This window comes from Kribbella sp. NPDC026596, assembly GCF_040638415.1.
Taxonomy (GTDB): Bacteria; Actinomycetota; Actinomycetes; order Propionibacteriales; family Kribbellaceae; genus Kribbella.
The window spans coordinates 35,372-90,651 of the sequence record NZ_JBEZYF010000014.1; the positions used below are offsets into that span (position 1 = coordinate 35,372).

Genomic DNA, 55,280 nt, shown 5'->3' on the forward strand with positions numbered 1-55,280 from the left:
GCACGGCTCCGCCCCGCTCATTACCGCACGGCTCCGCCCCGCTCATTACCGCACGGCTCCGCCCCGCTCATTACCGCACGGCTCCGCCCCGCTCATTACCGCACGGCTCCGCCCCGCTCACCACCGCAGGGGGCCGTTCGGTCTTCTATCACCGCACCCGCGTGCAGCGCGGGTGCGGTGATGTCGGTTACTGAGCAGTCGGCTCTCCGGGCCTAAGGTGGTTCGCATGCTTGCTGCCTACGCTGCCAAGTTCGACGCCGAGGACCCGATCGCCGCGCTGGAGGTGGGGGAGCGGCCCGAACCGACGGTGCCCGAGGGATGGGTGACGATCGATGTGCGGGCGACGGCGCTCAACCATCACGACCTGTGGTCGCTGAAGGGGGTCGGGCTGGCCGAGCAGAGTCTGCCGATGATCCTCGGCTGTGACGCGGCCGGCGTCGACCCGGACGGGAACGAGGTCGTCGTGCACGCGGTGATCTCGGACCCGGTCTGGAAGGGCGACGAGACGCTGGACCCGAAGCGGTCGCTGCTGAGTGAGCGCTACCAGGGCACGTTGGCGGAGAAGGTCGCCGTACCGGCGCGGAACGTCGTACCGAAGCCGGCTGGGTTGAGTTTCGAGCAGGCCGCGTGCCTGCCGACCGCGTGGCTGACGGCGTACCGGATGTTGTTCACGCAGTCGGGGCTGAAGCCGGGCGACACCGTGCTCGTGCAGGGCGCGGGCGGTGGCGTGGCGACCGCGCTGATCACGTTGGCGCGGGCCGCGGGGATACGGGTGTGGGCGACCAGCCGGGACGACGCGAAGCGGGCCAGGGCGCTGGAGATCGGGGCGCACGACGCGTTCGAGTCCGGCGCCCGGTTGCCGGAGCGGGTCGACGCGGTGATGGAGACCGTCGGCCAGGCGACCTGGTCGCACTCGCTGAAGTCGCTCAAGCAGGGCGGCACCCTGGTGATCTCCGGCGCGACCAGCGGCCAGGCGCCGAAGTCGGCCGAGCTGAACCGGATCTTCTTCCTGCAGCTGCGGGTCCAGGGCTCGACGATGGGCACCCGCGCCGAGCTCGCCGAGCTCGTCCAGTTCATGGCGAACGCCGGCATCTCACCGCACATCGACTCCGTCATGCCGCTGGCCGACGCCCGCAAGGGCTTCAGCAAGATGAACGAAGGCGACGTCTTCGGCAAGATCGTCTTTACTGTCTGAGTGAACCAACCAGAGATCAGGCCGGCCGGGGTCGAGGATGCCGAGGCCGGCGCGTGGTGTCACCTGCAGTGCTGGCTCGAGGCGTACGCCGACCTTGTCGACCCGGCCAAGTTGGCCGAGCGGACCGCCGACATCGACACCCGGATCGAGCGGTGGACGACCGCGGCCAAGGAAGGCCGGCCGCGCTGGATCGCCCTGAACCCGGATCCCGAGGCTCCGATGCGGGACCGGGTGGTCGGGTTCATCGCGATCCGTCCCACCCAGGACGAGGACGCGCCGGTACCGCTCGAGGTGCAGGCGATCTACACCCGGAAGGCCTGGTGGGGGACCGGACTCGGCAGCCGCCTGATGGAGGTTGCCGTGGGCAAGCAGCCGGCCAGCCTCTGGGTGCTGGACGGGAACGAGCGCGCACAGGCGTTCTACCGCCACAAGGGTTTCGTCGCCGACGGCACCGTCGCCGACGAGCCGTTCTTCGACGTCACCGAACTCCGCATGGTCCGCCGATAACGCGAGGTCGTGTCTGGCAATTCCCCGCCTACCGCGCCGAGCACCTGCTCGCTACGGCGTGGAATTGCCAGACACGACCCAGTGCCACCGGCACTCTTGTGACACCAACGGCGTACGACGTTTCATGGCTGAAACATTGGCGTCGCACCTGGGCAACGAGAGCGGTCCAGTCTGGTCCTACCGCGAGACACCCCCGCGGGTTCGATCCGCCCGATCGATGAGGAGCAGGAGTGCCCATGAGGCCGACCTTGACGGTGATCGCCGACCCCGCCGACCGCTGGATGACCAAGGCCGCCTGCGTCGGCCAGGCGCCGGCGTACGACGAGACGGCCAGTCAGTGGGAGCAGCGCAAGGCGCAGGCCCTGTGCCTGACGTCCTGCCCGGTGATCGAGGAATGCCGCGAGTGGGCCCGCCGGACCAAGTTCACCGGCACCGCGGCCGGTGAGAAGTTCCTGTACGGGCGCCGTCGTGGCCGCCCGGGTCCCCAGGAGCGCCGCCGTACCCCGATGGTCGAGGAGCAGCAGGCCAGCTAGGTCGTGGCTCAGATGTTGATGAGCTCGTCGGCGCGCTCTGCGTCGGCGGGCTTTTCCGTCCGCCGGAACGGCGACGTCAACGTTGGAATGAGGTACTGCCGGTTGCGGACGGCCGCGATGATCGCCAGCGCCAGGTAGATCGCACTCAGCACGTACCGCCCGGTCTGACCCGGTACGGCGAACTGGACCGCGAACAGACCGGCGAGCGTCCAGGCCGCCCACCGCGGGAAGCGCAGACTCAGCAGCACGGCGATCCCGAGCAGCGTCTGCGTCGCGGTCAGCAGGAACTCCTCGATCTGGCGTCCGTCCAGGTGCAGGGCGAGCGGTCCGCCGCCGATGCCGTACGCGATCGGGAGGCTTCCGATCAGCAGGGTCCACTGGTTCACCTTGGCCGAGATGAGCAGGCCCAGTGCGGCCGCGCCCTTGCCCCGCCAGGCGAACAGCAGCGCGACGATGAACTCCGGAGCTTCCGAGGCCAGCGGCGCCAGCCACTGGACGAGCAGGAACTGGTCGATCCCGAGCGCGTGACCGCTCGCGACCAGCGAGTCTGCGAACGGCTCGGCCGACGCCAGGATCACGCCCGCCGCGCCGAGGAACATCCCGATCACGGTGATCCGCCGCTGGACCGTCGGGAGCCCGCCGATCGTCGCGGCCGGTCCGATCAGGTCCGGCTCGTCGTCGTGCTCGGACACGGCGGCCCGGTACAGGTAGTAGGCGAAGAACGCGAGCAGCAGGATGCCGAGCACCAGGTGGATCTCGCCGGTCACCGGGATGACGAAGGCGACCACACCGGCGATCGCGAGGAACCCGAGCTCGCGGCGGTAACCGGACTCCAGCACCAGCGTCTTGATCGACTGCCCGCTCCGCCGCGAGGCGACGTACAGGCTGAGCAGGACGACGCTGGACCAGCCGAGGCCGAGGAGCAGCCGGTTCGAGCCGGTCATGTTCGCCGCGGCGAACTGCACGTAGTCGGGATTCGAGCCGGCCGTGTGCGCGAAGTAGAGGTCGACGGCGTACTCGGGGAGGACGGCGATCACCGCGAGCAGCGCGATCGCCAGGCCGCCCGAGATGTCCACCTCGGCGGCTTCCGCGGCCCAGGCCAGCACGAAGGACGCGGCGACGACGGCGAGACCGAAGATCAGCATCGACGCCAGGGCCGGCGGATGCGTTCCAGTGAGCCGGAGAGCGACCGCGGGGATCGCCACCACGAGCAGCACCAGGACGGGGCGGAGGGCTCGGAACATGCTTCCAGCCTGCCATCGTTTTAACACTTTCGCAATTGCGAAAGTATGAGACCGTCCTCACCCCGGCACGGCGCACTGTCCGCTGACCGGTCAACCGGTCACAATGACTGCGCGATGACAACACCGTTCCCCGAACCCACGAAGGCGCAGCTGGACTCCGCCGCTGGCACGTTCGCCATGCTGTCCGCCCCGGTGCGGCTGCATCTGGTCTCTTTGGCGGCCCAGGGCGAGTACGACGTCGGCACGCTGGCCGAGCGGGTGGGAGTCAGCATCGCCACCGCCAGCCAGCACCTCGGCAAGCTCCGGCTGGCCGGCATCATCACCGCCCGCCGCGAAGGCCGCCGCCACATCTACACCGTCGAAGACCCCCACGTCCTCAACCTCGTGGACCAGATCTTCGAACACATCGCCCCCGACGGCACCCTGGCCCCGGACCCACCCCGCCGACCCCACCCACCCCACACCGACTAGACGAAGCACCATGCCCTCCACCGGAAGGACCGGCGGAGGGCATGTGTGTGTCTGTTGGAAGGGGCTAGTCGTCTTCGTCGTCGAGGCGGGCCAGCCAGGTGGCGAAGCGTTCGATGGGGGTTTCGAAGTCGGGGTTGAGGTCTACGAACTCGCGGAGGCGTTCGGCGACCCAGGCCAGCGTGACGTCTTCCTCGCCACGCCGGCCCTCGAGTTCCTCGATCCCTCGGTCGGTGAAGTACACGTCAGCTGAAGGCCTGCTTCAAGAGCGTGGCCTGCTCGGTGCCGTGGACGCCGTGCGAGCCGACCGCCGGGGCGGACATGGCCGGCCGGGAGACCCGGTAGAACGGCTTGCCGCCGAGATGCTCGGTCAGGTTCAGCGCCATGAACGGCCACGGGCCCTGGTTCGCGGGCTCGTCCTGGACCCAGCGGATCTCGGTCGCGTTCGGGTACTTCGCCAGTTCGGCGACGACCTCGTCGGCCGGCAGCGGGTAGAGCTGCTCGACCCGCAGGATCGCGGTGCTGATCTTGTCCGGCTCGACCTTCTTGCGCTCGGCCAGCAGGTCGTACACGATCCGGCCCGACGCCAGGATGACCCGCTCGACGGTCGCCGGGTTCTCCTCGGCCACCGTGTCGCTGATCACCGGCCGGAAGGTGCCGTGGGTCAGCTCCTCCGGCTGCGACACCGCCTCCTTGCGCCGCAGCAGCTGCTTCGGCGTGAAGACGATCATCGGGGTGTGCTCCTCGCCGAGCGTGTGCCGGCGCAGCAGGTGGAAGTACGACGCCGGGGTCGACGGCTGCGCGACGGTCATCGCGTTCTCCGCGCAGAGCAGCAGGAACCGCTCGATCCGGGCCGACGTGTGGTCCGGGCCCTGGCCCTCGTAGCCGTGCGGCAGCAGCAGCACGACACCGGACTTCTGGCCCCACTTCGCCTCACCGGACGAGATGTACTCGTCGATGACCGACTGGGCACCGTTGACGAAGTCGCCGAACTGCGCCTCCCACAGCGTCAGCGCCTCCGGCCGCGCCACGGAGTACCCGTACTCGAAGCCGAGGGCGGCGTACTCGCTCAGCAGCGAGTCGTAGACGTAGAAGCTCGCCTGGTTCTCGTCCAGGTTCTGCAGCGGGACGTAGTCCTGGCCGTTGACCCGGTCGATGACAGCGGCGAACCGCTGGACGAACGTGCCGCGACGGCTGTCCTGACCGGCCAGCCGGACCGGCCGCCCGGCCAGCAGCAGCGAGCCGAAGGCGGTGATCTCCGCGCTGGCCCAGTCGATCGGGCCTTCGGTGATCGCGTGCGCCCGGCGCTGCAGCTGCGGCATCACCTTCGGATGCACGGTGAAGCCTTCCGGCAGCGTGGTGTGCGCGTCGGCGATCTTCTTCAGCACCTCGGGCGTGATCGCGGTCGCGTCCGGGCCTTCCGGCTTGTCCGGGTAGATCGGGACGGTGACGTACGGCGCCGGGGTGTCCGGCTGGCTCTTCGCTTCGCGGACCTCGGCGAAGACCCGTTCGAGCCGGTGCTGGAAGTCCTGCATGGCCTGCTCGGCCTCTTCGATCGTGATGTCGCCACGGCCGATCAGGGCCTCGGTGTAGAGCTTGCGGACCGACCGCTTCTGCTCGATCAGGTCGTACATCAGCGGCTGGGTGAAGCTCGGGTCGTCGCCCTCGTTGTGACCCCGGCGGCGGTAGCAGACCAGGTCGATGACGACGTCCTTGTTGAACGCCTGACGGTACTCGAAGGCCAGGTCGGCGACCCGGATGCACGCTTCGGGGTCGTCGCCGTTCACATGGAAGATCGGCGCCTGCACCATCCGGGCCACGTCGGTGGAGTACATCGACGAGCGGGACGACGCCGGTGAAGTGGTGAAGCCGACCTGGTTGTTCACGATGACGTGGATCGTGCCGCCGGTGCGGTAACCGCGCAGCTGGGACAGGTTCAGCGTCTCCGCCACCACGCCCTGGCCGGCGAAGGCCGCGTCACCGTGCACGAGCAACGGCAGCACCGGGAAGGCGGAGCCGCGGTCCAGGAGGTCCTGCTTGGCCCGGACGATGCCCTCCAGCACCGGGTCGACGGTCTCCAGGTGGGACGGGTTCGCCGCCACCGAGACCTTGATCTTGTCGCCGAACTCGGAGACGAACTCGCCCTCGGCCCCTAGGTGGTACTTGACGTCACCGGAGCCCTGCACGGTCCGCGGGTCGATGTTGCCCTCGAACTCGCGGAAGATCTGGCCGTACGACTTGCCGACGATGTTGGCCAGGACGTTCAGCCGGCCGCGGTGCGCCATACCGATTGCGACCTCGGCCAGACCCGCTCCGGCCGCCTCCTCGCAGAGCTCGTCGAGCAGCGGGATGGTGGTCTCGGCACCCTCCAGCGAGAACCGGCGCTGGCCGACGTACTTGGTCTGCAGGAACGTCTCGAACGCCTCGGCCTCGTTCAGCTTGGCCAGGATGCGCAACTGCTCCTCGCGCGGCGGCTTGGTATGCGGCCGCTCCACCCGCTCCTGGATCCACTTGCGCTGCTCGGGGTCCTGGATGTGCATGTACTCGACACCGGTGGTCCGGCAGTACGAGTCCCGCAGGATGCCGAGGATCTCGCGCAGCTTCATGAACCTCCGGTCGCCGCCGCCGAACGAGCCGGTGGCGAACTCGCGGTCCAGGTCCCACAGGGTCAGGCCGTGGGTGGCCACATCCAGGTCCGGGTGGCTGCGCTGCTTGTACTCCAGCGGGTCGGTGTCGGCCATGATGTGGCCGCGCACCCGGTAGGCGTGGATCATCTCGAGGATGCGCGCTTGCTTGGAGACGTCCTCCTCGTGGCTGTGCGGGAGGTCGGCGGCCCAGCGGATCGGCTCGTACGGGATGCGCAGCGACTGGAAGATCTCGTCGTAGAACCCCTCCTGGCCGAGCAGCAGCTGGTGCAGGCGGCGCAGGTACTCACCCGACTGGGCGCCCTGGATGATCCGGTGGTCGTACGTCGAGGTCAGCGTCATCACCTTGCTGACCGCGAGCTTGGCCATCGTCTCGTCGGCCGCGCCCTGGTACTCCGGCGGGTACTCCATCGCGCCGACGCCGATGATCGTGCCCTGGCCGGTCATCAGCCGCGGCACCGAGTGCTGGGTGCCGATGGTGCCGGGGTTGGTCAGGCTGATCGTGGTGCCCTGGAAGTCGGGCAGCGCCAGCTTGTTGTCCCGGGCCCGCCGGACGATGTCCTCGTAGGCCATCCAGAACTCGGCGAACGTCATCGTCTCGGCGGCCTTGATCGACGGCACCAGCAGCTGCCGGGTGCCGTCCGGCTTCTGCATGTCGATGGCCAGGCCGAGGTTGATGTGGGCCGGCTGGACGTGCGTCGGCTTGCCGTCGGTCTCGTCGTACGACGCGTTCATCTCGGGCAGCGTCTTCAGGGCCTTCACCAGCGCCCAGCCGATCAGGTGGGTGAAGGAGACCTTGCCGCCACGGGCGCGCTTGAGGTGGTTGTTGATGACGATGCGGTTGTCGATCAGCAGCTTGACCGGGACCTGGCGGACGCTGGTCGCGGTGGGGACCGTGAGGCTGGTCTCCATGTTCTGCGCCGTCCGCGCGGGCGCGCCGCGGAGGATCTTCCGCTCGGTGTCCGTGCTGGTCTCGGGAGCCGGCTTCGGCTGCACGCTGGGCGGCTGGTTCACCTTGCCTCCGGTGGGGGCGGCGCTGGTCGGGGCCGGCGCCGCTTTCGCTGCAGGTTGGTTCTGCGGTACGGCGGCCTGCGCGCCGGCCGGCGGTGTTGCGGCAGCCGCGGCCGGAGCTGCGGCTGCGGGTGCAGCGGCCGTGGCCGCGGCGGCGGGCTGGCTCGAGGCGGGCGCGGACGCTGCCGTGCCGCGGCTCGGCGCCTCAGGAGTCTTGTTCTCGGACACCGCGTCGGGCCGGGGAGCGTCGGCCGGGGTGGTAGTCACCGGCTTCGCGTCACCTGGCTGATAGGTCTTGAAGAAGTCGAGCCACGCCGGATCCACCGAATTCGGGTCCTGCTGGTACTTCTCGTACAGCTCGTCGACGAGCCATTCGTTCGCACCGAAGGCTGCTAGGGGATTTGTGTCTGATGGCTCGGTGGCCACTGGGCAGTTCGCCTCTTCCGATCGGGTCCGGTACCGCGGTTGTTGATCCTGATGTTATGGGTGGTGTCCCAAGCAAAGGCTAATAGCACGCCGACGACTTCCACAGCCCGGGATCACCGGACCAGTGCGTCGGGTGGTCAGGCTCCCGGGACTTGATCGATCGAGGCCTGAAACACTGTGCAGGCAGGTGTTTCAGCTCACCGGCCGGCCGCTCACTGCTCCGTCGCGCGGTGAGGAGCGGACGGAACTGCGGTACGCCTTGCAGAGGTGGGATTTCGCCGCTCGCCGAGGTGACGCTGAGTAGGGCGGTTTGAGCGTGGCTGCCCACTGTATGCAGTTGTCCACTCGCCGCCGGTGATGATCACGACTGCGCAGAAATGTGGTCAACGTCACCCTCCGGATCAGTCCAGTTGGCGGCGATTGGTCTCTACCGGTTGCTCAGCCGCCGAACCAGCTTGAGGCCGGACCAGGTGCCGTCGATCGCGCACACCTTCACGTCGACCACCCCGAGCGGCAGCGCCAGCTCGCGGATCCCGTTCTCGTCCAGGTCGGTCGGTACGCCGGACGACCGCTTCGGCCAGGCGACCCAGATCATCCCGGCCGTGGTCGTCTTCTCGAGCAGAACGGGTAGGCGGGTGGTCAGCCGGGCCCGGTCCGGACAGAACGCCAGCACCACGTCGTACGGCGTACGTCCGGCCCGGCGGGCGACGTTCGTACCGGCCGGCAGGCCCTCGATGGCGAAGCCGGCCGGCGCGTTGTCCAGGAGTACCGCGTACTCCGACTTGATCCCGAGCTTGGTGGCCAGCGGTTTGCCCGAGTAGCCAGGTGTCGCCGTCATGTCTCGGATGCTAGCTCCCGGCTGTGGTGCTCGATGAGCTCGCGCAGTTGCGGGGTGTGGGTGGTGGCGACGGACTGGGAGAGCGGTGTCTGCCGGATCCGCTCCAGCAGCTCGGCGAAACCGGGTCGCGGTGTGCTGGATCGGGTGGAGCGGCTGTGTGCCGGCGGCCTCGATGCCAAGGCTTTGCGTGAGCAGCTGCTGGCCGAGGTACCGGGCTTGTCGTGGGGCGAGCTCCCGCGGCTGGTGCGGTCGCGCTACCTGAGCCAGGGGACTCGGTGGACGGACCTGATCGAGGCCGGGGCGCTGGTGAGGTCATTGTGTGCGGCAACTGATGGTGGCCGGACTTGAGCGTGGAGGCGAGTGCGGGAGGCGCTGACTGGGCGATACCTCCTGTTCTTATGCACGGCTGGCGGCATACTTGCTGGATGGCGTTGACGGATGAGGCGATCGTCAAGATCAAAGGGATGATCACCTCGGGGGAATTGGGTCCAGGGGATCGGCTGCCCAAAGAAGCGGATCTCGCGGCACGGCTCGGCCTGTCGCGGAACTCGCTGCGGGAGGCGGTCAAGGCGCTGACGCTGGTGAACGTGCTGGACGTCAAGCACGGCGACGGTACGTACGTCACGAGCCTCGACTCGGCGCACCTGCTGGACGCGCTGAGCTTCATGGTCGACCTGCATCGTGACGACTCGGTCCTGCAGTTCTTCGAGGTCCGGAGGCTGCTCGAGCCCGGGGTCGCCGCGCTGGCCGCCGTACGGATCAGCAAGGAGCAGGTGACCGAGCTGCGGCTGCTGTGCAGCGATCTCACGCCGGACGCGGAGGTGGAGGAGCTGGTCGCGAACGACCTGCAGTTCCACCGCGGGATCGCCGAGGCGACCGGGAACCAGGTCGTCTGCTCGCTGCTCGACGGCATCTCCGGTGCGACCCAGCGGGCCCGGATCTGGCGCGGCGTCACCCAGGCCGGCGCGGTCGAGCGGACGCTGTCCGAGCACGCCGCGATCCTGGACGCGATCGAGATCGGCGACGCCGAGGCGGCCCGCGCCTGGATGACCGCCCACATCGCCGGCGTCGAAACCTGGCTCCGCAAAGCACCATGAGGTAGCCCGGTGGTATGGCCTTCGAACCGGAGCCGCCGCGCAGTGCCCTGACACTGCGGCTGGTACTCGCGGTCTTCGGCGTGCTGCTGTGGATCGCGGCGGCGGTGCTGTCCGCCGTCTACGACCTGCCCGTCGGGTGGGTGATCGCGTTCGCCGCGCTCGCGGTGGTCGCCCTGGTCGACCTCGTGATCGTTGCCTGGCGCAAGCGTCAGGAAAAGAGTTGAACCCGGCCGGGAGTGCGACCTAGTCTTGGTGACGTCCCATTCCCGACGTCAGGGGTCCGCGTTGTAACTCCGAGGTTCTCTTTCTGCCGCTGATCGCCACCTGTTCTGGTGTGCGGTCTCGTCCGAGACCTCGTCTGGAGTGCACGCCTATGAGTTTTTCCCTGTCCTGTACGGACCTCTACTTCGCCTGGCCGGACGGCGACGTCCTGTTCGACGGGCTCAGCTTCGTCGCCGGCCCGGTCCGATCCGGTCTCGTCGGCCGCAACGGCGCCGGTAAGTCGACGCTGCTCCGGCTCATCGCCGGCCGGCTCACCCCGCAGCGCGGTGCGATACGGGTGGCCGGCGAGCTCGGGTACCTGCCGCAGGACCTGACCCTCGACACCTCCCTGCGGGTCGACCAGGCGCTCGGCATCGAGGCTGTCCGCCGGGCGATCGTCGCGATCGAGTCCGGTGACGCCTCGGAGGAGAACTTCGCGATCGTCGGCGACGAGTGGGACGTCGACGAACGAGCCGAGGCGCTGCTCGGCAGGCTCGGGCTCGGCGCGATCGGGCTCGACCGCAACGTCGGCGAGCTGTCCGGCGGCGAGACGATCCTGCTCGGCCTGGCCGCCGAGTTGCTGCGGCGTCCCGACGTACTGCTCCTCGACGAGCCGACCAACAACCTCGACCTGCGGGCCCGGCGGCATCTGTACGACGCCGTCGAACAGTTCCGTGGTGCGTTGCTGATCGTCAGCCACGACCGGGAGTTGCTGGACCGGGTCGACCAGATCGGCGATCTGCGCAAGGGCGAAGTCACCTGGTACGGCGGCAACCTGACCGCCTACGAGGAGGCGGTCGCCGTCGAGCAGGAGGCCGCCGAGCGGATGATGCGCGCGGCCGAAGCGGATGTCCGGAAGCAGAAGCGCGACCTGGTCGAGGCGCGGATGAAGATGGACCAGCGCCGGGCCCGTGGGCAGCGGGCGTTCGAGCAGGGCGGCATCCCGAAGATCATCGCGGGCGGGCTGAAGCGGTCCGCCCAGGTGTCGGCCGGGAAGCACCTCGGCATGCAGAGCGAGCGGCTCGAGTCGGCGCAGGAGGCGCTGGCCGATGCGGAGGCGATGGTCCACGACGACGACGCGATCCGCGTCGACCTGCCGAAGACCGCCGTGCCGCCGGGCCGGATCGTCCTGCGGCTGGAGGACCACGTCCTGCGCACCGGGGCGCACGTCGACCTGGAGATCCGGGGGCCGGAGCGGATCGCCTTGACCGGGCCGAACGGTGCGGGCAAGACGACGCTGCTGCAGTCGATCACGGATGGCTCGCTGCCGCTGGTGCCGTTCCGGTACTTGCCGCAGCGGCTCGATCTGCTCCGCGACGACCTGTCGATCGTGGACAACCTGGGGGTGCTGGCGCCGAGCACCGAGAACCAGGAGCGGCGGTCGCGGCTGGCCCGGTTCCTGTTCCGTGGGCGGGCGGCCGATCAGCTGGTCGGCACGTTGTCGGGTGGCGAGCGGTTCCGGGCGACGTTGGCGGCGCTGTTGCTGGCCGAACCGCCACCGCAGTTGCTGATGCTGGACGAGCCGACCAACAACCTCGACCTGGCCAGCGTCGCACAGCTTCGTGATGCGCTCGCGTCGTACAGCGGTGCGCTGGTGATCGCCAGTCACGACGTGCCGTTCCTGCGCGAGATCGGCATCACGCGCTGGGTCGAGCTGACGCCGGAGACGCTCACGGACATCGAGCCGCTGTAGTTCCTCGCCCCACGCCCCGTCATCCCGGTTGGGATGGCGGGGCTTTCCCATGCCTTGGCATTTGATACCCCTAGGGGGTATCTTCACGGGTATGGATGAGCATCACGAGCACGGCGGACATGACGAGCACGGCGGACATGATGAGCACGGCGGACATGATGAGCACGGCGGGCACGCGGATCATGCGGCGCAGTTCAAGGACCGGTTCTGGATCAGCCTGGCGCTGGCGGTGCCGGTGGTGTTCTTCAGCGAGATGTTCGCCGACCTGCTCGGCTACTCGCGGCCGGAGTTCCCCGGCTCGGGCCTGATCGCGCCCGTCCTCGGCACGGTGATCTTCGTGTACGGCGGCCGCCCGTTCCTGACCGGTGGCTGGGCCGAACTGAAGTCCCGCCGGCCCGGGATGATGCTGCTGATCTCGATGGCGATCACGGTCGCGTTCGTGGCGTCCTGGGTGACCACCCTCGAGATCGGCGGGTTCGACCTGGACTTCTGGTGGGAGCTCGCGCTGCTGATCGTGATCATGCTGCTCGGGCACTGGCTGGAGATGCGCGCACTCGGCGCCGCGTCGGGTGCCCTCGACGCGTTGGCCGCGTTGCTCCCCGACTCGGCCGAGAAGGTGACCGACGACGGTGTGGTCGAGGTGTCGCTGCACGAGTTGCAGGCAGGCGACGTCGTACTGGTTCGTTCGGGTGGGCGTGTGCCGGCGGACGGGACTGTGGTCGAAGGGGAGGCCGAGGTCGACGAGTCGATGATCACCGGTGAGTCGCGGCCGGTGACGCGGGCCGTCGGGGATTCCGTGGTCGCCGGGACTGTTGCCACCGACAACGCCCTGCGGGTCGAGGTCACCGCCGTCGGCGACGACACCGCGCTGGCCGGGATCCAGCGGCTGGTGGCGGAGGCGCAGGCGTCCTCGTCGCGCGCGCAGGCACTGGCCGACCGAGCTGCCGCGTTCCTGTTCTACTTCGCGTCGATCGCCGGGCTGATCACGTTCGTGGTGTGGACGCTGCTGGGCGAGCTCAACGAGGCCGTCACGCGGACCGTGACCGTGCTGGTGATCGCGTGCCCGCATGCCCTGGGGCTGGCCATCCCGCTGGTGATCGCGATCTCCACCGAACGCGCCGCGAAGGCCGGCGTACTGGTGAAGAACCGGCTGGCGCTGGAGCGGATGCGCACGATCGACGTGGTCCTGTTCGACAAGACCGGCACCCTGACCAAGGGCGAGCCGGCAGTCACCGGAGTCGCCACGGTCGGGTCGATCTCCGATGAGGAGCTGCTGGAACTGGCCGCCGCGGTCGAGGCCGACAGCGAACACCCGTTGGCCAAGGCGATCGTCCGGGCGCACGCCGATCGCGTGCCGGCCGGTCGTGGACGTGGTGTGGTGGCGTCGGAGTTCCGGTCGCTCACCGGGCGCGGCGTACAGGCGGTCGTGGACGGTTCGCCGGTTGCTGTCGGCGGGCCCGCGCTGCTGCGGGAGTACGACGTACGCGAGCCGGCGGAGCTGGAATCGGACGTCGAGGCCTGGAAGGCGCGTGGGGCCGCGGTGCTGCATGTGGTCCGGGACGGGCAGGTGGCCGGGGCGATCGCGTTGGAGGATGCGGTCCGCGAGGAGTCCAGGCAGGCCGTCGACGCACTGCACCGGCGCGGTGTGAAGGTCGCGATGATCACCGGCGACGCACACCAGGTCGCCGACGCGGTTGCTGAGGAGCTGGGGATCGACGAGGTCTTCGCCGAGGTCCTGCCGCAGGACAAGGACGCGAAGGTCGCCGAACTCCAGGCCCGCGGACTGAAGGTCGCCATGGTCGGCGACGGCGTCAACGACGCACCCGCCCTGGCTCGCGCCGAGGTCGGCATCGCGATCGGAGCCGGTACTGACGTCGCGATCGAGTCGGCCGGCGTCGTCCTGGCCGCCGACGATCCGCGCGCCGTCCTGTCGGTGATCGCCCTGTCGCGCGCCAGCTACCGCAAGATGTGGCAGAACCTCATTTGGGCCACCGGCTACAACGTCATCACGGTCCCGCTGGCGGCCGGCGTACTCGCGTTCGCCGGTGTGGTCGTGTCCCCGGCGGTCGGCGCCATCCTGATGTCGATCTCGACGATCGTGGTCGCGTCGAACGCCCAGCTGCTCCGCCGCCTCGACCTGTCACCCGCTCGGCTGGCCGCGTAACCCGGTCAGCGTGACCGCGATCAAGCGCCGTACCGCTGCTTTCGACGGTACGGTGCTTGCCGCGGTCAGGGCGTGCACGCAGTACTCCGCCAGCTCCTGCGGCGGGACGTCGTCCCGTTCGTCGGTCAAGAGGTCCGCGAGGAAGTCGACCAGGTGCGCGCGGGCTCGGGTGACGTGCTCGGATCTGTGGAGGGACGCGGCCGGCTCGGCGGTCGGGTGCTCGTGGCAGATGAAGGCGTAGGCCTCCAGGACTGCTTCGAGACTTCCGGTCCGCTCCCAGGTGTCGGCGAGCTGTTGGAGATGGTCAGCGACCTGCCGCTCGTGCCATGCGACCAGGATCGAGTCGACGTCCGGGAAGTACTTGTACAGCGTCGCCCGGCCGAGCCCGGTCCGCTTCGCGACCTCCGACATCGTGACGCCGGTCAGCCCACGCTCGCCGACCAGCTCGGCGGTCGCATCGAGCACGGCCCGCCGAACTGCCTGGCGATGCGTCGCGATGCTGTCGTCCCACAACTTCGGCACGGCACCAGACTACCTGGACAAATCGTCATTGTTCGAGACACTATGTATCGAAAAAGGAGTCGTCGGATGGCGATGGTCGAGGCACGCGTCGGGACACCCCGCGCGGCGCGGTACGTCGAACAACTCAGCAGCCACTTCGGGCACCAGCCCGGCGGCATGAAGGTCCTGTCCAGCGCTCCGGGCGAGCTCCTCATCGACCTGGGCGAGGCAACCTGGTCGATCCGCGCCCTCGAGAACGAGTTGGTCCTCCAAGTCCACGCGGACGACCCCGACCACCTCCGCGAGACAAGCGCCCACGTCGGCGCCCGAATCGAACAGATCGGCCGCCGCGACGGCCTGCAGGTGCGGTGGCGGACCGGAGAGTGAGGACAAGCCGGGTCGCGTGCCGCCGCGACCCGGCTTGCCGGATGGTCAGCCGACCGGGAGGCGGCCCTGGAGGCGTTGCATGGTGGCGATCTCGGCGGCCTGGGCGGTCTCGATCGTCTTGGCCAGAGCGATTGCGGCCGGAGCCTTGCCGGTGCTCTGTTCGGTCTTGGCCATGGCGACCGCGCCCCGGTGATGCTTGATCATCAGCTGGATCCACATCCGGTCGAACATCGAGCCGTCCGCCTTGCTGAGCTCGGACATCTGCTCCTCGGACATCATCCCGGGCATCGGCTCGGACATCCCGTGGCCATCGTGGCTCGGCGTCGGGACGGGCTTGCCCCAGGCGGTGAGCCAGCCGCTCATCAGCTTGATCTCCGGATCCTGCGCGGCCTGGATCGCCGTGGCGAGCTTCTTCACCTCCGGCGTGGTCGCCTGGTAGCCCGCCATACTCGCCATCTGCACCGCCTGCTGGTGATGCGGGATCATCTGCGTCGCGAACGTGACATCCGCGTCGTTGAACGCCGAGTCGGCCGGCGGCGTCATCGGCGTACCGGAACTGCTGTGGTTCATGCCCGGCATCGAGCCGGAATCGGAGTCGCCGCAGGCGGCGAGTGCCAGCGCGGTGACGAGGAGGGCGGCCGAGGCCGCGGTCGTACGGTAGACGTGCTTCATCGCAATCCTTGGGGTGTCGAAAGTCGGGTACGGCGGAACGGCGCTGGTCGGCCTATATCCGCAGCACACCCAACGTCGACAGCGATGGAGCAAGCCAGGGCGGTGATCGGTCGGTCGATGTCAGCCGCTCAGCCGGCGCGAGCAGCACCACCGACCGCCACGCCAGCAGGCTTCGCAACCCGAGCACCAGGGCCAGTAGCAACAGCAGGGCGGTCAGTACGGCCATGCAGGCTCCAGCCATGCCGTGCTGCTCGCCCGCGGCCCCGATCGCCACCCGGTCGAACCCGTCGACCAGCGCGATCGGCAGTCGGACCGAATGCCCCGCCGCCGACTCACCGACCTGCGAAAGCCCGCCCGCCATCGCGTCGGCCGGCGTCGAGTCCGCAGGTGCCGTCGGCGTCAGGCCGGTCTGCGTGACGCCAGGCAGGTGCATGATCGCCATGGCGGCATCGTGCTGACCCGTCAGGCCGTGCATGGCGAAGACGCCGGCGACGATGCCGAGCACGCCGAGTAGACGGAGCACGAGCGCTCCGCGGTCGCGAGCCGGGCCGGTCATCGGCACAAGAGTAGCGACATGGGCTGATTGCACAGTCGGGGCGCCTGGGGTGTGCACGATGGACGGTGATCTCGCCGGGTGAGCGCCGTACGTTCGGTGAAATCCCCAGGCTGGAGGTTCCGATGGCCGCTTCATCTGTTGGTACGGACGACTACGCGCTCGCTCGGGTTCCGGAGAGTGCCAGGTATTCCTGGTGGTCTGTCGCGACCCAGCGGTTCGGGCAGATCTCCGCACTCAGTCAGTTCCTGCTCGGCGCCACGCTCGGGTTCGGGATGAGCTTCTGGTCCGCGTTCTGGGCGCTCACGCTCGGCGCGGTGGTCCTCGAACTGGTCGCGATCCTGATCGGCATCATCGGTGCGCGGGAAGGCCTGCAGACCTCGGTGATCGCGCGCTGGACCGGCTTCGGTCAGGCCGGGTCGTCGCTGATCGGGCTGGCGATCGGGATCAGCCTGATCGGATGGTTCGGGATCCAGTCCGCGGTGTCCGCGGCCGGTCTGAGCCAGTTGATCGGCGTACTCCCGACGTGGGGCTGGTCGCTCGTCTTCGGTCTCGCCGTCACGCTGGTCGTGCTCCGCGGGTTCCACTCGATGGCCTGGGTTGCCTATGTGACCGTGCCGGCCTTCGTCATCCTGGTCGGCTGGTCGATCATCAGTGAGCTGTCCAACCACAGCCTGAGTGGGCTGGTCAGCGCGGCGCCGCCCGGTCCGCACCTGAGTCTGCTGGAGGGTACGACGCTCGTCGCGGGCGGATTCATCGTCGGTGCGGTGATCACCCCGGACATGACCCGCTTCAACCGGTCGGTCGGGGACGTGGTCAAGCAGACCGTGCTCGGCATCACGCTCGGTGAGTACGTGATCGGGCTGTGCGGCGTCCTGCTCGCGCACGCCATCGGTTCGGCGAACGTGATCACCATCGTCACCTCGTCGGTCGGCTGGGTCGGCACGCTGGTGATCATCCTGGGCACGATCAAGATCAACGACTGGAACCTCTACAGCTCCGGCCTCGGCATCGTGAACTTCATCGGCACCGTCTTCGGCCGGCACGTCAACCGGGCGGTGGTCACGCTCGTGGTCGGCGTTCTGGGCAGTGTGCTCGCGGCCGGCGGGATCCTGGACAAGTTCACCGACTTCCTGATCGTGCTCGGCGTCGCGTTCCCGCCGATCGCCGGGATCATGGTCGCGGAGTACTTCGTGGTGAAGCGCTGGCGTCCGGAGCTGGACGCGACCCGGGCCGAGGGCACGCTGCCCGCGACCGCGCCGACCTGGGTGCCGGCCACGATCGTGATCTGGATCGGCGCCGCCCTGATCGGCAAGTACGTCGCCTGGGGCCTGCCCAGTATCAACTCGCTCGTCGTCGGCTTCGCGGCGTACGTCGTGGCCGGCCGGCTCGGCCTGATCCGCGGCGTCGGCACAAGTCGCACCATGGAGAGTGCGCCCACGAGCGTGACCGCAGTTGCTCAAACCGGGAGGATCTGAATGCGTATCGGCATCGATGTCGGTGGCACCAACACCGACGCCGTGCTGCTGGACGGCACCGCTGTGCTGGCCGCCAACAAGTCGGCCACCAGCGCGGACGTCACCGCGGGCATCATCGACACCCTGGACCGGCTGCAGGCGGAGCGGTCCTTCGACCCGGCCCAGATCCAGGCGGTGATGATCGGCACCACCCACTTCATCAACGCGCTGGTCGAAGCCCGCCGCCTCGCTCCGACGGCGGCTCTGCGGCTGGGACTGCCCGCGACCGCGTCGCTGCCGCCGCTGGTCGACTGGCCGGAGCGGCTGGTCGAGGCGATCAGTGGGCGCAGCTACCTGGCGCATGGCGGGCACGAGTTCGACGGACGCCACATCGCCGAGCTTGACGAGGACGAGCTGCGCCGGCACGCCGCCGACATGGTGTCGCATGGCGTCCGGTCGGTGGCGATCTCCTCGGTCTTCTCACCGGTGAGCAACGAGTTCGAGCTGCGCGCGGCCGAGATCCTGCGGTCCGAGCTGGGCGGCGACGTGGCGATCTCGCTGTCGCACGAGATCGGACGGATCGGCCTGCTCGAGCGGGAGAACGCGACCATCATCAACGCGGCGCTGCGCGAACTGGCCGCGAGCATCGTCGACGGCCTGGCCGGTGCGGTCGCCGGGCACGGCATCGCCGCACCGCTGTACCTCAGCCAGAACGACGGCACTCTGATGGACGTGGACTTCGCCCGCCGGTATCCAGTCGCCACGTTCGCGTCCGGCCCGACCAACTCGATGCGCGGCGCGGCGCTGCTGTCCGGACTGGACACCTGCGCGGTCGTCGACGTCGGCGGTACGACGAGCGATGTCGGCGTACTCACTCACGGCTTCCCGCGGGAGGCGACCACGGAGGTGGACGTGGCCGGGATCCGGACCAACTTCCGGATGCCCGACGTACTCAGCATCGGTATCGGTGGCGGCAGCTTGGTGGCCGAGGGCAACGACCTGGTGACGGTAGGCCCGCAGTCGGTCGGCTACCGGTTGACCGAACAGGCGCTGGTCTTCGGCGGTACGACGCTCACCGCGACGGATATCGCGGTCGCGGCCGGCCGGGCCGAGGTCGGTGACGCGGGTGCGGTCGCCGATCTCGATCCGACCATGGTGAAGGCGGCGCTCGCGCGGGTGGCGGCGGACATCGCGGACGCGGTCGAGCGGATGCGGACCTCTGCCGATCCGCTGCCGGTGGTGGCCGTCGGCGGTGGGTCGATCCTGCTACCGGACGATCTCCCGGGCAGCCTGGCGGTGCACCGGCCCGATCACTTCGCGGTGGCGAACGCGATCGGCGCGGCCATCGCCCAGGTCGGCGGCGAGGTCGACCGGGTGTACGCGATCGATCCCGGTCGCCGGGACGCGGTGGTGGACGAGGCGCGCCAGGAGGCGGTCGATCGGGCGATCGCGGCCGGAGCCGATCCGGCGCAGGTCCGGATCGTCGACTTCGACGAGGTGCCGATCCCGTACCTGCCGGGCAACGCGACCCGGATCCGCTGCAAGGCGGTCGGTGACCTGCGGCTGGGGCAGTCATGAGCACGCTGACAGCCGCCGACCTGGGTGCGCTGGCGCGCGGTGCCGCCGTACTCGGAACCGGTGGTGGCGGTGATCCGCACATCGGGCGGCTGCTCGCCCAGCAGGCACTGCGTACGCACGGACCCGTCGAGATCGTTGCCGTCGACGACCTTCCGGACGACGCCTGCGTGTTGCCGGTGGCCATGATGGGCGCGCCGACCGTGATGGTGGAGAAGCTGCCGTCGGCGGATCAGATCTCGGTCGCGGTCCAGACGCTGGCCAAGTACGTCGGCAAGACACCGACGCACATCGCCTGCATCGAGGCCGGCGGCGTCAACTCGACGGTCCCGGTGATCGCGGCCGCGCAGCTCGGGCTGCCGTTGGTGGACGGCGACGGGATGGGTCGTGCGTTCCCCGAACTGCAGATGGTGCTGCCGACGCTGGCCGGCATCGACGCGACTCCCATGTCGATCGTCGACGAGAAGGGCAATCGTGGTGTCTTCGACACGATCGACAACCCCTGGGCCGAACGCCTGGCGCGATCCGCGACGGTCGACATGGGTTGCTCGGCGATCGTTTCGCTCTACGCGATGACCGGCGCCGAGGTCCGCGCGTCGTTCGTCCCTGGCACGCTCAGCCAATGCCTCGCGATCGGTCAGGCGATCGATCTCGCCCGGCAGACACACAGCGATCCGGTCGCCGCCGTGGTCGATCGCCTGGGTGGACGCTTGCTGCACGTCGGCAAGGTCGTCGACGTGCAACGCCGTACGACGACCGGCTTCGCCCGCGGTGACGCCGCGGTCGACGGGCTGGACGCGTCACACGGCCGGCTGCTGGTGCTGCGGTTCCAGAACGAGCACCTGGTCGCCGAGCTGGACGGGGCCGCGGTCGCGACGACCCCGGATCTGATCATCGTCCTGGACACCGAGTCCGGTGAGCCGATCACCACCGAGGCGTTGCGCTACGGGCATCGCGTCAGCGTGCTAGCCGCGCCCGCCGACGAACGCTGGCACTCACCCGAAGGCATCGCCCTGGTCGGCCCGCGGTACTTCGGCTACGACCTCGACCCGATCCGCGCGCTGGAGACCGTATGAGCTGGCAACTAGACATCGAGCACCTGAGGGATCTCGCGCGCGGGGCTGCGATCCTCGGGACGGGTGGTGGCGGTGATCCGCTGATCGGGCGGTTGCTGGTCGAGCAGGCGATCCGTGAGTACGGGCCGGTGACGGTGCTGGATCCGGACGAGCTGGACGACGACGCGTTCGTCATCCCGACCGCCCAGATGGGTGCGCCAACGGTCATCGTGGAGAAGATCCCGCGCGGCAGCGAGCCGGTCGGTGCGTTGCGTGCCCTCGAGCGTCACCTCGGCCGGACCGCGGACGCGACCATGCCGATCGAGTGCGGCGGCATCAACTCGATGATCCCGCTGCTCGTCGCCGCCCGGACCGGTCTGCCGGTGGTCGACGCCGACGGCATGGGCCGGGCGTTCCCCGAGCTGCAGATGGAGACCTTCTCCGTGTACGGCGTACCGGGGTCGCCGATGGCGATCGCGGGGGAGCACGACGAGACCGTCGTCATCGACACCGGTGCCGACAACCGGCAGATGGAGTGGCTGGCGCGCGGGATCACGATCCGGCTCGGCGGCGTCGCGCACATCGCGGAGTACTCGATGACGGGCGCCGAGGTGAAGCGCACCGCCGTACCCAGAACCCTGAGCCTCGGTCTGTCCATCGGGCGCGCGGTCCGCGAAGCCCGGGCGGCGCACGACGATCCGATCTCGGCTCTCCGGGGCGCACTCGCGCCGACTCTCTACAATCACCTGCGCGTGCTGTTCCGCGGCAAGGTCGTCGACGTGGAACGCCGTACTGTCGAGGGCTTCGCCCGCGGCCGAGCCCGGTTCACGGCGTACGACGGGACCTCGGAGCTGGAGCTGCGCTTCCAGAACGAGAACCTGGTCGCGGTGGTCGACGGAGACGTGGTCTGCACGGTGCCGGACCTGATCTGCGTGCTCGAAGCGGACACCGCGGAGCCGATCACCACCGAAGGCCTCCGCTACGGCCAGCGAGTCACCGTCGTCGGCATCTCCACCCCCGACCTGATGCGCACCCCCGAAGCCCTCGCAGTCTTCGGCCCCGCCTGCTTCGGCCTCGATGTCGAGTTCAGCCCGGTCGAACGCCGTACCGAAAGTCTCGCGAACAGCCACTGAACGGGTCTCGACCTGACAGGATCGGGCCATGGTGACCGTCATCCGGGAGCAGGACCTCGGAGCGCTGGTCGTTGGCGTCACGCTGCTCGGGTCGGGTGGTGGCGGCGACACCGGCGCGTTCGGGCGGATGCTGCGCCGTCGGCTGGGTGCGGGCGAGCTGGTACTGCGGGATGCCGCCGACGTGCCGGGTGCGTATCTGAGCCCGATCGGCGTGGTGGGTGCGACGAGTGTGCTGGCGGAGAAGCTGCCCAGTGGTGGTGAGTTCGCCGCCGCCGTACAGGCTGTCAGCCGCTGGACGGGACAGGCGGTCACCGGACTGATGTCCCTCGAGGCGGGCGGGCTGAACGGGCTCAGTCCGCTCATCGCGGCGCTGGATCTCGGACTGCCGTTCGTCGACGCCGATCTGATGGGCCGGGCGATGCCGCGGCTCGACCAGTTCTCCTGGGCGGTGGCTGGGCGTTCGCTGACCCCTTGCGCACTCAGCGAGCCGAGCGGACAGGTGATCGTGGTGGATCACGTCGATGCGACCGGTCTGGAACGTGCTGTCCGGAGCTTCGTCGCCCACACGGGTGGCTGGGCCATACTGGCGCTGGCGCCGACCCCTGTGGACGCTGCGACGTCGGATGCGGTCAGCGGCAGTCTGACGCGGGCTCTGGCGCTCGGACGCGCGCATGCCGGTCTGGAAGTGGGGGCTGCGCCGGAGACGGTGGCGGCTGCGCTGGGTGGGCGGCTCCTGGGTGGCGGCCGGGTCGAAGAGGTGGCGCGGCACGCGGTCCCCGGCGGGGGTGCTGCCTTCGGGCGTGGCAGCGTCTGTGTGGTCGACTCCGCGAGCCGGGCGGTGCTGCGGATCGAGACCGAGAACGAGTACCTGCTCGCCATGGTCGACGGTGAGCCGGTCGTGAGTACGCCGGACCTCGTGTGCGTGCTGGATCGGCGGACACTGCAGCCCATCGCGGTCGAAGTGATCCGCACCGGCGACGAAGTCCTGGTACTCGCGCTGCCCGGTCCGGAGTGGTGGCGGCGCGACGACCGGATCGAGTACGTCGGGCCACGGGCCTTCGGCCTCACCTGCGAACCACATCTCCTGGAGGCCTCGTGATTGGGCCTTCGCTGGCGGCGATGCTGACTTCGCCGGGCTGGCGGGATGTCGTCGTACTGGGTGGTGCGCAGGAACCTGGTCCCGCTCTGACGGGCTCTCGCGTGCTGATGGACGTCGCCGGCCACCCTGCGCCGATGGCGGGGGAGTTGCTGGTCGTGGTGCTCGCAAGTGACCACACCGACTGGCGAATCGACGCACTGATCAGCCGAGCGTCCGCGGCAGGTGCGGCCGCCGTATTGCTTGCCGGTGTCGAGCCACTCGGACGGGGAGCTCAGTTGCTGGCCGAGCGGCTGCAGTTGCCCGTGCTGGGAAGTCCTGATCCATTGGCAGCTCACGAGCACATGAACAAGGTGACGGCCGAGCCTGGTGTGGTCCGAGCAGATCTGGTTCTGCGTGCCGTCACCGCACTGCGGCGTGCGGACGGGAACCTGGCGTCGGTGCTGCGTACGGCGTCCACCGTACTGGACCGGCCGGTGACGTTGGCCGGGTCTGACGGGGGCACGTTGGCGGGCGAGGCGTTAGGGGCCGACGAACGGGTTGCACTGGTTGCGGAGCTGCCTGCGGTTCCGGTGGGTTGGGCGGCGCCGTACCGGGTCGATCAGCCGAGTGGTGCGGTGCTGATTGCGGTGGCCGTGCTCGGTGTTGGACCGGTGTGCTGGCTGGTGGCGCGATTGCCGGCTGTGGTGCCCGCTGAGGTTGCCGCCGTACCGGCTGTGTTGACAGTGGTGGCGCCGGCGGTGGGGGAGCGGTTGGCGCTGCGGCGCTTGGAGTTGGAGCGAGACGCGCGGCAGCGTACGTCGTTGCTCGGTGAGCTGCTGCATGGCGAACCGTCGGAGGCTACGCGGCGACGGGCGGTGGATCTCGGCTGGCAGCTGGACGGGTGGCACACCGGGATCCGGATCGGTGCCGACGGACCGGTGGACGTCGCGGGGCGACGGGCCGATGTGGTGGAGGCGTTCGACGCCGAAGGTCTGCACGCGGACGTGGTCGAGCAGGGTGAAGGGTGGTCGGCTTGGATCACCGCCGCGCGCGAGCCGACCGCTACGCAGGTGCAACAGCAGGCGGCCGCGATCCGGCGAGTCCAACGCCGGTTGGTGCAGACGGTCGATGCGTACGTCGGTGTCGGACGGGTCGCGGCCGGTCCGAGCGGGATCGCCTCGTCGCTGGCCGAGGCAGGTGACGCCGCCGGTCTGGCCCGGGGCCGCGCCGAAACCGGCCGCTTCCTGCACGTGGACCGCCTCGGCCTGGCGCAACTCCTCCTGGCCTGGACCCGCACCGACACCTTCCAGCCGGCCGCCCGCGCGCTGCTGGCCCCGATCGAAGACCAACCTGGCGACCTCGTCACCACCCTTGCCGTCTACCTCGACACCGAGTCCACCCTCGCCGAAACCGCCGCAGTCCTAGGGATCCATCGCAACACCGCCGCGGCCCGCATCGCCAAGATCCAGCACCTCCTCGGCGTAGACCTCGCCAACCCCGACGAACGCCTAGCCCTCCACCTAGCCTCCCGAACCACCAAGAATTAGGGAGTGGGGGCGTCTTCGCGGAGGAGACCGGCGGACTTCAGGTCGGTCCAGAGGGTCTTGGGGATGTCGGTGCGGGACAGGGCGGCGTTGGTGTGGACTTCTTCGGGGGTGCGGCAGCCGACGGCGATGCCGGCTACTGCGGGGTGGAAGAGGGGAAAGGCGAGGGCGGCGGCGGGGAGGGTGACGCCGTGCGACTCGCAGAGGTCGGCGATGCGGTTGGCCTTGTCCAGCAGGGCTTGGGCCGCCGGTTCGTAGTTGAACGTGGCGCCGGCCACGGGGCGGGGCTGGGACAGCAGGCCGGAGTTGAAGATGCCTACGGCAACTACCTGGACGTTGTTCTCGAGGCACGCGGGGAGGACGTCGTCGAGGCCGTCGGGATCGATCAGGGAGTAGCGGCCGGCCAGCATGATCACGTCGATGTCGACCTCGCGGACGAACCGGGTCAGCATCGCGGACTGGTTCATCCCGGACCCGATCGCCCCGATGACGCCCTGGTCGCGCAACTCGATCAGCGTCGGGAAGGCCGTCGCGACGGCCTCATCGAAGTGATCGTCCGGGTCGTGCACGAAGACCACGTCGAGCCGGTCGGTGCCGATCCGTCGCAGCGAGTCCTCGATGCTCCGCAGTACGCCGTCCCGCGAGAAGTCCCAGCGCCTCCGCCGGGTCGTGTTGATGGCGAAACCCTCGTCGTCAACAGCCTCCGAATCAGCCGAGTAGATGATCCGGCCGACCTTGCTGGACAGCACGAACTCGTCCCGCGGCTTGCCCCGCAGCCCGACCCCGAGCCGTTCCTCGGCCAGACCGAGCCCGTAGTGCGGAGCGGTGTCGAAGTACCGCCACCCCTCGTCCCAGGCCGCGTTCACAGTGGCGGTGGCGTCGGTCTCGCTCACCTCGCCGAGCAGGTTCCCCATCGGTGCACCACCGAGCCCGACCCGCTGGCCCTCCGGAAAGAGCTTCATGACCGAGCCGCCGGAAGCCGCAGGTTCTGCATGCCGCCATCGACGGCAATCGCCGTACCCGTCGTAGAACCCGACAAAGGACTCGCCAGGTAGGCGATCGCGGCAGCGACCTCGTCGGCCGAGACCAGGCGGCCCATCGGCTGCCGTGCCTCCAGCGCCGCCCGCTCCGCCGCCGGGTCGTCGGCGACATCGAGCAACCGCCCCACCCAGGGCGTGTCCGCCGTACCAGGGTTCACGCAGTTCACCCGGATCCCTTCGCGCACGTGGTCCGCGGCCATCGCCATCGTCAGCGCGAGTACGGCGCCTTTGCTCGCCGAGTACAACGCTCGGTTCGGCAACCCCGCGGTGGCGGCGATCGAGCAGGTGTTCACGATCGCGGCGGCCGAAGACTTGCGCAGGTACGGCAGTGCGGCCCGGGTCACGCGCGCGATCCCGACCACGTTGACGTCGAGCACGCGGTGCCACTCGTCGTCGTCGTTCGCGGCGACCGTACCCTGCGCGCCGATGCCGGCGTTGTTCACCACGATGTCGATCCCGCCGAGCTTCAGCGCGGCCGCGGCGACCGCGTCCCGCACCGAGCCGTCGTCGGTGACGTCCGCGGCGATCCCGGTCAGCGGCTCGGCGACCTCCGGCTTGAGGTCGAACACCACCACCTGGGCGCCGCGGGACGCCAACAGCTGGGCGGCCGCGAGTCCGATCCCCGAGGCGCCCCCGGTGACTACGGCCTTCAGGCCGGCGAAATCCGTCACTTGCCGCTCTCCTTCGAATCAGTCAGGTCAGTCCAGATCTTGCCACTGGGGTACCGGAAGTCGGTCAGCGTCTCGACATCCATCTCGGCACCGAACCCGGGCTTCACCGGCGCCACGTAGTGCCCGTCCCGGATCACCACCGGGTCCAGGAAGTGCTCGTGCAGGTGGTCGACGTACTCGATTACGCGATTCTCGGCCGATCCGCTCACCGCGACGTAGTCGAACATCGACAGGTGCTGGACCAGCTCGCACAGCCCGACCCCGCCGGCGTGCGGGCAGACCGGTACGCCGAACTTCGCGGCCAGCAGCAGGATCGCGATGTTCTCGTTCACCCCGGCGACCCGGGCCGAGTCGAGTTGCAGGACCGACAGCGACCCGGCCTGCAGCAACTGCTTGAACACCACCCGGTTCTGCACGTGTTCACCGGTGGCCACCCGGATCGGCGCGATGGCGCGGGCGATCGTCGCGTGCCCGAGGATGTCGTCCGGGCTGGTCGGTTCTTCCACCCACCAGACGTCGTACGGCGCCAGGGCCTCGACCCACCGGATCGCCTCGGCCACGTCCCAGCGCTGGTTGGCGTCGATGGCGATCCGGATGTCCGGGCCGACCGCCTCGCGGGCCAGCCGCATCCGGCGGATGTCGTCGTCCAGGTTCGCGCCGACCTTGAGCTTGATCTGGGTGAAACCCTCCGCGACCGCCTCGTGACACAGCCGCACCAGCTTGGCGTCGTCGTACCCGAGCCAGCCGGGCGTCGTCGTGTACGCCGGGTAGCCGCGCTCGCGCAGCAACTCCTCCCGCTCGGGACGGCCGGGCTTCGCGGCCCGCAGGATCTCCAGCGCCTCCTCCGGCGTCAGCGCGTCGGTCAGGTAGCGGAAGTCGACCAGATCGACGATCTGCTCCGGCGTCAGGTCGGACAGCAGCTTCCACAGCGGTACGCCGGCCCGTTTGGCGGCCAGGTCCCACACCGCGTTGACGACCGCGCCGATCGCCATGTGCATGACGCCCTTCTCGGGGCCGAGCCAGCGCAGTTGCGAGTCGTGGACGAGCGACTTCCAGAAGCCACCGAGGTCGTTCAGCGTCGCGTCCAGGTCGAGACCGATGACGTGATCGCGGAGTGCCTCGATCGCCGCGGTCTGTACGTCGTTGCCGCGGCCGATCGTGAACGCGAAACCGTGCCCTTCCAGCCCGTCGCCGGCGTCGGTGCGCAGGATCAGGTACGCCGCGGAGTAGTCGGGGTCGGTGTTCATCGCGTCGGAGCCGTCCAGGTCCAGCGACGTGGGGAAGCGGACGTCGTACGTCTCTAACTCGGTGAATCGTGGCATCAGGACCCGATCTGCAGCTGTGGGCGGACTGTCGGAGGAATCCTATAGGATATGTGCCGATTTGGGCAGCGCTTAGCCGGACCTGCGCCACTCACCAACCGCCCATGAGCCCGGCGGTTCACGCTCGGCGCCTGCGCCTTCGGAGCGTTGATGAGTGGTGCAGGTCCGCCCGTTAGAGTCGGGTCCATGGCGGAGACCGGGACACTGCGGCTGGGGAGCCGTTCGTTCGGCGTGGGCGAGTTCGCCCTGATGGCGATCATCAACCGGACCCCGGACTCGTTCTTCGACCGGGGCACGACCTTCGCGACCGACGCGGCGTACGCGGCGATCGACCAGGCGGTCGCGGACGGTGCGGATCTGGTCGACATCGGCGGCGTCAAGGCCGGGTATGGCGAACCCGTCAGCGAGGACGAGGAACTGCGCCGGACCGTGGACTTCGTGGCCGGCATCCGGGACCGGCACCCCGACCTGGTGATCAGCGTCGACACGTACCGCAGCGCGGTCGCCCGCCGGGTGGCCGAGGCCGGGGCCGACCTCCTCAACGACACCTGGGCAGGCGCCGATCCCGACCTGGTCGCTGCCGCCGCCGAAGCCGGGACAGGGCTCGTCTGCAGCCACGTCGGTGGCCTCTCGCCGCGCACGGATCCCCACCGGATGGCGTACGACGATGTGGTCGCCGACGTCATCCGGACGACGAGCGGCCTCGCCGAGCGGGCAGTCGCGGCCGGGGTCCGGCCGGACGGGATCCTGATCGACCCGACCCACGACTTCGGCAAGAACACCCTGCAATCGCTTGAGCTGACCCGCCGTCTGGACGAGCTGGCCGCGACCGGCTGGCCCGTCCTGGTCGCGGTGTCGAACAAGGACTTCATCGGCGAGACCCTGGAGCTGCCGCCGGGGCAGCGCGGGAACGGGACATTGGCCGCGCTCAGCATTTCGGCCTGGCTCGGCGCCCGGGTGTTCCGGGTGCACGACGTACCGGCCGCTCGTCAGGCGCTCGATCTGATCGCCATACTGCGCGGCACTGCCCAGCCCGCCGGAACCCGAAGGAGCCTGGCCTGATGCGTCGTCTGGAAGAGCTCTCCGACCACGAGCTGGCCGCGGCCTACCAACAGGACGACCGGTCGGCGCCGCACCTGCGAGCCAACTTCGTCAGCAGCCTCGACGGTGCGGTCGAGATCGACGGCCAGTCCAAGGCTCTGTCCAGTGATTCCGACAGCCGGGTATTCAGCATGGTCCGGAGGCTGGCCGATGTGGTGCTGGTTGGAGCCGGCACCATCCGGGACGAGGGCTACAACCCGCTGCGGCTGGCCGCGCCCGCCCGGGAGTGGCGGACGGCGCAAGGACTGCCCGAGAACCCGACACTGGCGATCGTCTCGTCGCGGCTGGAGCTGAGCCCGGTGAACCCGGTCTTCCAGTCGGCGGTCCGGCCGGTCGTCGTCACGCACCACGCATCGCCTCCGGATCGCCGGGAGGCACTCGGTGAGGTGGCCGACCTGCTGGTTCTGGGCGAGGCCGAGGTCGATCTGAAGGCGCTGGTCGACGAGTTGGCGGCGCGGGGGATGCCGCAGATTCTGTGCGAGGGCGGACCGCACTTGCTCGGCGCACTGACCGAGGCCGACCTGGTCGACGAGCTGTGCCTCGCGCTCGCGCCGCTGCTGGCAGGGCCGGGCTCCGGCCGGATCACCGCGGGCGCTGCGACCACGCTCACCCGGCGCATGAAGCTCCAGACCACGCTCGCCGCCGAGGACGACTACCTCTTCTTCCGCTACGTCCGGGAGGCATAGCCGTGCCTGTGATCAGTGCCGCGGTCTGCCCCCACCCACCCCTCCTGGTCCCGGAGGTCGCGTCCGGCGCGGCCTATGAGCTGGACGAGCTCCGCACCGCTTGCGTCGCGGCGATCGACCAACTCGCCACGGCGACCAGCGTGGTGGTGGTCGGGGCCGCGACGGACCGCGCCGCATTCCCCGCCGACGCAGGTGGCTCGTTCGGGGCGTACGGCGCACCCGGCGTGCGGATCGGAGCCGGCGCGGCGGTGCTGCCGTTGTCGTTGGTCGTCGGCGGCTGGTTGCTCGAGCAGACGAAGGCTGCCCACCTCCCACGCACGTACCTCGCCGTGCCCGTCGGCGCGACTCCGACCGAGTGCCTGCGCCTCGGTCAAGAGCTTGCCGACGGCAATGACCAGGTCGGGCTGCTGGTGATGGGCGACGGCTCGGCGCGGCGCAGTGAGCATTCGCCCGTCCACCTCCACCCGCGAGCCGAGATCTTCGACACGACGGTCGCAACCGCCTTGCAGTACAGGGATCTCGACGTACTGCGTGCCCTCGACCCGGACCTCGCAGCCGAACTGCAGGCCGCCGGCCGCGCACCCTGGCAGGTACTCGCGGGCGCGCTCTCGGGCACCACCTTGGCGAGCGACCTGACGTACAACGCCGCGCCCTACGGCGTCGGCTACTTCGTCGCCAGCTTCACTTAGCGCCTAGCTGGTCCATGGATACTGTCCAGGTGACTGAGGAGCGCGCGGGGTACCGGCGGTCGGCGAAGTCGCCGCGGGGTGAGGCGCGGCGGCGGGAGCTGCTCGACAAGGTCGCGGATGAGGTCGGCGTCAACGGACTGGTCGACTTCTCGCTCCGCCGCGCCGCCCGCGCGGCCGGTACGACGCACAAGGTGCTGCTGTATCACTTCGACGGCCCGGAAGACCTGCTCACGCAGGCCGTGCTGCAGCTTCGCGAACGGCGGATCACCCGCAGCATGGAAGCGGCAACGCAAGGCCCGGCCGACCGCTCGCTCGCGGACCGGGTCCGGTCCATCTGGCCGGCGCTGATCGGCGAGGAATCGTGGGTGCTGGACCAGGCGATCGGCCTGGCGATGTACGACGCCGCACGGTACGCCGACCTGGCCCGAGAGGCCTCGAAGCAGTACCTCCCAGCGTTGCTCTCCCTTTGCCCGCAAGCCTGGCCGGAGGCGCGCAAACGTGAGGTCGCCGAGCTCATCCTGGCCACCCTCCGCGGCTTCCTGATCGAGTGGCGCACCAGCGGAGACGCCGCCGGCATCGAAGCCGGTTTCGCGGCGCTGGTCAGGGCGTTGGAGCGCGAGGAGTCCACCCCCCACTGAGCCGCCTCGAGCGGGTCGGCGTACGGCTATGGACAGTTCGCGAACCACGTGGTTCACTTCAAGTATGCGCGAAAAGGTGAGCTTCACCAGCGGCGGCGTCGAGTGCGCGGCGTGGCACTACCCAGGGTCGAACGGCGGCTGTGTAGTGATGGCCGGCGGATTCGGCGTGACGAAGGAACCGGGCACGGACCGGTTCGCAGAGCGGTTCGCGGCGGCCGGGTTCAGCGTGCTCGCCTTCGACTACCGCAACCTCGGCGAGAGTGGTGGCGAGCCGCGCCAGGTCGCCAGGATCGCCGATCAGTTGGCCGACTGGCGGGCCGCGATCGCAGCCGCGGCGACGCTTCCAGGGGTCGAACGGGTGGCCATCTGGTCGTTCTCGCTGCCTGGCGGCTACATCCTTCAGCTTGCCGCGGAGCATCCGGGCATCACGGCCGCGATCGCCCAGTCGGCCAATGTCGATGGGCCGGCCGTGAGCCGCCATGCGTCGCGCTATCAGACCCCGCTCGCGGCGCTGCGGCTGTTCGGGCGTTGCGTCGTCGACACGCTCGGCGGTCTCATCGGTCGTGCGCCGAGGTTGGTCGCCCTGGCCGGACCGCCCGGCACGGTTGCGCTGCTGAATACCCCGGACGCCCAGCAGACCAATGAGGCGCTCGACCCCGACCACCGCTACACCGACTGGCAACAAGCCGTCGCCGCGCGCTCGATCATCCCGGCCGCGCTCTACCGGCCCGCCAAGTACGCCGGCCAGGTCCGTTGTCCACTGCTCTTCGTCGTCTGTGACGACGATCAGTCAGCCCTCGCCGCGCCGGCCATCGCAGCCGCCGCCCAGTCCCCGAACTCCGAACTCGTCCGAGTCCCCGGCGGCCACTACGCCCCGTTCCTCGCCGCCCACGAGCAGGTCGTCGAAGCCGAGCTCGCCTTCCTCACCAAGCACGCGCTTTCTGGAGAGAAGCTGGCGCCCGGCGCCGATACCACCAGCTAAACGGGGACAGCCGCCCAGCGGGACGCGGTGTCGGCGAGGTCGTCCCGGCCTGCCGCCCGCAGCTGCTCGACCAGTTCGTCCCGAGCAGCTTGTACGACGGCCACCGCGTCCTCGGCGCTCTCATGGGGACCCGACCAGTTGCACACCGCGTCCCCGGCGTACCAGGAGCCCGACGACGACCGGCGTACGTGCGCTGCCGCCAGTCGTGCCGCGGGGAGGTCGGTGCCGGCCAGCTGGATGACGGCGTCGACCGCCACCACCTCAGCGGTCAGGTCGAGCAACGGCCGGAGCTCGACCGTGTCCGTGAGTACGAACTCGTACCCGGCCGGCGCCTGCTCGCCCAGCCACGCAAGGGCTTCGCGTGCGGTGTCGTGGAGGAGCTGCGCATTCGACGGATCGGCCAGCGTATGCACTCCGCACAGTCGAGTGTGCGTGGGCCGCAGCTCGTTCTGCCACAACCGCACCTGCAGCTCATCCCGCCCCGACAACCGTCGCCCGAGAATCCGCGCCAGCCCGACAACATCGAAGTTCAACTCATCCGGCGTCCGCTTCCGCCCGGGCTCGAACGCCGCACCGGGCCGCGTCCCCCGAGTCGTCCACGGACCCACATGCCACCGAGCCAGAGCCGCCATACCCGGCACCCTAAACGTCGTCACTGTCCGCAGTGGACTAGCTCACGGTTTTGGTCCATCGTTGAGCATCACACCGGTGGCCGGGGGGTCATCGGGCACGACACATCACGTGGGGGGAACCACTGTGAGTCGAACGACGACGACTCCGCCTGCCGGAAAACCGGACCAGGACAACGACGGGGACAAGCAGTTCGCCTGGCACCGGCACCCGGCTCTGATCGCGGCGATCCCCGCGGTCTTCACGCTGATCGGCGGCGTACTCGCGATCGTCCTCGGCCAGGCCGACGCGTTACCGGCCGCCATCAATCCGGCGCCGCCACCGACGACGGTCTCGGCGACGCAGACAATCACGGCCACGGCGACCAGCACGGTCACCGAGACCGTCACCGCGACGCCGACCACCGAGCCGGCGAGCCCGACCGGGACCGGGACCGGTTCGGTGTCGAACCCGCCGGCGCCGGGCGCCCTGGCGATCAGCATCCGGATCGGGACCGGCGGGAAGATCGGGCCGAACGAATGGCGCACAGGGTCCGCGCCGGGAGCGAACGCCGACGTGTTCGACGACACCGGGCGTCAGCTGAACCGTGGGTGCTATCCGACCTGGACACTCAAACGCGGGTCGGCGGTGATCCAGACAATCCGCGGCACCGCCTGCGAAGGCAACGGGTTCTCGATGTTCAACTTCCAACCAGAAGCACTCAAGACACCCGGCACCTACCACCTGACGGTCTCCGTCGTCACCGACGGTGGCGTCAAGGGCACCGCCACGCAGGACTTCACGGTGACGTGATCGGGCGGACTCGGCCGGATCGTAGGCTGGCTGGGTGACGTACACCCCGAGTCGCCTCGCGGACATCCTGGCCGAGTCGGTCACCTGGATGACTGTGCGTACGGCGGACTCGGTGCCCGGACCGGAGTGGGTGTCGTGTGCCGACCTGATCGCGGAGCAGCGAGCCGGCGGCGATCCGACGTACGACTGGCGTACGGCGGCAGCCGCCGACTACGCACGGGATTACGCGATCGATCCGCCTGTGCAGGTCGCGGCGATGTTCACGCTGATGTGGTACGTCCAGGTGCCCGCACTGGTCGCCGGAGTGAGTGCTGCGGCCACTGGAGTCTCGCCTGAGGTGTCGCCGGGCGCACTGGCGTTCCGGCGGCATCCGACCGCGCACTACCCGGCCGAGGTCGCTCTGCTGTCCAAAGAGGTCGTGCCACTGACCACAGCCGCCGAACAGCTCAGGGCTCACACCACTGCGTTCCTGAACTCGTACCGGCCCGCTGTGAAGTTCGGATCGCTCCAGCGCTTCGGTGCCGTCGACGACGAGGTGCGGGCCGCGATCCGGTTGCCCGACGAGGCGCCGTACACCGATCAGGCCGCCGCCGCGTTCGGGGTGTCACTGGAGGAGAAGCTGCGCACGTCCTGCTGCTACTTCTACGTGCTCCCGAACGTGAACGCTTGCACCACCTGCCCGCGCTTCCGCTGAATTTCGCTCAGAGCGGAAAGAGCGCTTTCCTGTCCTGATCCGGCCGGAAAGTGTCGGTGATGCCGGGAAGCATGGCGGGCATGATTCGACATGCGCTGCAGGCGTCACCGACGGGTAACCCCACGTCGGTTGTCCGTCCGCTGGTCCGGGGTTAGGTTCGCAGGCGTGACCGCGCCCGGTGGTTCTCCGGCGACGACCCCGATCGGCTCCCGGGCCGAGGCGGAGGGTTACGTCGCGATGGTCTGTTTCAAGCACGGTCCTCCCCGGCTGTACGGCGTCGAACTCGAATGGACCGTGCATCACGCGGAGGATCCGCACCGGCCCCTCGACGCCGACCGATTGAGCAAGGCCCTGGGCGTGCACGCGCCCGCGACCCTGGTGCGAGGCAGTCCGCAACTGCCACTCGGCCGGGGCGCTCTGGTCACTGTGGAGCCTGGTGGCCAGGTGGAGATCTCCGGCCCGGCGCTGGACTCGATTCCCCGGCTGATCGACGACACCGCCGCCGATGCGGCCGAACTGACGGCTCTCCTTCTCGATGCGGACCTGGTTCCGGGCGCGCACGGCCTGGACGCCTTCCGCACTCCCCGCCGCATCCTCACCGTCCCGCGCTACGCGGCGATGGAGCACGCTTTCCAGCGCCTCGGCCCGCACGGGCCGCGGATGATGTGCAGTACGGCGGGCCTGCAGATCTGCCTCGACGCCGGTGAGAAGGACGAGACCGCTCTGCGCTGGCGTGCACTGCACGATCTCGGTCCCACCTTGGTCGCCCTCTTCGCGAACTCGCGCCGCCGCGCCGGCGCCGACACCGGCTGGGCCTCGGCCCGGACCGAGGCGACCTTCGGCACCTGTGCACCCTTCACCGAGCCGCCACCACTCGACGGTGATCCCGCTGCCGCGTGGGCTCGGACGGCGATGGAAGCGCCGGTGCTGTGCTTACGCCGCGGCGACAGCTGGGACGCGCCCGACGGACTGACCTTCGGCGCCTGGGTGGACGGACAGCTGCCCGGCGACAGACCGACGTACGACGACTTGGACTACCACCTGTCCACGCTGTTCCCGCCGGTGCGGCCGCGCGGGTATCTCGAGGTGCGCTACCTCGACGCGCAGACCGGTGACGGGTGGATCGCGCCGACCCTGCTGCTCACCGCGCTGATGTCCGACCCCGCCGTGATCGACCAGGCGCTGGCCGCCGCCGAGCCCGCCGCCGGCCGCTGGTTCCCGGCGGCTCGCGAAGGACTGGACGACAAGTTGGTCCTGCAGGCGGCCCGCGACGTGGTCGATCTCGGCACCGAAGTGCTGGCCCGCACGGGCGCGGACTCCGAACTCACCGATGCGGTCGCAACCCGGCTGCAACGCATCGTCGACGACACCCACGGAAGGCGAGCTTCATGAATCACCAATTGTCCGAACTGTCTCCCGAGGGCTTGCGTACGTTCGTGGCGGAGCAGCTCGAGCGGTCGCGGGCGCGGACGGTGCAACTCACCGACGCGGTCGACACCGACGACCTGGTCAAGCAGCACTCCAAGCTGATGTCGCCGCTGGTCTGGGACTACGCGCACGTCGGCAACCAGGAAGAGCTCTGGCTGGTCCGCGACGTCGGCGGACGCGAGCCGCTGCGTCAGGACATCGACGAGTTGTACGACGCGTTCATGCACCCGCGCGCAGATCGGCCGGCACTGCCGCTGCTCGGTCCGGCCGAGACGCGGTCCTATGTGACCGAGGTGCGGGACAAGGTCATGGATGTCTTGGACCAGGTGAAGTTCGACGGCGGGCGCGAGTTGGTGGACAACGCCTTCGCGTTCGGGATGATCACGCAGCACGAGCAGCAGCACGACGAGACGATGCTGGCGACACACCAACTGCGCGTCGGTGCGCCGGTGCTCGACGCGCCGCCGCCACCTTCCGGTCGCAAGCTGTCCGCCGCGGAGGTGCTGGTGCCCGGCGGGGTCTTCGAGATGGGTACGTCGATCGAGCCGTGGGCGCTGGACAACGAGCGGCCGGCGCACGCCGTCCGGGTGGCGCCGTACGTGATCGACACCGCGCCGGTGACCAACGGGGGCTACCTCGCGTTCGTGCTCGCCGGTGGGTACGACGATCCGCAGTGGTGGTCCGAGGCCGGGTGGGCGCATGTGCGCAAGGCGTCGCTGGTCGCGCCGCGGTTCTGGGAGCTCGCCGACGGTGAGTGGTGGCGGCTGCGATTCGGGCATCGGGAGCGGTTGCCGCTCGACGAGCCGGTGATGCACGTCTGTTTCTACGAGGCCGAGGCGTACGCGCGCTGGGCCGGGAAGCGGCTGCCGACCGAGGAGGAGTGGGAGTTCGCGGCGCGGTTCGATCCGTCGACCGGACGGACCCGGCGCTTCCCGTGGGGTGACGAGAGCCCGGGGCCGCAGCACGCGAACCTCGGCCAGCGCCATCTCGCTCCGGCACCGGTCGGGGCGTACCCAGCCGGTGCGTCACCACTCGGCGTCGAGCAGCTGATCGGTGACGTCTGGGAGTGGACGTCGAGCGACTTCCGGCCGTACCCGGGGTTCCGCGCCTGGCCGTACGACGAGTATTCGCTGGTCTTCTTCGGGCCCGACTACAAGATCCTCCGCGGCGGTTCCTTCGGCACCGACGAGGTCGTTGCCCGAGGCACCTTCCGGAACTGGGACTACCCGATCCGCCGGCAGATCTTCGCCGGCTTCCGCTGCGCCCGCGACCCGCGCCCCGAGGAGCTGCACGCCTGATGTGCCGTCATCTTGCCTACCTCGGCCCGCCGGTGACACTGGCCTCCCTGGTGCTCGAGCCTGAGCACTCGCTGTTCGAACAGAGTTGGGCACCCGCGGACATGCGCGGCGGCGGCACGGTCAACGCCGACGGCTTCGGCCTCGGCTGGTTCCCCGAGGGTGACACCGCCGTCTACGGAGGGCCGGTCCGGTACCGGCGGAGCGTGCCTATCTGGACCGACGAGAACCTCCCAGGGCTGGCCGCCTCGATCCGATCCGGCGCCGTCATCGCTGCCGTCCGGAACGGGACAGTCGGAATGCCGTACGGGCAGGCGGCGGTCGCGCCGTTCATGGTCGGGAACTGGTTGTTCAGCCACAACGGACGGATCGCCGGCTGGCCGGAGTCGACGCAGAAGCTGGCCGAGCGACTTCCCGTCGCCGACCTGCTCCAGCTCGACGCTCCGGTGGACTCAGCGCTGCTCTGGGCCCTCATCGCCGACCGCCTGTCCGACGGGATCCCGCCGGCCGACGCGGTGGCGGCCGTTGTACAGGAGGTGGAATCAGTGGCACCCGGCTCCCGGCTGAACGTGCTGCTGACCGACGGCGAGCAACTCGTCGCCACCTCCTGGACCCATTCCCTCACAGTCCACCGGACCCCCGACTCGGTCACCGTCAGCTCGGAACCCTTCGGCCCCGGCACCTGGACCCCCGTCCCCGACCACTCGCTCCTAGTGGCCACCGCCACCACCCTCCACATCACCCCGATGGAAGGACCAGAGTGACCCTCATCGACGTACATCTGACTCCGGACTATGCGGCTCGTGCTTTGCGGGACGATGTCCGGGCGGGGTTGACTGCGAGCCCGAAGTGGCTGCCGCCGAAGTGGTTCTACGACGCTCGCGGGAGTGAGCTCTTCGAGGAGATCACGCGGTTGCCGGAGTATTACCCGACCCGGGCCGAGCGGGAGATCCTGCGGGCGCGGGCCGGTGAGATCGCGGCCATCACCAAGGCGCACACGCTGGTCGAGCTCGGGTCCGGGTCGTCGGAGAAGACCCGGTTGCTGCTGGACGGGTTGCGTGACCGCGGCACGCTGACGACGTTCGTACCGCTGGATGTTTCGGAGTCGGCGCTGCGGGACGCGGCTGATGCCATCAACGCCGACTACCCGGCGCTCGGCGTACACGGCGTGGTCGGCGACTTCACCGCTCACCTCGACAAGCTTCCCGGGGATCCGCCGCGCATCGTCGCGTTCCTCGGCGGGACGATCGGCAACCTTCTGCCGGCTGAGCGGGAGACCTTCTACTCGTCGATCCGCGAGGTTCTCGAGCCGGGGGAGTGGCTGCTTCTCGGGACCGACCTGGTCAAGGATCCGGCCACCCTCGTCGCGGCGTACGACGACAGCGCGGGCGTCACCGCGGAGTTCAACCGGAACGTGCTGCGGGTGATCAACCGGCAGCTGGGCGCGGACTTCGACGTGGAGGCGTTCAGCCACGTGGCCATCTGGGACGCCGAGAACGAGTGGATCGAGATGCGGCTACGGGCCGACCGGGCGATGCGCGTGCTGATCCCGGAGGTCCACCTCGAGGTCGAGTTCGCCGCGGGCGAGGATCTGCACACCGAGGTCTCCGCCAAGTTCCACCGCCACGGTGTGGCGGCAGAACTGGACAAAGCGGGCTTCACGTCGGCCGCGTGGTGGACCGATTCGGAAGCCCGCTTCGCCCTGTCACTCTGGCAAGCCGTCTGACCCTCAGCCGGCCGACTTGATCAGACCGTTGATCTTGTCGATGTACGCCGGGAGATCGGAGACCGGCTTCTTGCCGCTCAGGATCGGCTGGTAGTTCGCGGTGGTCAGGTCACCGACCTGCTGCGCCCACTGCGTCGTGAACCGCACGCCGACCGTCTTCTCCGCGGCCAGATCGGCCTTGACCGTGTCGACGACCGTCGTCTGCTGCGCCTTCGTCAACGCGTCGAAGTAGCTCGCCTGCGCCGGGGTGTAGGCAGGCGGCGCGACCGGCGAGGCCGGCAGGACGGCGTCCCACACCTTGGTGTTCAGGTACTCGAGCACCTTGAACGTCGCGTCCTGGTTCTTCGTGTACTGCGGGGTGCAGATGCCGACCGAGTCGTACAGGGTCGTCGGGGTGTCGACCTGCGGGAACGGAGCGAAGCCGTACTTCACCTTCGGCTTGTCGGTCTGGAACCCGGCGGCCAGCCACTGCCCGCCGAACATCATCGGTACCTTGCCCGCGGAGAACAGCGACTGCACGTTCGCGGCGTCGTACCCGGGCGGGGAGACCGAGCCGCTCTTGATCGCGTCGACCAGCTTCTGCACACCCTCGGTGTACTTGGCGTCGGCCTCGGCCTTGGTCGGGTGGTTCACGTTGTCGGTGAACGGTGCGCCCCCGGCTGAGACGGAGTACATGCTCATCGTGAACGGGCCGTCGCCGGAGGTGAGCTGGTCGGCGACCAGGCCGTACTTCGCGCCGTTCTTGTTCGCCAGCTTCGCGGCCGCGGCGTACATCTCGTCCCAGGTCCAGCCGGCCTTCGGGACCGCCAGTCCGGCCGCGGTGAAGGCGTCCTCGTTGTACCAGACGCCGTACGTGTTCATCAGCGACGGCAGGCCGCCCATCTGACCGTCGGCCGTCTTCCAGTTCTCGATCGCGGAGCCGACGAACTTGTCGGCCTTGAAGTCGCCGTCGCCGTCCTTGATCTTGCTGCTCCAGTCGACCAGCAGCCCCTGCGAGGTGTACTGCTGCTCGGTGTCGTTGCCGCACCAGAACAGGTCGGGCAGCTTCTTCGCCTGGGTCAGCGAGGCGAGCTTGTCACCGAAGTTGCCGGCCGGGGTGTCGAGCAGCTGGACGGTGATGTTGTCGTCCTTGAAGTCGGCCAAGGCCTTCTTGATCGCGGCGTTGGTCTGGGCCGACTCCCAGGTCATCACAGTCACGGTGACCGGGCCGTCATTCGACCCGCCGCCGCCGGAGTCCGAGCCGCTGCAGGCCGTTGCCGTCAGCAACCCGGCACAGGCCAACGTTGTAACTAAGAAGGTGCGTTTCACAGGAGAATCCCCTCTATTTCTGGGTCGTGCTGCCGAGCGAGCCGAGGCCCTGGATGAAGTAGCGCTGCGCGGCGAAGAAGACGATCAGCGGCGGCAGCATGTAGAGCAGGTTGGTGGCCATGTAGTAGCTCCAGTCCGGCGTCTTGCCGGCGAACGGTGAGATGAACGACGCCATGCCCACCGACAGCGGCCACTTGCCGGACGAGTACAGGTAGACCAGCGGGTTCAGGTAGTCGTTCCACGACGCCTGGAACGCGAGGATCGCCATCGTCAGCCAGGCGGGCCGGGTCAGCGGCAGCATGACGCTGACGAAGATCCGCAAGTGCCCGGCACCGTCGATCTTGGCGGCCTCGTCGATCGAGTACGGGATCGCGAGGAAGTACTGCCGGGCCAGGAAGATGAACAGCGGATTCCCGCCGAGGAAGGCCGGCACGATCAGCGGCAGCCAGGTGTCGTACCAGCCGATGCTCTTGTACAGCTGGAACAACGGGATCAGCCCGATCACACCCGGCAGCAGCATGCTGCCGACGAACAGGTAGAACCACACCTTCCGGCCGGGGAACCGCAACCGGGCCAGTGCGTAGCCGGCCATCATCGCGGTCATCACCCCGCCGAGCACGCTGAGCGCGGTGATGATGATCGAGTTCAGCAGCAGCCGGGGGAAGTGGATCGCCTTCGGCCCCTCGATGAAGTTGCTCCACTTCCACTCGTGCGGCAGCAGCTTCGGGGGGATGTCGAACACCGCGGTCTGGCTCTTCAGGCCGATCGTGATCATCCACAGCAGCGGCACGACCATCACCGCGCAGATGAACAGCGCGACGACGTACCAGGCCGTCGTACCGATCAGGCGTGGGCTCTTGTTCGCGGGTGGCGGCGTTGTCGTCGGTTCGGTGCCGACCGTCAGCGGGGTCGCTTCGGCGATTTCAGTCGGGAGTGTTGTCACTGTACGTCCAGAGCGAGGAGAACTTCGCGGTCAGGGCGATCACGGCGATGATGATCACGAACAGCACCCAGACCTGCGCGGACGCGTAGCCCAGCTGCGGGATCTGGCCCAGGTTGGGGAAGCCGTTCTTGTAGATCGACAACATCAGCACGTTGGTGCTGAACCCTGGCCCGCCGTTGGTCAGGATCTTCGGCTGGTTGAACGTCTGCAACGCGGCGGTCGTCTGCAGGATCACCTGCAGCAACATGATCGGGCTGATCATCGGCATCGTGATCCGGAGGAACACCGACCACGGCCCGGCGCCGTCGACCTTGGCCGCCTCGTACAACTCGGTCGGCACCGACTGCAGCGCGGCCAGGAAGATGATCATCGTGCCACCGACGCCCCACAGCATCACCAGGACGACGGCCGGCATCGACATCTTCGGGCTCTGCAACCAGAGACTCGTCGGCAGGCCCAACCGGTCCAGGACCGTGTTCAGCAGCCCGACCTGCGGGTCGAGGATGAACTTCCACAACGTGATCGTCGCGACCGCCGGGAGTACGACGGGCAGGTACGACAACGTCCGTACGATGCGAACGCCGGCGAACCGCTGGTTGCAGAACATCGCCAGCGCCAGCCCGATGATCAGCGACAACGGCACGTAGAGGACCACCAGGTACCCCGTCGCGCGCAGCGCCGGCCAGAACGCCGGATCGACGGTGAACAACCGCCGGAAGTTGCCCAGGCCAACGAACACCGGGTCGACCAGGCCGTTGTACTTGGTCAGCGAGAGGTAGAACGACCGGATCAGCGGATACGCCACGAAGACGGTGAACCCGATGATCCCCGGGGCGATGAACAGGTACGCCGCCTTGGTGTCGGAACCGGCGTTCCGGCTCATGCCGCCGCGGTTCCGGCCGAGTTTGCGGGACCGCGGACTCGCGGTGTGGCCGGGAGACGCTCTACCCACGCTTCCCTCGCTCCGCTCTGGAAGAACTCACCCTGCCTCCTGGACGGTAACGTTTCCAACGATTTACTGTTGGGTGACGATGCCGTGTCGTGAAAAGGAAGTCAACCCCGTGTCCGAAACGTTTCCAAACAGGCCGGAGGCCCCCCGGCCGACGATGATCGACGTCGCCCGGCGGGCCGGCGTCGGGCTGGGCACGGTGTCCCGGGTGGTCAACGGCGGGCACGGTGTCCGGGACGAGACCGCCCAGCGGGTCCGGACCGCGATCGAGCAGCTCGGGTTCCAGCGCAACGAGGTCGCCCGCGCGCTCCGGCCGGGAAAGAAGTCGTCGAGTCTGGCGCTCGTACTCGGCGACCTGACCAACCCGTTCTACGCGACCATCGCGAAGGCGTCGCTCGAGGTCGCCGGGCAGTCCGGGTTCGCCGTCGTACTCGGCAGTGTGGACGAGGACCCGGAGGGCGAGAAGCGGGCGATCCAGGAGCTCGTCAGCCGGCAGGTCGCTGGGCTGATGATCGTGCCGGACCAGGGGGACCACTCGTTCCTGGTGGGCGCCGGCGTACCCGTGGTGTTCGTGGACCGGCCGGCCACCGGGATCGAAGCGGACATCGTGATGGTCGACAACGAGGGCGGCGGCCGGCTCGCCACCGAACACCTGCTGGAGCAGGGACATGAGCGCATCGCGATCCTGATGGCGCCGTCGTACTACACCACCGGGCGACGGCTGCGCGGGTACCGGCGAGCGCATCGGGCTGCCGGGATCGACGTCGACGAAGCGCTCGTCGTTCAGCTGCCCGAGGGCAACGCCGAGGCCGCGGCCAAGGCGACCCGCGAGGTGATGCTGCGGCCCGATCCGCCGACCGCGATCTTTGCCTCGACCAACTTTCTCACCGAGGGTGTGCTGCGGGCGTTGCGTGAGCTCGCCCAGGAGCCCGCCGTGGTGGGGTTCGACGACTTCCGGCTGGCCGACATGCTGCCGACGCCGGTCACGGTCGTTGCCTCCGACATCGCCGAGCTCGGTCGCAGCGCGGCGCGGCTGCTGCTCGATCGCGCGTCGGGTGCGGACACGCGTCCGCCGCAGCGGATCGTGCTGCCGTGCGCACTGATTCAGCGTGGCTCCGGCGAGCGTTCGCCGGATTCTGCCGCGAAGAGAATGGCTCGATGAGTCTGCCCGGCGCTGGCTAGGGTCGGTCCATGTATTACGAGTCCTTCGGCTCCGGCCGGCCGATCATCTTCCTGCCGGGCTGGGGTGGCGCCAACGGCGAAGGTCGCGACGTGCACGAGCCCGTGTTCGAGAGCCGTCCCGGGTGGCGGCGGATCTACGTCGATCCACCGGGCACCGGCAGGTCGCCGGCGGATCCGTCGATCACGGACCAGGACGGCATGCTCGCGGCGATCGTCACGCTGGTCGACGAGCTGGTCGGCGACGAGCGGTTCGCCCTGGCCGGTACGTCGGCCGGCGGTCTGCATGCCCGCGGCATCATCAAGCGCGACCCGACCCGCGTCCTCGGTCTGCTGCTCCGCGTGCCCGGCGTCGTGGTCGATCGCACCCAACGAACGTTGCCGTCCGGCGAGCACTTCGTCGAGACACCGGAGTGGCACGAGAAGCAGCGCCGGTACTACGACGTCGCCGAGCAGCAGGCCGATCTGGCCTTTCTCGGGCGGATCCAAGGCAACGTGTCCACCTACGCACTACGCGAGGACCCGGCCACCCGCTTCGAGGGGCCGACGCTCATCGTGACCGGTCGCGAGGACACGATGACCGGGTACGCCGACGCGTGGTCCGTTCTCGACGATTACCCGCGCGCGACGTACGTCGTACTGGATCTGGAAGGCCATGACCTGCCGGTCGAGTCCCATGCCGTGTACCGCGCGCTGGTGGCGGACTGGCTGGACAGGGTCGAGCACCCGGACGCGTGAGGGGCGGAACGCGCGTCCGGGTGCTCGTCATTACGGGGTTGGTCCTGCGTGTTCTGGTCCTGTGTGTTCTGGTCAGAAGTTCGGCCAGGCCCAGCCGAGGTAGCTGGAGAAGTACGGGAGCTTGGCCAGGCCGATCTTGCCGTTGACGCTGGTGGCCCAGAAGTAGCCGTCGCCGCGGGCCACGCCGACGTGGCCGTAGGGGGCGGCGAGATCCCAGAAGACCAGGGCGCCCTTCGGCGGGTTCAGGTCGCCGCGGTGTGCGACGCCACGGGCGACGGCGTCGTTCCAGTCCGCCTTGGCCGAGGCCCAGATGGCCGTCTTGCCGTACGAGTTCTCGGCGGCCATTTCGCAGTACCCCTGGAAGGCCGTTGACCCGTTGCGGGCGGCGTACCAGGCGATCGCTTTGTCAGCGCGGGGGTTGCTGGCGCACAGCGGTGCGACCAGGCCGGAGCTGCCGGTGTTGACGTAGGCATCGGAGATGAAGCCCTTGCCGGGGACGTGGTCCCAGACCAGGCTGCGGCCGAACTTGCCGGTGACCGGCTCGCCATAGAGCTGGCATTCGATCTCGACCGATCCGTTCGGCTGGGTGCCGACCGAGTTGAAGCTGGTCGCGTTGCCGGACCGGATCGTGACGCCGAGGCCGCTGTCGGTGACGACCGTGCCGGTCGCGGCGCTGGCCGGGAGGGCGCCGGTGGTCAGGACCGCGGCGCCGCCGAGCAGGGCGGTCGCGGCGATCCGGGCGGTGATGCGCAAGAGGGCGGTACGCATGTCGTTTGTCCTTTTCGCTCGGGGAGTGGCGAACTGGCACTGACTTACAGAGAATCAGAGGGTTACGGTGTTGTCGCAGTGGGCAACGATCGACCGGGGAGTCCCCAGGGAGTGCACTGTGAGGCCTGCGCAGGCTCGCTTCGTGATCGGTTCCCGGATGCGCGAGCTCCGGGAAGCGTTCGGCGTGCCGCTCAGCCGCGCAGCCGCGGAGTCCGGCTGGGACAAAGGCCACCTGTCCCGGGTCGAGCGCGGCCACACCAAGCCCAGCCGCGAGCTGATCGAGTGGTACGACGCGTCGTTCGGAGCCGGACAGGCCCTGGTCAACCAGTTAATGGAGCTGGACGCCGCCGTACGAGCCGGGCGCGACATGTCTCAGCGCGACATCCGCCGGCACGTGCAGCCGGTGCTGCTCGGCGGATCCGTACCGGTCGACCACCACCCGGAAGACCGCGCCGAACTCGTCGGCGAGACCATCCCCGACGGGACCCGAGTCTGCCGGGACCAGTCCTTCGTGAAGACCTGGGAGATCCGCAACAGCGGCGAACGCCCCTGGCGCGACCGCTGGCTAACCCGCCAAGGCGCCCCCGGCACTCCCGGCTGGCTGCGTTCCCCGCCGAGGGAACGCCTGCCGGATTCCGAGCCAGGCGACACGGTGACGGTGGCGATGTCATTGCAGGCCCCCTCCCAGGTAGGCGCCTCCACCGCCTACTTCAAAATCACCGACGACGCCGGCCGCCTGTACTACCCCGGCCTGGAATCACCCCCCATGTACTGCACAATCTTCACCGTCTACGAGCTCTGAACCTGTCGCCGGCTTCCGGGGCCGTGAACAGGAACTGGTTGGCTTGAACAAGAAATAACCTGTTCAAGCCCACCGCCCCACCGGCCCACCCCCCACACCCGGCGGGCCGGACGCGGCCCAGGGATCACCCCGCCGGCGAGGTGCTCGAGCCTCCCAGCGCCGGCGAGGTCCTCGGGGATCATGCTGGCGTTCCGGCGGCTCGGCGGATGCGGTCCGCGGTGACCTGCGGCTGATCGAGGTCGGCCCAACTGATGCGGATCACGCGATAGCCGCACGCCCGGAGCCGATCCTCGCGCCACTTCTCCGCCAGTACGGCGCCGCCCGCATCCTCGCCGTACTTCACCGCGCCATCGAACTCGACAATCAACCGACCGCACAGCAGAAAGTCGACCCGGCCGATCAGCCGCCCGCCCTCATCGCGAATCTCGGCCTGCAATATGGGCGCCGGCAAGCCGTGGTTCGCCATCAGCACCCGCAGTCGCGACTCCCCGACCGACTCACTCAACCCGTCGGCGAAGCGTGCCGCCGCCCGTGCCGCTGGTGAGCCACTCCAGTACGCATGCCGATCCGCCATCGCCGCCAACGCCTCCACCGAGACCAGCCGCTGGTGAAGAGCAGCATCCCCGAGCACAACTCCCACCTCGTACGACGACGCGCACGCGGTCTCGGTGATGGCACGAGCAGGCGTGACGACGCGCAAACCGTCGACCACGGTGATCTCACCAGGGTCGAACCGTGATCGGTGCACCTCCGCAACGGCGTCCGAGCGCGTCCGCCCGAGCGGCTTGGTCAGGTGGACCTTGGTGAGATCAAGACCCCAGGTCGGTAGCCCGTGCAGCAGTACGGCGGACTGATGACTGACGACCACACCAGCGCCCATCCGGTCGACGACGGCGCGAGTCCTCAGCAGGTGCAATCGTCTCGCCCTGTCCCACGAAGGCTCGTCGGCCGGCCAAGTCGCCGGTTCGACGTACACGTCACGGGACAGGCGCGACCATTGCCCGGCTCGCAGTCGCCGCCGAAGCTCGCTGTCGCTGTAGCCCGACTCGACCGCGTCCGCCCGGGTGAACCAGCCACGCCGGGCAGCGGTGAACACACTCAACTTCGGGTTCATACCAGCAACATGCCGTCGTTCCAGCCGTCGAACGCGCCCCGATTTCCCACCTGTGGACAACCACATCCCGGGACAGTGCACCCCATCTGGTGGCCTTGAACAAGCAATTACCTGTTCAAGCCCCCCGCAACCTGTCCAAGCCCCCGACAACTGTCCGCGGCACCGGCGGCTGCGCGGCGTGGGGTTAGCTGTTGCGGAGGGTGGATTCGGCGTCCAGTTCGGCGTCTATTTCGGCCTTGCGTTTGATCCAGCGTTCGCTGAGGCCCTTGACCTCTCCGCCGATGAAGTCGATGAAGCCGAGGGAGACGCGGATGCGGCGGTGGGCGGGGGTGCCCTCGCCCGAGGCGTCGAGGACCCGGCGCAGCGACTCGGCCCAGCGGACGAGAGCTTGGTCCTCGCTCATCATCGTCTGGTACCAGGCGTCGTCCTGAACGACGTACACATCGCGACGAGTGCCCGGCTCGCGCTCCCGGGTGGCCAGGCGCAGTTGCAGCAGGTAATTGACCGCACCGGAGACCGCTGCCGGACTCGCCTGCAGTTGGTCGGACAGCTCGGCGGCGGTCATCCGCCCGTCCACGCTGGACAGGATGGCGGCGAACACGCGGCCGGCCATCCGCGGCCAGCCCGTCTCGGCCAGCAGGTTGCCGAACTGCTCGGTGTACCGCCGGACGGCATCGTCGTCTCGCTGTGCACTCACCGCCCCATCATCTCCTCTAGGTCACTCGAATACCTGACACATGAACGACGTGTTAGAAAGATTCACAATCTTCTGAATGAAGTGTACGTTATGAATCATGACATCAGCCATCGTGGTCTCTGGACTGCACAAGTCGTACGGGAGTACGCACGCCCTCGACGGTCTCGACCTGGACGTCGCGACCGGTGAGGTGCACGGCTTCCTCGGGCCGAACGGCGCCGGGAAGTCCACCACCATCCGAGTGCTGCTGGGGCTGCTGCGGGGTGACGCCGGCGATGTCTCGCTGCTCGGTGGCGACCCGTGGCACGACGCGGCGAAGCTGCACCGGCGGCTCGCCTACGTTCCCGGCGACGTGAACCTGTGGCCGAACCTGACCGGCGGCGAGGTGATCGACCTGCTCGGTCGGCTCCGCGGCGGGCTGGACGAGAAGAAGCGCGACGACCTGCTCCGCCGCTTCGACCTCGACCCGACCAAGAAGGGCCGCACATACTCGAAGGGCAACCGGCAGAAGGTCGCCCTGGTCGCGGCGCTGGCCTCGGATGTCGAGCTGCTGATCCTGGACGAGCCGACGTCCGGCCTGGACCCGCTGATGGAAGAGGTGTTCCGGCAGGTCATCGAGGAAGACCGTCAGCGCGACCGCACCGTGCTGCTGTCGAGCCACATCCTTTCCGAGGTCGAGGCACTGTGTGACCGGATCAGCATCATCCGCCGCGGCAAGGTGGTCGAGACCGGCACGCTGTCCGACCTGCGCCACCTCACGCGTACGTCGATCCACGCCGAGCTGGCCGCCTCCCCGAACGGGCTGGCCCAGCTCCCCGGCGTCCACGACCTCGATGTCGAGGGCCACCGAGTCCGCTGCGAGGTGGACACGGCCCAGCTGGACGCGGTGATGCGGCAGCTGTCCGCGAGCGGGATCAAGAGTCTGGTAGCCCAGCCGCCGACGCTGGAGGAGCTGTTCCTGCGGCACTACGAGGACGACACCACCGAGCCAGTGGCGGCGGCGCGATGAACGACTTCGTCGGTACCGGGACCCTGGTGCGGCTCGCGCTGCGCCGGGACCGGGTTCTGATCCCGGTGTGGATCGTGGTGTTCGTGATGATGGCGGCCGGGTCGGCGAAGGCGTCGATCGACCTCTATCCGGACGTGCAGTCCCGGGTCGAAGCCGCGCGTACGTCGAACGCGTCGCCCGCACTGGTCTCGCTGTACGGCCGGATCTTCGACGAGACCTCGCTCGGGGAGCTCTCGTTGTTCAAGCTCACCGCGTTCGGTGCACTGCTCGTCGGACTGCTGGCCGCGATGCTCGTAGTCCGGCACACCCGGAGCGAGGAGGAGTCCGGCCGCCTGGAGCTGCTCAGCGCCGGAGTGGTCGGCCGGTACGCCGCTCTGACCGCTGCACTCATCGTGTCGTCGGGGACTGTCGTGCTGCTCGGCCTTTTGACAGCACTGTCGCTGATCGGGACCGGACTGCCTGCTTCGGGTTCGTTCGCCTTCGGATTGATGTGGGCAGCGGCCGGACTGTCCTTCGCGGGCGTCGGTGCGGTGACAGCACAGCTCACTGAGGGTGCTCGAGCCGCGAACGGGTTCACTGCGATTGTGCTGGGCGTTTCGTACGTCCTGCGTGCGATCGGAGACTCATCGTCGGACGGGGGCTCGCAGTGGGTGTCATGGCTGTCGCCGATCGGGTGGTCTCAGCAGATGCGCGCGTACGCCGGTAACCGGTTCGTCGTCGTGTTGGTACCGCTGGCGTTCCTGGCTCTGATGGTCGCCGGTGCGATGGCGCTGATCCGGCGGCGTGACGTCGGCGCCGGTCTGGTGCGGCCGCGCCCGGGGCCGGCCAGGGCGTCCTCATCACTGCGGTCGCCGCTCGCACTGGCCTGGCGACTGCACCGAGGATCGTTCTACGGCTGGGTTTTCGGGTTCCTCCTGCTCGGTCTGCTGGTCGGCAACATCGCCAGCAACGTGGACGGGTTCGTCACCAGCGACAGCGCTCGCGAGATGGTGCAGAAGATGGGCGGTGTGGAGGGCATCACCGACGCGTTCCTGGCGACGGAGATGGGAGTGATGGGCCTGCTCGCGTCGGCCTTCGGCATCCAGGCGGCACTCCGGCTCCGCTCCGAGGAGACTGCGCTACGGGCCGAGCCGCTGCTGGCCACCGACGTCACTCGGGCCCGCTGGTTGGGTAGTCACGTTCTGATGGCGCTGTTCGGTACCACTGCGCTGATTCTGGTGGCCGGACTGGGCTCTGGGATCTCCAGTGGTGCTTCGCTGGGCAACATGGGGCGCCAGGTCCCACGGATGCTGGCCGCGGCCGCCGTACAGCTGCCTGCGATCTGGCTGGTCACCGCACTGGTCGTCGTTCTGTTCGGCTTCGCGCCCAAGCTGGTCACCGGTGGCTGGGTCCTGTACGGCGTGTTCCTGCTGATCGGCCAGTTCGGCGAGGTCTTCAACCTGCCGCAGTCGGTCATCAACCTCAGCCCGTACGGCCATACGCCCCGGCTCCCCGGCGGCGACTTCTCGGCGGCCCCGGTCCTCTGGCTGACCGCCATCGCCGCCGCCCTCACGCTGGCCGGCTTCACCACCTTCCGCCGCCGAGACATCGGCTGACCCAAACCGCGCTGGCCTGAGGGGTCCAGCGCAAGGCCCGCCCGGCACCTCACCGGGCGGGCCTGTTTAGGATCGCTGGGTGTTGAGTGAGCGACTTGCTGGGTTCTGGACCGAGCGGCATCTGTGTGTGCTGAGTACGGTGCGCGCGGATGGGACTGTGCATGCGACGCCGGTGGGCGCCACGCTGGATGTGGAGGCGGGCATTGCGCGAGTGATCTGCTCCGGGACGTCGCACAAGGCGCGGACGGTCCGGAAGGCAGGTCCGGAGGGGGCCGCGGTCGCTGTGACCCAGGTGGACGGGCGGCGGTGGAGCACGCTCGAGGGGCGTGCGGTGGTGAGCGACGACCCGGTGCGCGTCGAGGAGGCGGTACGCCGGTACGCGAAGAGGTACCGCGAGCCGCGCGAGAACCCACGCCGCGTAGTCATCGAGATCGCCGTGACCAAGGTGCTCGGCAATGCCGGCTGAGATCGTGACTGTGGTCGGGGTCGGCGCGGACGGCTGGGATGGCCTGTCTCCTTCTGCGCAGGCAGCGGTGCAAGCAGCCGAGGTGTTGATGGGGAGTGCTCGTCAGCTCGAACTGGTGCCTGATGTCGGCGCGGATCGGGTGGCGTGGCCCTCGAAGTTGTCCGCGGCCCTGCCCGGACTGCTTTCGGAGTACTCCGGCCGACGTGTCTGTGTGCTGGCCAGTGGTGACCCGACGTTCCACGGCATCGGTACGACGCTGACGCGGTTGCTGGGCGCTGACGCCGTACGCGTCATCCCGCAGCCGTCGAGCGTGTCCCTGGCCTGTGCTCGGCTCGGGTGGCCGCAGGACCAGGTCCAGGTAGTGAGTCTGGTCGGCCATCCGGTCGAGCTGGTCCACCCGCATATCCAGCCAGGTAGACGGCTGCTGATCCTCAGTTGGGGCGCTCACACACCTGACGAGGTCGCCACACTCCTGACCGAACGCGGCTACGGCTCCAGCGAACTTACCGTCCTTGAACAGCTCGGCGGACCCTTGGAGCGCGTGCGGACCACCCGAGCTGCTGAGTGGTCGCATGACGTCGCTGCGCTCAACGTGATCGGTGTGCTCTGCGAGGCGGAGCCGGATGCTGCCCTGCTACCCACAGCGCCAGGTCTGCCGGACGACGCCTATGAGAGTGACGGACAGCTGACAAAGCGCGAGGTGCGGGCAGTGACGCTGTCCCGCCTGGCACCCGTGCCGGGGCAGTTGCTGTGGGACGTCGGCGGCGGCGCGGGCAGTATCGCGATCGAATGGTCGCGCCATCACCCAACCTGCCGGGCGATAGCGATCGAACGCGACCCGGACCGCGCGAAGCGGCTGGAACGGAACGCGGCCTCGCTCGGAGTCTCGGTCGACGTGGTCCATGGTGCGGCCCCGGCGGCACTGGACGGACTGCAGTCACCCGACGCGATCTTCATCGGCGGGGGAGCGACGGCCACCGGCATGTTCGACGCCTGCTGGAACGCGCTGCGACCCGGCGGCCGGTTGGTGGTCAACGGTGTGACGCTGGAGACCGAGACACTCATCGCCCAGTGGTACGGCGGCCTCGGCGGCGACCTGATCCGCCTGGAGGTCCAGCGCGCGTCCCCTGTCGGGACCATGACCGGCTGGCGTCCCGCCATGCCCGTGACGATCTGGAGTGTGACGAAATGACCGTGCACTTCATCGGGGCCGGTCCGGGTGCCGCCGATCTGATCACCGTGCGCGGCCGTGACCTGATCGCGGCCTCACCGGTCTGCCTGTACGCCGGTGCGCTCGTCCCGCTCGAACTCCTGGATCACTGCCCGGTCGGCGCCCACAAGGTCGACACTGCCGCGCTCAACCTCGACGAGATCATCGCCGAACTCTCCGCCGCCCATGCGTCCGGTCTCGACGTCGCCCGGCTCCACTCCGGCGATCCGTCCGTGTTCAGCGCGATGGCCGAGCAGATGCGCCGCCTCGACGCGCTGGACATCCCGTACGACGTGACGCCCGGTGTACCCGCCTACGCGGCTGCCGCGGCGACGCTCGGCCGCGAGCTGACGGTGCCCGAGGTCGGTCAGACAGTGATCCTCACCCGGATCGGCGGCCGGGCCAGCGCGATGCCCGCGGGGGAGGAGCTTACGAACCTCGGTGCGAGCCGGGCGACGCTCGTACTCCATCTCGCCGTTCAGCAGATCGACCGGGTCGTCGAGGAGCTCTCGCCGAGCTACGGTGCGGACTGTCCGGTCGCGGTGGTCGCGCGGGCGTCGCGGGCGGACGAGGTGGTTCTGCGGGGGACGCTGGCGGACATCGCGGAGCAGGTGGGGGCTGCGGACATCCGCCGCACCGCGGTGATCATCGTCGGCAAGGTGCTGTCGGCAACGACCTTCCGGGACAGCCACCTGTATTCGGCCACGCGGGTGCGATGAAGGTTCTGTTGCTTGGTGGCACCGGCGAGGCGCGCTCGTTGGCGCAGGTTCTAACGTCCGCCGGTGTTGAAGTGGTGTCCTCCCTGGCGGGGCGAACCACCGACGCGCGGCTGCCAGTTGGTGAGGTCCGGTCAGGCGGCTTCGGCGGCGTCGACGGTCTGGTGGCTTGGCTGCGCGCTCACCCTGTCGACGCAATGATCGACGCGACCCACCCCTTCGCGGCCACGATGACCGCTCATTCGGTTGCGGCTGCAGGACAGGCGGGCGTACCGCTCCTGATCCTCCGCCGACCCGGCTGGACCGCGCAGGCTGCAGACCGCTGGCACCGCGCCGACACCATCGACGCTGCGGCTGCGCTCCTGCCGACCCTGGGATCGCGTGCGTTCCTCACGATCGGGCGCCAGGGTCTGCAGGCCTTCGCGACCACCGGCCTCTGGACGCTCGCCCGCTGCGTCGACCCGCCGGAACCACCGCCGACCTGGTGCACGCTGATCCTCGCCCGCGGTCCCTTCGACGTAGCGGGCGAACTGGACCTGATGCGCCAGCACCGCATCGACGTCCTGGTCACCAAGGACAGCGGTGGAGACATGACGGCCGCCAAACTTGAAGCTGCTCGCCGAATGGACATCCCCGTGGTGCTCATCGAACGCCCGCCACTCCCAGCCGACATCCCCACCGCCCACACCAGCGCTGAGGTGCTGGCCTGGCTCGGCGATCGCCCCCGGTAGATTGTCGTCCCATGGGGATTCAGATCGCGCCGAGCATCCTGTCCGCCGACTTCGCACGGCTGGCGGATGAGGCGGCTGCCGTGTCGAACGCCGACTGGCTGCATGTCGACGTGATGGACAACCACTTCGTCCCGAACCTCACCCTCGGCCTGCCCGTGGTGGAGTCGCTGGCGAAGGCGACCGACACCCCGCTCGACTGTCACCTGATGATCGAGGACCCGGACCGCTGGGCACCCGGCTACGTCGAGGCCGGCGCGTCCAGCGTCACCTTCCACGTCGAGGCGTGTAAGGCGCCGATCCGCACGGCGCGCGAGATCCGCGCCAAGGGCGCCCGGGCCGCGATGGCGCTCAAGCCCGCCACGCCGATCGAGCCGTACGAGGACCTGCTGCCCGAGCTCGACATGATCCTGATCATGACCGTCGAGCCCGGTTTCGGCGGACAGAAGTTCCTCGACGTGTGTGTGCCGAAGATCCGCCGGACCCGCAAACTCCTGGACAAGCACGGCCTCGACCTGTGGATCGAGATCGATGGCGGCGTCTCGGCCGATACGATCGAGCGGTGCGCTGAAGCGGGCGCCGATGTCTTCGTGGCCGGCTCGGCCGTCTACGCCGCCGACAATCCGAATGCGATGGTTGAGGAGCTACGCGGTCTCGCCGAGCAGGCCGCCGGCCGGTAGCGCGGGCTCGGGTTGCGGATCCGCCGGGATCCGCAACAACAGCACCAACGAGACTGCCGCGAGTACGGCGGCCACCAGCCACACGTAGCGCACGCCGAAGCTCTCGATCACCGCGCCCGACACAGCGGACCCGATCGCGGCACCACCCATCGCAGCGCTGCCCATCCACCCGAATACCTCGGTCCGGACCGCATCCGGGGTCAGTGCGCCCAGCCGCTCGTACAGAGCACCGATCGCCGGAGCCAACGTCAGCCCGGACACCATCAGCGCTACCCCAAGCGACACCGGTGACCACGTCGCGAAGACACACAGCAGCATCCCCGCCGTGACCAGAGCAGCCCGCCGCCAGAGGAACGACGTACGCCGACCGGGCAACGCACCCGCGATGGCTCCGCCGACCAAGCTCCCGAATGCCCAGACGGCTTCGAAGATGCCCGCGATCAGTCGTTGACCGTGCTCGTCCGCGAACGCCACGATGCCGAGCGAGATCCCGTTGAACGCCATCACCCACAGGCCGAAGGAAAGGATGAGCGGCAACCGGTACCGATGCCAGAGCAGTTGGCGCGTGGTCAGTGGCGCCTCGCCGTGGTGGTCCCGGGAGAGCGGCGCGGGTTGTCGGAGCGCGTACCACCAGATGAAGACGGCCGACGAGGACCCCGCGAGCAGGACACCGAGACGCGGACTGGCAACGCTCACCGCCGTTGCGCCGAGCATCGGCCCGACGATGAACAGCAACTCCTGAGCCGTCGCATCCACCGCGTACGCCGTCCGCAGCGCAGGGCCATGGACCACCCGGGGCCAGGCAGCCCGCAGCGTCTGCATCACCGGTGGCACGAGCGCCCCGCAGGCCAGGGTGAGCACCGGCATCAGCCGATACAGCCCGGCCGGTAGCAGGGCGAGCCCGACGCACACCACGCTCCAGGCGATGCCGGTCACCAGCAGCACCCCGCGCGCACCACGCCGGTCGGCGGTCCGGGACCACAGTGGTCCGGCGATCGCCATCCCGACGGAATACGCACCCGCGACCACGCCGGCCCAGCGGAATGTACCGCTGAGGTCCTTGGCGAGGAACGCGAGCGGCACCATCGTGGCGAGAATCGGCAACCGCGCCAGCAGCGACGACATCAGCAGCGCCATCACGCCGTGCGTTCGCCACAGCTCGCGGTACCCGGCCAACTCCATGCCCGCATTCTTACTCCGGCCACCGACACTTTTCCGCCCCGCCCCACAGCACCGGTCAGGCAATTACGATGAGTCGGTGACCGAGCACAAACCGGTGGAGAGCTGGTTGACCGACATGGACGGCGTGCTGGTGCACGAAGAGCGCGCGATCCCCGGAGCCGGTGAGTTCATCGCCTCGCTGCAGGCGTCCGGGAAGAAGTTCCTTGTCCTCACCAACAACTCGATCTTCACGCCCCGCGACCTCCGGGCGCGGCTGCTTGCCGCGGGCATCGACATCCCCGAGGACGCGATCTGGACCAGCGCGCTCGCCACCGCCCAGTTCCTGGACGACCAGCGTCCGGGCGGGACGGCGTACGTCATCGGGGAGGCCGGGCTGACCACGGCGCTGCACGAGGTCGGGTACGTGCTGACCGAGCGCGCCCCGGATTACGTCGTGCTGGGGGAGACCCGCACGTACTCGTTCGAGGCGATCACCAAGGCGATCCGGTTGATCTCCGACGGTGCGCGGTTCCTGGCGACCAATCCGGATCCGACCGGCCCGTCGCAAGAGGGTCCGCTGCCCGCGACCGGTTCGGTGGCCGCGCTGATCACGCGCGCCACCGGCGTCGCGCCGTACTTCGTCGGCAAGCCGAATCCGCTGATGATGCGCAGCGCACTGAACCGGATCGAGGCGCACTCCGAGACGACTGTGATGATCGGCGACCGGATGGATACCGACATCATCAGCGGTCTCGAGGCCGGTCTCCGCAGCGTGCTCGTGCTCTCGGGGTCCACCGGCGAACACGAAGTCGACCGGTTCCCCTACCGCCCGACGCGCATCGTCGAGTCGATCGCGGATGTCATCCCTCTGGTGACTGCGCTGTCCTAGCAGGTCAGAGTGCGGAAGCCGTAGCCCTGGGCCTTGAGCGCTTTCAGGATTGCGGGCAGTGCCGCGACGGTCTGAGTGCGGTTCCCTCCGCCGTCGTGCATCAGGATCACCGATCCGTTGTGGACACTCGCCAGTACGTGGCGCACGATCGCCGTCGCACCGGGCTTGGTCCAGTCGCGCGAGTCGACCGTCCACACCACGAGATCCTTGCCGAGCGCCTTCGCTCGCTGACGGACGGTGGGGTTCATCCCGCCGTACGGCGGTCGCAGGCAGGCCGGCGTACCTCCGGTGGCGGCCCGGATCGCCTGGTCCGTCGACGCGACCTCCTGCCGGAACGCGGCGGCGCCCAGCTTGCGGAGGTCGGCGTGGTTCCAGGTGTGGTTCTCCACGCTGTGGCCGGCCTCGTGGATCCGCTTGCTCAGCTCGGGGTGCCGCGTGACGTTCTTGCCGACCTCGAAGAACGTGGCTTTGGCGTCGTACTTCTTGAGAATGTCGAGGATCTGCGGCGTGTAGACCGCATCAGGTCCGTCGTCGAAGGTCAGCACGACGTACTTGGTGGGCAGGGCGGGCTTGGCGGGTGCCGCCGCCGCGGCGGCA

At 69.0% G+C, this 55,280-nt stretch carries 57 protein-coding genes (1 of these 57 cut by a window edge); 38 read left to right on the forward strand and 19 right to left on the reverse strand.

Features of this window, described 5'->3' with window-relative positions; all coding sequences use genetic code 11:
* Positions 1-226 precede the first annotated feature (226 nt).
* The 3 genes from AB0E63_RS14150 to AB0E63_RS14160 all read left to right on the forward strand — a co-directional run bounded on the left by AB0E63_RS14150 (position 227) and on the right by AB0E63_RS14160 (position 2,235).
* Positions 227-1,195 (forward strand): zinc-binding dehydrogenase, encoded by a 969-nt coding sequence (locus AB0E63_RS14150; RefSeq protein WP_360365316.1) that lies wholly within the window; start codon positions 227-229, stop codon positions 1,193-1,195.
* Positions 1,196-1,702 carry a GNAT family N-acetyltransferase gene (locus AB0E63_RS14155; RefSeq protein WP_360365318.1) on the forward strand — a complete coding sequence of 169 codons (507 nt, stop codon included), beginning with the start codon at positions 1,196-1,198 and terminating at the stop codon, positions 1,700-1,702. It begins immediately after the preceding gene.
* 236 nt (positions 1,703-1,938) lie between these two features.
* On the forward strand, positions 1,939-2,235 hold the full coding sequence (locus AB0E63_RS14160) for a WhiB family transcriptional regulator (protein ID WP_360365320.1): 297 nt from the start codon (positions 1,939-1,941) through the stop codon (positions 2,233-2,235).
* 8 nt (positions 2,236-2,243) lie between these two features.
* Here the strand turns inward: AB0E63_RS14160 and AB0E63_RS14165 are convergent, their stop codons facing one another.
* Complete coding sequence (locus tag AB0E63_RS14165) at positions 2,244-3,479, reverse strand: sodium:proton exchanger (protein WP_360365322.1); 1,236 nt, start codon at positions 3,477-3,479, stop codon at positions 2,244-2,246.
* A 114-nt stretch (positions 3,480-3,593) separates the two neighbouring features.
* On the opposite strand from AB0E63_RS14165, the gene AB0E63_RS14170 reads away from it, so the two are divergent.
* On the forward strand, positions 3,594-3,950 hold the full coding sequence (locus tag AB0E63_RS14170) for a metalloregulator ArsR/SmtB family transcription factor (protein ID WP_360365324.1): 357 nt from the start codon (positions 3,594-3,596) through the stop codon (positions 3,948-3,950).
* Between the two features lie 64 nt (positions 3,951-4,014).
* Here the strand turns inward: AB0E63_RS14170 and AB0E63_RS14175 are convergent, their stop codons facing one another.
* The 3 genes from AB0E63_RS14175 to AB0E63_RS14185 form a co-directional block, all read right to left on the reverse strand.
* Positions 4,015-4,191: a DUF6104 family protein gene (locus AB0E63_RS14175; RefSeq protein WP_360365326.1), complete on the reverse strand. Its 177-nt coding sequence runs from the start codon at positions 4,189-4,191 to the stop codon at positions 4,015-4,017.
* Between the two features lies 1 nt (position 4,192).
* Positions 4,193-8,029: a multifunctional oxoglutarate decarboxylase/oxoglutarate dehydrogenase thiamine pyrophosphate-binding subunit/dihydrolipoyllysine-residue succinyltransferase subunit gene (locus AB0E63_RS14180; protein WP_360365328.1), complete on the reverse strand. Its 3,837-nt coding sequence runs from the start codon at positions 8,027-8,029 to the stop codon at positions 4,193-4,195.
* A gap of 427 nt (positions 8,030-8,456) precedes the next feature.
* Positions 8,457-8,867, reverse strand: coding sequence for a DUF3052 domain-containing protein (locus AB0E63_RS14185; RefSeq protein WP_360365330.1), 411 nt, complete (start codon positions 8,865-8,867; stop codon positions 8,457-8,459).
* A 33-nt stretch (positions 8,868-8,900) separates the two neighbouring features.
* Between AB0E63_RS14185 and AB0E63_RS14190 the strand changes: the two genes are divergently transcribed.
* From AB0E63_RS14190 to AB0E63_RS14210, 5 genes are all read left to right on the forward strand, one after another.
* Positions 8,901-9,215 (forward strand): hypothetical protein, encoded by a 315-nt coding sequence (locus AB0E63_RS14190; protein WP_360365332.1) that lies wholly within the window; start codon positions 8,901-8,903, stop codon positions 9,213-9,215.
* Positions 9,216-9,292: 77 nt separating this feature from the next.
* Entirely contained in the window at positions 9,293-9,964 is a 672-nt protein-coding gene (locus AB0E63_RS14195; RefSeq protein ID WP_360365334.1) for a FadR/GntR family transcriptional regulator, read from the forward strand.
* Between the two features lie 14 nt (positions 9,965-9,978).
* A complete protein-coding gene (locus AB0E63_RS14200; RefSeq protein WP_360365335.1) occupies positions 9,979-10,188 on the forward strand; it encodes a DUF6343 family protein in 210 nt (69 codons plus the stop codon).
* A gap of 149 nt (positions 10,189-10,337) precedes the next feature.
* Positions 10,338-11,918, forward strand: coding sequence for an ATP-binding cassette domain-containing protein (locus AB0E63_RS14205; RefSeq protein WP_360365337.1), 1,581 nt, complete (start codon positions 10,338-10,340; stop codon positions 11,916-11,918).
* A 91-nt stretch (positions 11,919-12,009) separates the two neighbouring features.
* Positions 12,010-14,082: a copper-translocating P-type ATPase gene (locus tag AB0E63_RS14210; RefSeq protein ID WP_360365338.1), complete on the forward strand. Its 2,073-nt coding sequence runs from the start codon at positions 12,010-12,012 to the stop codon at positions 14,080-14,082.
* Here AB0E63_RS14210 and AB0E63_RS14215 read toward each other — a convergent pair.
* On the reverse strand, positions 14,059-14,604 hold the full coding sequence (locus tag AB0E63_RS14215) for a TetR/AcrR family transcriptional regulator (protein WP_360365340.1): 546 nt from the start codon (positions 14,602-14,604) through the stop codon (positions 14,059-14,061). The two genes, AB0E63_RS14210 and AB0E63_RS14215, sit on opposite strands and share 24 nt — an antisense overlap.
* A gap of 66 nt (positions 14,605-14,670) precedes the next feature.
* On the opposite strand from AB0E63_RS14215, the gene AB0E63_RS14220 reads away from it, so the two are divergent.
* Positions 14,671-14,970, forward strand: coding sequence for a DUF2218 domain-containing protein (locus AB0E63_RS14220; RefSeq protein WP_360365342.1), 300 nt, complete (start codon positions 14,671-14,673; stop codon positions 14,968-14,970).
* 45 nt (positions 14,971-15,015) lie between these two features.
* Here AB0E63_RS14220 and AB0E63_RS14225 read toward each other — a convergent pair whose 3' ends face one another.
* Entirely contained in the window at positions 15,016-15,642 is a 627-nt protein-coding gene (locus AB0E63_RS14225) for a DUF305 domain-containing protein (RefSeq protein ID WP_360365344.1), read from the reverse strand.
* 52 nt (positions 15,643-15,694) lie between these two features.
* The gene (locus AB0E63_RS14230) at positions 15,695-16,198 is read right to left on the reverse strand and encodes a hypothetical protein (protein ID WP_360365346.1); all 504 of its coding nucleotides are present in this window, start codon (positions 16,196-16,198) and stop codon (positions 15,695-15,697) included.
* A gap of 122 nt (positions 16,199-16,320) precedes the next feature.
* On the opposite strand from AB0E63_RS14230, the gene AB0E63_RS14235 reads away from it, so the two are divergent.
* From AB0E63_RS14235 to AB0E63_RS14260, 6 genes are read left to right on the forward strand one after another with little or no spacing between them, the layout of a single operon-like run.
* Complete coding sequence (locus tag AB0E63_RS14235) at positions 16,321-17,673, forward strand: cytosine permease (RefSeq protein ID WP_360365348.1); 1,353 nt, start codon at positions 16,321-16,323, stop codon at positions 17,671-17,673.
* Entirely contained in the window at positions 17,674-19,230 is a 1,557-nt protein-coding gene (locus tag AB0E63_RS14240) for a hydantoinase/oxoprolinase family protein (RefSeq protein ID WP_360365350.1), read from the forward strand.
* Positions 19,227-20,303 carry a DUF917 domain-containing protein gene (locus tag AB0E63_RS14245; RefSeq protein ID WP_360365352.1) on the forward strand — a complete coding sequence of 359 codons (1,077 nt, stop codon included), beginning with the start codon at positions 19,227-19,229 and terminating at the stop codon, positions 20,301-20,303. The genes AB0E63_RS14240 and AB0E63_RS14245 overlap by 4 nt, the downstream gene beginning before the upstream one ends.
* Entirely contained in the window at positions 20,300-21,415 is a 1,116-nt protein-coding gene (locus AB0E63_RS14250; RefSeq protein WP_360365354.1) for a DUF917 domain-containing protein, read from the forward strand. Before AB0E63_RS14245 ends, AB0E63_RS14250 begins: the two co-directional genes overlap by 4 nt.
* 28 nt (positions 21,416-21,443) lie before the next feature.
* Positions 21,444-22,514 carry a DUF917 domain-containing protein gene (locus AB0E63_RS14255; RefSeq protein WP_360365355.1) on the forward strand — a complete coding sequence of 357 codons (1,071 nt, stop codon included), beginning with the start codon at positions 21,444-21,446 and terminating at the stop codon, positions 22,512-22,514.
* Positions 22,515-22,534: 20 nt separating this feature from the next.
* The gene (locus AB0E63_RS14260) at positions 22,535-24,040 is read left to right on the forward strand and encodes a helix-turn-helix domain-containing protein (RefSeq protein WP_360365357.1); all 1,506 of its coding nucleotides are present in this window, start codon (positions 22,535-22,537) and stop codon (positions 24,038-24,040) included.
* Here the strand turns inward: AB0E63_RS14260 and AB0E63_RS14265 are convergent.
* Genes AB0E63_RS14265 through AB0E63_RS14275 form a run of 3 tightly spaced genes read right to left on the reverse strand, consistent with a single transcriptional unit; the run spans position 24,037 to position 27,070 of the window.
* Entirely contained in the window at positions 24,037-24,999 is a 963-nt protein-coding gene (locus AB0E63_RS14265) for an aldo/keto reductase (protein ID WP_360365359.1), read from the reverse strand. The two genes, AB0E63_RS14260 and AB0E63_RS14265, sit on opposite strands and share 4 nt — an antisense overlap.
* Positions 24,996-25,748, reverse strand: coding sequence for an SDR family oxidoreductase (locus tag AB0E63_RS14270; protein WP_360365360.1), 753 nt, complete (start codon positions 25,746-25,748; stop codon positions 24,996-24,998). The genes AB0E63_RS14265 and AB0E63_RS14270 overlap by 4 nt, the downstream gene beginning before the upstream one ends.
* Complete coding sequence (locus tag AB0E63_RS14275) at positions 25,745-27,070, reverse strand: L-fuconate dehydratase (RefSeq protein ID WP_360365362.1); 1,326 nt, start codon at positions 27,068-27,070, stop codon at positions 25,745-25,747. Before AB0E63_RS14275 ends, AB0E63_RS14270 begins: the two co-directional genes overlap by 4 nt.
* A gap of 186 nt (positions 27,071-27,256) precedes the next feature.
* Between AB0E63_RS14275 and folP the strand changes: the two genes are divergently transcribed.
* From folP to AB0E63_RS14300, 5 genes are all read left to right on the forward strand, one after another.
* Positions 27,257-28,132 carry a dihydropteroate synthase gene (gene folP, locus AB0E63_RS14280; protein WP_360365364.1) on the forward strand — a complete coding sequence of 292 codons (876 nt, stop codon included), beginning with the start codon at positions 27,257-27,259 and terminating at the stop codon, positions 28,130-28,132.
* Positions 28,132-28,857 carry a pyrimidine reductase family protein gene (locus tag AB0E63_RS14285; RefSeq protein WP_360365366.1) on the forward strand — a complete coding sequence of 242 codons (726 nt, stop codon included), beginning with the start codon at positions 28,132-28,134 and terminating at the stop codon, positions 28,855-28,857. The genes folP and AB0E63_RS14285 overlap by 1 nt, the downstream gene beginning before the upstream one ends.
* 2 nt (positions 28,858-28,859) lie before the next feature.
* Positions 28,860-29,546 (forward strand): class III extradiol dioxygenase subunit B-like domain-containing protein, encoded by a 687-nt coding sequence (locus tag AB0E63_RS14290; RefSeq protein ID WP_360365368.1) that lies wholly within the window; start codon positions 28,860-28,862, stop codon positions 29,544-29,546.
* A 29-nt stretch (positions 29,547-29,575) separates the two neighbouring features.
* Complete coding sequence (locus AB0E63_RS14295; RefSeq protein ID WP_360365370.1) at positions 29,576-30,184, forward strand: hypothetical protein; 609 nt, start codon at positions 29,576-29,578, stop codon at positions 30,182-30,184.
* A 64-nt stretch (positions 30,185-30,248) separates the two neighbouring features.
* Positions 30,249-31,166 carry an alpha/beta hydrolase gene (locus AB0E63_RS14300; RefSeq protein WP_360365372.1) on the forward strand — a complete coding sequence of 306 codons (918 nt, stop codon included), beginning with the start codon at positions 30,249-30,251 and terminating at the stop codon, positions 31,164-31,166.
* Here AB0E63_RS14300 and AB0E63_RS14305 read toward each other — a convergent pair.
* The gene (locus AB0E63_RS14305; protein ID WP_360365374.1) at positions 31,163-31,798 is read right to left on the reverse strand and encodes a hypothetical protein; all 636 of its coding nucleotides are present in this window, start codon (positions 31,796-31,798) and stop codon (positions 31,163-31,165) included. The two genes, AB0E63_RS14300 and AB0E63_RS14305, sit on opposite strands and share 4 nt — an antisense overlap.
* Positions 31,799-31,922: 124 nt before the next feature.
* Here AB0E63_RS14305 and AB0E63_RS14310 point away from each other — a divergent pair, with 124 nt between their 5' ends.
* The 6 genes from AB0E63_RS14310 (at position 31,923) to egtD (ending at position 37,731) form a co-directional block, all read left to right on the forward strand.
* A complete protein-coding gene (locus AB0E63_RS14310; RefSeq protein ID WP_360365376.1) occupies positions 31,923-32,588 on the forward strand; it encodes a hypothetical protein in 666 nt (221 codons plus the stop codon).
* A gap of 34 nt (positions 32,589-32,622) precedes the next feature.
* Positions 32,623-33,282: a (2Fe-2S)-binding protein gene (locus tag AB0E63_RS14315; RefSeq protein ID WP_360365377.1), complete on the forward strand. Its 660-nt coding sequence runs from the start codon at positions 32,623-32,625 to the stop codon at positions 33,280-33,282.
* Positions 33,283-33,447: 165 nt separating this feature from the next.
* Positions 33,448-34,674, forward strand: coding sequence for a glutamate-cysteine ligase family protein (locus AB0E63_RS14320; protein WP_360365379.1), 1,227 nt, complete (start codon positions 33,448-33,450; stop codon positions 34,672-34,674).
* On the forward strand, positions 34,671-36,008 hold the full coding sequence (egtB, locus tag AB0E63_RS14325; RefSeq protein WP_360365381.1) for an ergothioneine biosynthesis protein EgtB: 1,338 nt from the start codon (positions 34,671-34,673) through the stop codon (positions 36,006-36,008). Before AB0E63_RS14320 ends, egtB begins: the two co-directional genes overlap by 4 nt.
* Positions 36,008-36,769 carry an ergothioneine biosynthesis protein EgtC gene (gene egtC, locus AB0E63_RS14330; protein WP_360365383.1) on the forward strand — a complete coding sequence of 254 codons (762 nt, stop codon included), beginning with the start codon at positions 36,008-36,010 and terminating at the stop codon, positions 36,767-36,769. The genes egtB and egtC overlap by 1 nt, the downstream gene beginning before the upstream one ends.
* The gene (egtD, locus tag AB0E63_RS14335) at positions 36,766-37,731 is read left to right on the forward strand and encodes an L-histidine N(alpha)-methyltransferase (protein WP_360365385.1); all 966 of its coding nucleotides are present in this window, start codon (positions 36,766-36,768) and stop codon (positions 37,729-37,731) included. Before egtC ends, egtD begins: the two co-directional genes overlap by 4 nt.
* Positions 37,732-37,734: 3 nt before the next feature.
* On the opposite strand, the gene AB0E63_RS14340 is transcribed toward egtD, so the two are convergent.
* The 3 genes from AB0E63_RS14340 to AB0E63_RS14350 form a co-directional block, all read right to left on the reverse strand.
* Positions 37,735-38,919 carry an extracellular solute-binding protein gene (locus AB0E63_RS14340; protein WP_360365387.1) on the reverse strand — a complete coding sequence of 395 codons (1,185 nt, stop codon included), beginning with the start codon at positions 38,917-38,919 and terminating at the stop codon, positions 37,735-37,737.
* Between the two features lie 133 nt (positions 38,920-39,052).
* Positions 39,053-39,982: a carbohydrate ABC transporter permease gene (locus AB0E63_RS14345; protein WP_360365389.1), complete on the reverse strand. Its 930-nt coding sequence runs from the start codon at positions 39,980-39,982 to the stop codon at positions 39,053-39,055.
* The gene (locus tag AB0E63_RS14350; protein ID WP_360365391.1) at positions 39,963-40,934 is read right to left on the reverse strand and encodes a sugar ABC transporter permease; all 972 of its coding nucleotides are present in this window, start codon (positions 40,932-40,934) and stop codon (positions 39,963-39,965) included. Before AB0E63_RS14350 ends, AB0E63_RS14345 begins: the two co-directional genes overlap by 20 nt.
* Before the next feature lie 154 nt (positions 40,935-41,088).
* Between AB0E63_RS14350 and AB0E63_RS14355 the strand changes: the two genes are divergently transcribed.
* Together AB0E63_RS14355 and AB0E63_RS14360 are read left to right on the forward strand one after the other, a co-directional pair.
* The gene (locus AB0E63_RS14355; RefSeq protein ID WP_360365393.1) at positions 41,089-42,093 is read left to right on the forward strand and encodes a LacI family DNA-binding transcriptional regulator; all 1,005 of its coding nucleotides are present in this window, start codon (positions 41,089-41,091) and stop codon (positions 42,091-42,093) included.
* Positions 42,094-42,122: 29 nt separating this feature from the next.
* Complete coding sequence (locus AB0E63_RS14360; RefSeq protein ID WP_360365395.1) at positions 42,123-42,848, forward strand: alpha/beta hydrolase; 726 nt, start codon at positions 42,123-42,125, stop codon at positions 42,846-42,848.
* A 72-nt stretch (positions 42,849-42,920) separates the two neighbouring features.
* On the opposite strand, the gene AB0E63_RS14365 is transcribed toward AB0E63_RS14360, so the two are convergent.
* On the reverse strand, positions 42,921-43,616 hold the full coding sequence (locus tag AB0E63_RS14365; protein ID WP_360365397.1) for a CHAP domain-containing protein: 696 nt from the start codon (positions 43,614-43,616) through the stop codon (positions 42,921-42,923).
* 118 nt (positions 43,617-43,734) lie between these two features.
* Between AB0E63_RS14365 and AB0E63_RS14370 the strand changes: the two genes are divergently transcribed.
* Positions 43,735-44,418, forward strand: coding sequence for an NBR1-Ig-like domain-containing protein (locus tag AB0E63_RS14370; protein WP_360365399.1), 684 nt, complete (start codon positions 43,735-43,737; stop codon positions 44,416-44,418).
* Positions 44,419-44,596: 178 nt separating this feature from the next.
* Here the strand turns inward: AB0E63_RS14370 and AB0E63_RS14375 are convergent, their stop codons facing one another.
* The gene (locus AB0E63_RS14375; RefSeq protein ID WP_360365401.1) at positions 44,597-45,532 is read right to left on the reverse strand and encodes a type IV toxin-antitoxin system AbiEi family antitoxin domain-containing protein; all 936 of its coding nucleotides are present in this window, start codon (positions 45,530-45,532) and stop codon (positions 44,597-44,599) included.
* A gap of 184 nt (positions 45,533-45,716) precedes the next feature.
* Positions 45,717-46,229: a MarR family transcriptional regulator gene (locus AB0E63_RS14380; protein WP_360365403.1), complete on the reverse strand. Its 513-nt coding sequence runs from the start codon at positions 46,227-46,229 to the stop codon at positions 45,717-45,719.
* A gap of 97 nt (positions 46,230-46,326) precedes the next feature.
* Here AB0E63_RS14380 and AB0E63_RS14385 point away from each other — a divergent pair, with 97 nt between their 5' ends.
* From AB0E63_RS14385 to rpe, 7 genes are all read left to right on the forward strand, one after another.
* The gene (locus AB0E63_RS14385) at positions 46,327-47,238 is read left to right on the forward strand and encodes an ABC transporter ATP-binding protein (RefSeq protein ID WP_360365405.1); all 912 of its coding nucleotides are present in this window, start codon (positions 46,327-46,329) and stop codon (positions 47,236-47,238) included.
* Positions 47,235-48,833 carry an ABC transporter permease gene (locus AB0E63_RS14390; RefSeq protein WP_360365407.1) on the forward strand — a complete coding sequence of 533 codons (1,599 nt, stop codon included), beginning with the start codon at positions 47,235-47,237 and terminating at the stop codon, positions 48,831-48,833. Before AB0E63_RS14385 ends, AB0E63_RS14390 begins: the two co-directional genes overlap by 4 nt.
* A 79-nt stretch (positions 48,834-48,912) precedes the next feature.
* Complete coding sequence (locus AB0E63_RS14395) at positions 48,913-49,299, forward strand: TIGR03618 family F420-dependent PPOX class oxidoreductase (protein ID WP_360365409.1); 387 nt, start codon at positions 48,913-48,915, stop codon at positions 49,297-49,299.
* Complete coding sequence (gene cbiE, locus AB0E63_RS14400) at positions 49,289-50,491, forward strand: precorrin-6y C5,15-methyltransferase (decarboxylating) subunit CbiE (protein ID WP_360365411.1); 1,203 nt, start codon at positions 49,289-49,291, stop codon at positions 50,489-50,491. Before AB0E63_RS14395 ends, cbiE begins: the two co-directional genes overlap by 11 nt.
* Entirely contained in the window at positions 50,488-51,228 is a 741-nt protein-coding gene (gene cobM, locus AB0E63_RS14405; protein WP_360365413.1) for a precorrin-4 C(11)-methyltransferase, read from the forward strand. The genes cbiE and cobM overlap by 4 nt, the downstream gene beginning before the upstream one ends.
* Positions 51,225-51,956: a cobalt-precorrin-6A reductase gene (locus AB0E63_RS14410; protein WP_360365415.1), complete on the forward strand. Its 732-nt coding sequence runs from the start codon at positions 51,225-51,227 to the stop codon at positions 51,954-51,956. The genes cobM and AB0E63_RS14410 overlap by 4 nt, the downstream gene beginning before the upstream one ends.
* A gap of 11 nt (positions 51,957-51,967) precedes the next feature.
* Positions 51,968-52,633 (forward strand): ribulose-phosphate 3-epimerase, encoded by a 666-nt coding sequence (gene rpe, locus AB0E63_RS14415; protein WP_360365416.1) that lies wholly within the window; start codon positions 51,968-51,970, stop codon positions 52,631-52,633.
* On the opposite strand, the gene AB0E63_RS14420 is transcribed toward rpe, so the two are convergent.
* Positions 52,598-53,815 (reverse strand): MFS transporter, encoded by a 1,218-nt coding sequence (locus tag AB0E63_RS14420; RefSeq protein WP_360365418.1) that lies wholly within the window; start codon positions 53,813-53,815, stop codon positions 52,598-52,600. The two genes, rpe and AB0E63_RS14420, sit on opposite strands and share 36 nt — an antisense overlap.
* A gap of 115 nt (positions 53,816-53,930) precedes the next feature.
* Between AB0E63_RS14420 and AB0E63_RS14425 the strand changes: the two genes are divergently transcribed.
* Positions 53,931-54,683 (forward strand): HAD-IIA family hydrolase, encoded by a 753-nt coding sequence (locus AB0E63_RS14425; RefSeq protein ID WP_360365558.1) that lies wholly within the window; start codon positions 53,931-53,933, stop codon positions 54,681-54,683.
* Here the strand turns inward: AB0E63_RS14425 and AB0E63_RS14430 are convergent.
* On the reverse strand, positions 54,680-55,280 hold the 3' portion of the coding sequence (locus tag AB0E63_RS14430; RefSeq protein WP_360365420.1) for a polysaccharide deacetylase family protein. The gene runs 137 nt beyond the window's last position; the window shows 601 of its 738 coding nt (coding positions 138-738); its start codon lies off the right edge, out of view; the stop codon is at positions 54,680-54,682. The genes AB0E63_RS14425 and AB0E63_RS14430 overlap by 4 nt on opposite strands.

Bases quoted from the DNA above. Each gene is read 5' to 3' on its own strand.
- AB0E63_RS14185 (WP_360365330.1), bottom strand. From the start codon at position 8,867: ATGACGGCGACACCTGGCTACTCGGGCAAACCGCTGGCCACCAAGCTC.
- AB0E63_RS14210 (WP_360365338.1), top strand. From the start codon at position 12,010: ATGGATGAGCATCACGAGCACGGCGGACATGACGAGCACGGCGGACAT.
- AB0E63_RS14235 (WP_360365348.1), top strand. From the start codon at position 16,321: ATGGCCGCTTCATCTGTTGGTACGGACGACTACGCGCTCGCTCGGGTT.
- AB0E63_RS14390 (WP_360365407.1), top strand. From the start codon at position 47,235: ATGAACGACTTCGTCGGTACCGGGACCCTGGTGCGGCTCGCGCTGCGC.
- AB0E63_RS14165 (WP_360365322.1), bottom strand. From the start codon at position 3,479: ATGTTCCGAGCCCTCCGCCCCGTCCTGGTGCTGCTCGTGGTGGCGATC.
- AB0E63_RS14420 (WP_360365418.1), bottom strand. From the start codon at position 53,815: ATGGAGTTGGCCGGGTACCGCGAGCTGTGGCGAACGCACGGCGTGATG.
- AB0E63_RS14385 (WP_360365405.1), top strand. From the start codon at position 46,327: ATGACATCAGCCATCGTGGTCTCTGGACTGCACAAGTCGTACGGGAGT.
- AB0E63_RS14245 (WP_360365352.1), top strand. From the start codon at position 19,227: ATGAGCACGCTGACAGCCGCCGACCTGGGTGCGCTGGCGCGCGGTGCC.
- egtB (WP_360365381.1), top strand. From the start codon at position 34,671: ATGAATCACCAATTGTCCGAACTGTCTCCCGAGGGCTTGCGTACGTTC.
- AB0E63_RS14375 (WP_360365401.1), bottom strand. From the start codon at position 45,532: ATGAACCCGAAGTTGAGTGTGTTCACCGCTGCCCGGCGTGGCTGGTTC.
- folP (WP_360365364.1), top strand. From the start codon at position 27,257: ATGGCGGAGACCGGGACACTGCGGCTGGGGAGCCGTTCGTTCGGCGTG.
- AB0E63_RS14255 (WP_360365355.1), top strand. From the start codon at position 21,444: ATGGTGACCGTCATCCGGGAGCAGGACCTCGGAGCGCTGGTCGTTGGC.
- AB0E63_RS14205 (WP_360365337.1), top strand. From the start codon at position 10,338: ATGAGTTTTTCCCTGTCCTGTACGGACCTCTACTTCGCCTGGCCGGAC.
- AB0E63_RS14240 (WP_360365350.1), top strand. From the start codon at position 17,674: ATGCGTATCGGCATCGATGTCGGTGGCACCAACACCGACGCCGTGCTG.
- AB0E63_RS14250 (WP_360365354.1), top strand. From the start codon at position 20,300: ATGAGCTGGCAACTAGACATCGAGCACCTGAGGGATCTCGCGCGCGGG.
- AB0E63_RS14190 (WP_360365332.1), top strand. From the start codon at position 8,901: ATGAGCTCGCGCAGTTGCGGGGTGTGGGTGGTGGCGACGGACTGGGAG.
- AB0E63_RS14275 (WP_360365362.1), bottom strand. From the start codon at position 27,070: ATGCCACGATTCACCGAGTTAGAGACGTACGACGTCCGCTTCCCCACG.
- AB0E63_RS14355 (WP_360365393.1), top strand. From the start codon at position 41,089: ATGATCGACGTCGCCCGGCGGGCCGGCGTCGGGCTGGGCACGGTGTCC.
- AB0E63_RS14170 (WP_360365324.1), top strand. From the start codon at position 3,594: ATGACAACACCGTTCCCCGAACCCACGAAGGCGCAGCTGGACTCCGCC.
- AB0E63_RS14425 (WP_360365558.1), top strand. From the start codon at position 53,931: ATGGACGGCGTGCTGGTGCACGAAGAGCGCGCGATCCCCGGAGCCGGT.
- cobM (WP_360365413.1), top strand. From the start codon at position 50,488: ATGACCGTGCACTTCATCGGGGCCGGTCCGGGTGCCGCCGATCTGATC.
- AB0E63_RS14410 (WP_360365415.1), top strand. From the start codon at position 51,225: ATGAAGGTTCTGTTGCTTGGTGGCACCGGCGAGGCGCGCTCGTTGGCG.
- AB0E63_RS14220 (WP_360365342.1), top strand. From the start codon at position 14,671: ATGGCGATGGTCGAGGCACGCGTCGGGACACCCCGCGCGGCGCGGTAC.
- AB0E63_RS14300 (WP_360365372.1), top strand. From the start codon at position 30,249: ATGCGCGAAAAGGTGAGCTTCACCAGCGGCGGCGTCGAGTGCGCGGCG.
- AB0E63_RS14150 (WP_360365316.1), top strand. From the start codon at position 227: ATGCTTGCTGCCTACGCTGCCAAGTTCGACGCCGAGGACCCGATCGCC.
- AB0E63_RS14265 (WP_360365359.1), bottom strand. From the start codon at position 24,999: ATGAAGCTCTTTCCGGAGGGCCAGCGGGTCGGGCTCGGTGGTGCACCG.
- AB0E63_RS14305 (WP_360365374.1), bottom strand. From the start codon at position 31,798: ATGGCGGCTCTGGCTCGGTGGCATGTGGGTCCGTGGACGACTCGGGGG.
- AB0E63_RS14340 (WP_360365387.1), bottom strand. From the start codon at position 38,919: ATGACCTGGGAGTCGGCCCAGACCAACGCCGCGATCAAGAAGGCCTTG.
- AB0E63_RS14225 (WP_360365344.1), bottom strand. From the start codon at position 15,642: ATGAAGCACGTCTACCGTACGACCGCGGCCTCGGCCGCCCTCCTCGTC.
- AB0E63_RS14365 (WP_360365397.1), bottom strand. From the start codon at position 43,616: ATGCGTACCGCCCTCTTGCGCATCACCGCCCGGATCGCCGCGACCGCC.
- egtC (WP_360365383.1), top strand. From the start codon at position 36,008: ATGTGCCGTCATCTTGCCTACCTCGGCCCGCCGGTGACACTGGCCTCC.
- AB0E63_RS14160 (WP_360365320.1), top strand. From the start codon at position 1,939: ATGAGGCCGACCTTGACGGTGATCGCCGACCCCGCCGACCGCTGGATG.
- AB0E63_RS14195 (WP_360365334.1), top strand. From the start codon at position 9,293: ATGGCGTTGACGGATGAGGCGATCGTCAAGATCAAAGGGATGATCACC.
- cbiE (WP_360365411.1), top strand. From the start codon at position 49,289: ATGCCGGCTGAGATCGTGACTGTGGTCGGGGTCGGCGCGGACGGCTGG.
- rpe (WP_360365416.1), top strand. From the start codon at position 51,968: ATGGGGATTCAGATCGCGCCGAGCATCCTGTCCGCCGACTTCGCACGG.
- AB0E63_RS14360 (WP_360365395.1), top strand. From the start codon at position 42,123: ATGTATTACGAGTCCTTCGGCTCCGGCCGGCCGATCATCTTCCTGCCG.
- AB0E63_RS14230 (WP_360365346.1), bottom strand. From the start codon at position 16,198: ATGACCGGCCCGGCTCGCGACCGCGGAGCGCTCGTGCTCCGTCTACTC.
- AB0E63_RS14260 (WP_360365357.1), top strand. From the start codon at position 22,535: ATGCTGACTTCGCCGGGCTGGCGGGATGTCGTCGTACTGGGTGGTGCG.
- AB0E63_RS14285 (WP_360365366.1), top strand. From the start codon at position 28,132: ATGCGTCGTCTGGAAGAGCTCTCCGACCACGAGCTGGCCGCGGCCTAC.
- AB0E63_RS14200 (WP_360365335.1), top strand. From the start codon at position 9,979: ATGGCCTTCGAACCGGAGCCGCCGCGCAGTGCCCTGACACTGCGGCTG.